Source organism: Leucothrix arctica (assembly GCF_003172895.1).
Lineage (GTDB): Bacteria > Pseudomonadota > Gammaproteobacteria > Thiotrichales > Thiotrichaceae > Leucothrix > Leucothrix arctica.
This window is the reverse complement of the sequence record NZ_QGKL01000043.1, coordinates 1-57,671: the sequence shown is the minus strand read 5'-3', so window position 1 is coordinate 57,671 and position 57,671 is coordinate 1. Positions and strand designations below refer to the sequence as shown.

General features: G+C 43.3%; 51 protein-coding genes (1 of these 51 running past the window's edge). 24 read left to right on the top strand and 27 right to left on the bottom strand.

Going from position 1 to position 57,671, the window contains the following annotated elements; translation table 11 throughout:
- The 6 genes from DKT75_RS20800 to pip form a co-directional block, all read right to left on the bottom strand.
- A protein-coding gene (locus DKT75_RS20800; protein WP_109826688.1) for a DUF3299 domain-containing protein crosses the window boundary here: on the bottom strand, positions 1–454 show its 5' portion. Its footprint begins 209 nt before the window's first position; only the first 454 of its 663 coding nucleotides appear in the window; the start codon lies at positions 452–454; its stop codon lies off the left edge, out of view.
- Positions 455–456: 2 nt separating this feature from the next.
- Positions 457–1,716 carry an ABC transporter permease gene (locus tag DKT75_RS20795; RefSeq protein WP_109826686.1) on the bottom strand — a complete coding sequence of 420 codons (1,260 nt, stop codon included), beginning with the start codon at positions 1,714–1,716 and terminating at the stop codon, positions 457–459.
- Complete coding sequence (locus DKT75_RS20790; RefSeq protein ID WP_109826684.1) at positions 1,713–2,390, bottom strand: ABC transporter ATP-binding protein; 678 nt, start codon at positions 2,388–2,390, stop codon at positions 1,713–1,715. Before DKT75_RS20790 ends, DKT75_RS20795 begins: the two co-directional genes overlap by 4 nt.
- Positions 2,390–3,067, bottom strand: a complete 678-nt coding sequence (locus tag DKT75_RS20785) for a ZrgA family zinc uptake protein (protein ID WP_109826682.1) — start codon at positions 3,065–3,067, stop codon at positions 2,390–2,392. Before DKT75_RS20785 ends, DKT75_RS20790 begins: the two co-directional genes overlap by 1 nt.
- Positions 3,068–3,165: 98 nt before the next feature.
- Positions 3,166–3,606, bottom strand: coding sequence for a D-aminoacyl-tRNA deacylase (gene dtd / locus DKT75_RS20780; protein ID WP_109826680.1), 441 nt, complete (start codon positions 3,604–3,606; stop codon positions 3,166–3,168).
- On the bottom strand, positions 3,603–4,553 hold the full coding sequence (pip, locus tag DKT75_RS20775) for a prolyl aminopeptidase (protein ID WP_109826678.1): 951 nt from the start codon (positions 4,551–4,553) through the stop codon (positions 3,603–3,605). Before pip ends, dtd begins: the two co-directional genes overlap by 4 nt.
- Before the next feature lie 346 nt (positions 4,554–4,899).
- Between pip and DKT75_RS20770 the strand changes: the two genes are divergently transcribed.
- Together DKT75_RS20770 and DKT75_RS20765 are read left to right on the top strand one after the other, a co-directional pair.
- Positions 4,900–5,874, top strand: coding sequence for a TIR domain-containing protein (locus DKT75_RS20770; RefSeq protein WP_109826676.1), 975 nt, complete (start codon positions 4,900–4,902; stop codon positions 5,872–5,874).
- Between the two features lie 77 nt (positions 5,875–5,951).
- Complete coding sequence (locus DKT75_RS20765; RefSeq protein ID WP_109826674.1) at positions 5,952–6,578, top strand: DUF4145 domain-containing protein; 627 nt, start codon at positions 5,952–5,954, stop codon at positions 6,576–6,578.
- A gap of 85 nt (positions 6,579–6,663) precedes the next feature.
- Here the strand turns inward: DKT75_RS20765 and DKT75_RS20760 are convergent, their stop codons facing one another.
- From DKT75_RS20760 to DKT75_RS20745, 4 genes are all read right to left on the bottom strand, one after another.
- Positions 6,664–6,897 (bottom strand): hypothetical protein, encoded by a 234-nt coding sequence (locus DKT75_RS20760; protein WP_109826672.1) that lies wholly within the window; start codon positions 6,895–6,897, stop codon positions 6,664–6,666.
- A gap of 119 nt (positions 6,898–7,016) precedes the next feature.
- Entirely contained in the window at positions 7,017–7,661 is a 645-nt protein-coding gene (locus DKT75_RS20755; RefSeq protein WP_109826670.1) for a glutathione S-transferase family protein, read from the bottom strand.
- Between the two features lie 67 nt (positions 7,662–7,728).
- Positions 7,729–9,711 carry a tripartite tricarboxylate transporter permease gene (locus tag DKT75_RS20750; RefSeq protein ID WP_109826668.1) on the bottom strand — a complete coding sequence of 661 codons (1,983 nt, stop codon included), beginning with the start codon at positions 9,709–9,711 and terminating at the stop codon, positions 7,729–7,731.
- A gap of 86 nt (positions 9,712–9,797) precedes the next feature.
- Entirely contained in the window at positions 9,798–10,883 is a 1,086-nt protein-coding gene (locus DKT75_RS20745; RefSeq protein WP_146201415.1) for a Bug family tripartite tricarboxylate transporter substrate binding protein, read from the bottom strand.
- A gap of 161 nt (positions 10,884–11,044) precedes the next feature.
- On the opposite strand from DKT75_RS20745, the gene DKT75_RS20740 reads away from it, so the two are divergent.
- Positions 11,045–11,884: a LysR substrate-binding domain-containing protein gene (locus tag DKT75_RS20740; RefSeq protein WP_158278935.1), complete on the top strand. Its 840-nt coding sequence runs from the start codon at positions 11,045–11,047 to the stop codon at positions 11,882–11,884.
- 35 nt (positions 11,885–11,919) lie between these two features.
- On the opposite strand, the gene ttcA is transcribed toward DKT75_RS20740, so the two are convergent.
- The 3 genes from ttcA to DKT75_RS20725 form a co-directional block, all read right to left on the bottom strand.
- Positions 11,920–12,816 carry a tRNA 2-thiocytidine(32) synthetase TtcA gene (gene ttcA / locus DKT75_RS20735; RefSeq protein ID WP_109826661.1) on the bottom strand — a complete coding sequence of 299 codons (897 nt, stop codon included), beginning with the start codon at positions 12,814–12,816 and terminating at the stop codon, positions 11,920–11,922.
- A gap of 15 nt (positions 12,817–12,831) precedes the next feature.
- Positions 12,832–13,320 (bottom strand): tellurite resistance TerB family protein, encoded by a 489-nt coding sequence (locus DKT75_RS20730; protein WP_158278934.1) that lies wholly within the window; start codon positions 13,318–13,320, stop codon positions 12,832–12,834.
- A 63-nt stretch (positions 13,321–13,383) separates the two neighbouring features.
- Positions 13,384–14,028 carry a M48 family metallopeptidase gene (locus DKT75_RS20725; protein WP_109826657.1) on the bottom strand — a complete coding sequence of 215 codons (645 nt, stop codon included), beginning with the start codon at positions 14,026–14,028 and terminating at the stop codon, positions 13,384–13,386.
- Between the two features lie 333 nt (positions 14,029–14,361).
- Here DKT75_RS20725 and DKT75_RS20720 point away from each other — a divergent pair, with 333 nt between their 5' ends.
- Entirely contained in the window at positions 14,362–14,709 is a 348-nt protein-coding gene (locus DKT75_RS20720) for a DoxX family protein (RefSeq protein ID WP_109826655.1), read from the top strand.
- Between the two features lie 47 nt (positions 14,710–14,756).
- Complete coding sequence (locus tag DKT75_RS20715) at positions 14,757–15,785, top strand: virulence RhuM family protein (RefSeq protein ID WP_109826653.1); 1,029 nt, start codon at positions 14,757–14,759, stop codon at positions 15,783–15,785.
- A gap of 10 nt (positions 15,786–15,795) precedes the next feature.
- On the opposite strand, the gene DKT75_RS20710 is transcribed toward DKT75_RS20715, so the two are convergent.
- Positions 15,796–16,515, bottom strand: coding sequence for a helix-turn-helix transcriptional regulator (locus tag DKT75_RS20710; protein WP_109826651.1), 720 nt, complete (start codon positions 16,513–16,515; stop codon positions 15,796–15,798).
- A 92-nt stretch (positions 16,516–16,607) separates the two neighbouring features.
- On the opposite strand from DKT75_RS20710, the gene DKT75_RS20705 reads away from it, so the two are divergent.
- The 6 genes from DKT75_RS20705 to DKT75_RS20680 all read left to right on the top strand — a co-directional run bounded on the left by DKT75_RS20705 (position 16,608) and on the right by DKT75_RS20680 (position 24,703).
- A complete protein-coding gene (locus DKT75_RS20705; RefSeq protein ID WP_109826649.1) occupies positions 16,608–17,552 on the top strand; it encodes an alpha/beta fold hydrolase in 945 nt (314 codons plus the stop codon).
- 144 nt (positions 17,553–17,696) lie between these two features.
- On the top strand, positions 17,697–18,047 hold the full coding sequence (locus tag DKT75_RS20700; protein WP_109826647.1) for a YciI family protein: 351 nt from the start codon (positions 17,697–17,699) through the stop codon (positions 18,045–18,047).
- A complete protein-coding gene (locus DKT75_RS20695) occupies positions 18,044–19,327 on the top strand; it encodes an RNA polymerase sigma factor (protein ID WP_109826645.1) in 1,284 nt (427 codons plus the stop codon). The genes DKT75_RS20700 and DKT75_RS20695 overlap by 4 nt, the downstream gene beginning before the upstream one ends.
- Positions 19,328–19,860: 533 nt before the next feature.
- The gene (locus DKT75_RS20690; RefSeq protein WP_109826643.1) at positions 19,861–20,637 is read left to right on the top strand and encodes a hypothetical protein; all 777 of its coding nucleotides are present in this window, start codon (positions 19,861–19,863) and stop codon (positions 20,635–20,637) included.
- Between the two features lie 320 nt (positions 20,638–20,957).
- Positions 20,958–22,829: a putative bifunctional diguanylate cyclase/phosphodiesterase gene (locus tag DKT75_RS20685; protein WP_109826641.1), complete on the top strand. Its 1,872-nt coding sequence runs from the start codon at positions 20,958–20,960 to the stop codon at positions 22,827–22,829.
- Positions 22,826–24,703 carry a putative bifunctional diguanylate cyclase/phosphodiesterase gene (locus tag DKT75_RS20680; RefSeq protein ID WP_109826639.1) on the top strand — a complete coding sequence of 626 codons (1,878 nt, stop codon included), beginning with the start codon at positions 22,826–22,828 and terminating at the stop codon, positions 24,701–24,703. Before DKT75_RS20685 ends, DKT75_RS20680 begins: the two co-directional genes overlap by 4 nt.
- Before the next feature lie 222 nt (positions 24,704–24,925).
- Here DKT75_RS20680 and DKT75_RS20675 read toward each other — a convergent pair whose 3' ends face one another.
- Together DKT75_RS20675 and DKT75_RS20670 are read right to left on the bottom strand one after the other, a co-directional pair.
- The gene (locus DKT75_RS20675; RefSeq protein WP_245923291.1) at positions 24,926–25,789 is read right to left on the bottom strand and encodes an alpha/beta hydrolase; all 864 of its coding nucleotides are present in this window, start codon (positions 25,787–25,789) and stop codon (positions 24,926–24,928) included.
- Positions 25,790–25,858: 69 nt separating this feature from the next.
- Positions 25,859–27,442, bottom strand: coding sequence for a DUF3612 domain-containing protein (locus DKT75_RS20670; RefSeq protein WP_109826635.1), 1,584 nt, complete (start codon positions 27,440–27,442; stop codon positions 25,859–25,861).
- A 118-nt stretch (positions 27,443–27,560) separates the two neighbouring features.
- Between DKT75_RS20670 and DKT75_RS20665 the strand changes: the two genes are divergently transcribed.
- Entirely contained in the window at positions 27,561–29,741 is a 2,181-nt protein-coding gene (locus DKT75_RS20665; RefSeq protein WP_211665524.1) for a malate synthase G, read from the top strand.
- Positions 29,742–29,893: 152 nt separating this feature from the next.
- Positions 29,894–31,492: an isocitrate lyase gene (locus DKT75_RS20660; protein ID WP_109826633.1), complete on the top strand. Its 1,599-nt coding sequence runs from the start codon at positions 29,894–29,896 to the stop codon at positions 31,490–31,492.
- Between the two features lie 54 nt (positions 31,493–31,546).
- Here DKT75_RS20660 and DKT75_RS20655 read toward each other — a convergent pair whose 3' ends face one another.
- The 5 genes from DKT75_RS20655 to DKT75_RS20635 form a co-directional block, all read right to left on the bottom strand.
- Positions 31,547–32,290 (bottom strand): lysophospholipid acyltransferase family protein, encoded by a 744-nt coding sequence (locus DKT75_RS20655; protein WP_109826631.1) that lies wholly within the window; start codon positions 32,288–32,290, stop codon positions 31,547–31,549.
- A complete protein-coding gene (gene rdgB, locus DKT75_RS20650; protein WP_109826629.1) occupies positions 32,287–32,871 on the bottom strand; it encodes an RdgB/HAM1 family non-canonical purine NTP pyrophosphatase in 585 nt (194 codons plus the stop codon). Before rdgB ends, DKT75_RS20655 begins: the two co-directional genes overlap by 4 nt.
- Before the next feature lie 48 nt (positions 32,872–32,919).
- Complete coding sequence (rph, locus tag DKT75_RS20645; protein WP_109826627.1) at positions 32,920–33,639, bottom strand: ribonuclease PH; 720 nt, start codon at positions 33,637–33,639, stop codon at positions 32,920–32,922.
- 71 nt (positions 33,640–33,710) lie between these two features.
- Positions 33,711–34,193 (bottom strand): PIN domain-containing protein, encoded by a 483-nt coding sequence (locus DKT75_RS20640; protein WP_109826625.1) that lies wholly within the window; start codon positions 34,191–34,193, stop codon positions 33,711–33,713.
- The gene (locus DKT75_RS20635) at positions 34,177–35,241 is read right to left on the bottom strand and encodes a helix-turn-helix domain-containing protein (RefSeq protein WP_109826623.1); all 1,065 of its coding nucleotides are present in this window, start codon (positions 35,239–35,241) and stop codon (positions 34,177–34,179) included. The genes DKT75_RS20640 and DKT75_RS20635 overlap by 17 nt, the downstream gene beginning before the upstream one ends.
- A gap of 223 nt (positions 35,242–35,464) precedes the next feature.
- On the opposite strand from DKT75_RS20635, the gene DKT75_RS20630 reads away from it, so the two are divergent.
- From DKT75_RS20630 to DKT75_RS20600, 6 genes are all read left to right on the top strand, one after another.
- Complete coding sequence (locus DKT75_RS20630; protein WP_109826621.1) at positions 35,465–35,752, top strand: hypothetical protein; 288 nt, start codon at positions 35,465–35,467, stop codon at positions 35,750–35,752.
- A complete protein-coding gene (locus DKT75_RS20625; protein ID WP_109826619.1) occupies positions 35,749–37,482 on the top strand; it encodes an N-6 DNA methylase in 1,734 nt (577 codons plus the stop codon). The genes DKT75_RS20630 and DKT75_RS20625 overlap by 4 nt, the downstream gene beginning before the upstream one ends.
- 40 nt (positions 37,483–37,522) lie before the next feature.
- Positions 37,523–39,628: a type I restriction-modification system subunit M gene (locus tag DKT75_RS20620; RefSeq protein WP_109826616.1), complete on the top strand. Its 2,106-nt coding sequence runs from the start codon at positions 37,523–37,525 to the stop codon at positions 39,626–39,628.
- Complete coding sequence (locus DKT75_RS20615) at positions 39,625–40,917, top strand: restriction endonuclease subunit S (RefSeq protein WP_109826614.1); 1,293 nt, start codon at positions 39,625–39,627, stop codon at positions 40,915–40,917. The genes DKT75_RS20620 and DKT75_RS20615 overlap by 4 nt, the downstream gene beginning before the upstream one ends.
- Positions 40,918–40,927: 10 nt before the next feature.
- The gene (locus DKT75_RS20610; RefSeq protein WP_109826612.1) at positions 40,928–44,233 is read left to right on the top strand and encodes a type I restriction endonuclease subunit R; all 3,306 of its coding nucleotides are present in this window, start codon (positions 40,928–40,930) and stop codon (positions 44,231–44,233) included.
- Positions 44,234–44,525: 292 nt separating this feature from the next.
- The gene (locus DKT75_RS20600; protein ID WP_109826610.1) at positions 44,526–45,407 is read left to right on the top strand and encodes a DNA ligase; all 882 of its coding nucleotides are present in this window, start codon (positions 44,526–44,528) and stop codon (positions 45,405–45,407) included.
- 79 nt (positions 45,408–45,486) lie between these two features.
- Here DKT75_RS20600 and DKT75_RS20595 read toward each other — a convergent pair whose 3' ends face one another.
- On the bottom strand, positions 45,487–48,981 hold the full coding sequence (locus DKT75_RS20595; RefSeq protein ID WP_158278933.1) for a PilC/PilY family type IV pilus protein: 3,495 nt from the start codon (positions 48,979–48,981) through the stop codon (positions 45,487–45,489).
- Between the two features lie 480 nt (positions 48,982–49,461).
- Here DKT75_RS20595 and DKT75_RS20590 point away from each other — a divergent pair, with 480 nt between their 5' ends.
- The 3 genes from DKT75_RS20590 (at position 49,462) to DKT75_RS20580 (ending at position 52,967) form a co-directional block, all read left to right on the top strand.
- The gene (locus tag DKT75_RS20590; protein ID WP_158278932.1) at positions 49,462–51,474 is read left to right on the top strand and encodes an EAL domain-containing protein; all 2,013 of its coding nucleotides are present in this window, start codon (positions 49,462–49,464) and stop codon (positions 51,472–51,474) included.
- 77 nt (positions 51,475–51,551) lie between these two features.
- A complete protein-coding gene (locus DKT75_RS20585) occupies positions 51,552–52,025 on the top strand; it encodes a DUF4112 domain-containing protein (protein WP_109826604.1) in 474 nt (157 codons plus the stop codon).
- A 60-nt stretch (positions 52,026–52,085) separates the two neighbouring features.
- Positions 52,086–52,967, top strand: a complete 882-nt coding sequence (locus DKT75_RS20580; protein ID WP_109826602.1) for a DNA ligase — start codon at positions 52,086–52,088, stop codon at positions 52,965–52,967.
- A gap of 165 nt (positions 52,968–53,132) precedes the next feature.
- Here DKT75_RS20580 and lepB read toward each other — a convergent pair whose 3' ends face one another.
- The 4 genes from lepB to DKT75_RS21765 all read right to left on the bottom strand — a co-directional run bounded on the left by lepB (position 53,133) and on the right by DKT75_RS21765 (position 55,484).
- Positions 53,133–54,035 carry a signal peptidase I gene (gene lepB / locus DKT75_RS20575; RefSeq protein WP_109826600.1) on the bottom strand — a complete coding sequence of 301 codons (903 nt, stop codon included), beginning with the start codon at positions 54,033–54,035 and terminating at the stop codon, positions 53,133–53,135.
- A 13-nt stretch (positions 54,036–54,048) separates the two neighbouring features.
- Positions 54,049–54,297 carry a hypothetical protein gene (locus tag DKT75_RS20570; protein WP_109826598.1) on the bottom strand — a complete coding sequence of 83 codons (249 nt, stop codon included), beginning with the start codon at positions 54,295–54,297 and terminating at the stop codon, positions 54,049–54,051.
- Entirely contained in the window at positions 54,290–54,841 is a 552-nt protein-coding gene (locus DKT75_RS20565) for an RNA polymerase sigma factor (protein ID WP_109826596.1), read from the bottom strand. Before DKT75_RS20565 ends, DKT75_RS20570 begins: the two co-directional genes overlap by 8 nt.
- Positions 54,842–55,256: 415 nt before the next feature.
- Positions 55,257–55,484 carry a hypothetical protein gene (locus DKT75_RS21765; RefSeq protein ID WP_146201414.1) on the bottom strand — a complete coding sequence of 76 codons (228 nt, stop codon included), beginning with the start codon at positions 55,482–55,484 and terminating at the stop codon, positions 55,257–55,259.
- Between the two features lie 676 nt (positions 55,485–56,160).
- Between DKT75_RS21765 and DKT75_RS20555 the strand changes: the two genes are divergently transcribed.
- Both DKT75_RS20555 and DKT75_RS20550 read left to right on the top strand, forming a co-directional pair.
- Positions 56,161–56,649, top strand: coding sequence for a Uma2 family endonuclease (locus tag DKT75_RS20555; protein WP_245923289.1), 489 nt, complete (start codon positions 56,161–56,163; stop codon positions 56,647–56,649).
- A gap of 62 nt (positions 56,650–56,711) precedes the next feature.
- Entirely contained in the window at positions 56,712–56,966 is a 255-nt protein-coding gene (locus DKT75_RS20550; protein ID WP_109826590.1) for a hypothetical protein, read from the top strand.
- 317 nt (positions 56,967–57,283) lie between these two features.
- On the opposite strand, the gene DKT75_RS20540 is transcribed toward DKT75_RS20550, so the two are convergent.
- The coding region (locus DKT75_RS20540; RefSeq protein ID WP_281271443.1) for a vitamin B12 dependent-methionine synthase activation domain-containing protein at positions 57,284–57,671 on the bottom strand (388 nt) is incomplete at its 5' end.

Below are 57,671 nucleotides of genomic sequence, written 5' to 3'. Positions count from 1 at the left end.
CGTAATAAGGCACAAGTAAGAATTCTACAACTGTCTCACCATCATTTTCTAGTGGAGCGACAAAGCCCGGAATACGTATTGTCTTTCCACGCAGCTCTGCATTGCCACCCGCACTATTAAACTCAGCCATAACCTTGTCATATAATACGCGTTCTTCTTCAGAACCTTCTTTGGCTGCTTGAATTTCTGCTTGGTACTTAGCCATGATTTTTTCAGGGCGGAAGTCAGGCGGAACTAAGTCATCCCATGAAAGTTCTTTGAACTCGCTAGTCGCCGCAGACTCCCTTTCAGCCTTACTCGGTTGCTTCACAACTGCTTTGATGTCAGTACCTAGCTCAATGACATCGGGGTCAATTTTTGATACCAAAGGTTTATCAGCGTCACTTGATCCCGCACCACAGCTGGCTAACAACAAGCCACTCAATAACAGCGGTATAATATTCATCTTTTTCATTTTTAAACCTTTACAGTTAAACCATCCTGAAGTGCTCGGCGATAAGCGATCAGCGCAGGCAGGGTGCTAAATACGACAGCTAAGCCAGTGACTAACAATAGTAATACGGCGTCATCCCAATTTAGGATCCACGTACTTAGGTGTAAGCCATACTCTGCGGTTACCCAAGGCTGTGCTAGTTGTACTCCGAAAAATACCAGTAAGCACCCCAAAACACATCCCAATACGACAATAATTAAGGCTTCTAATAAGAAAAGCAAAAATACATGCCAAGGATAAGCGCCAACAGCTCGCAATATAGCCATTTCTCTACGTCGCTCATTTAGCGTCGAGAGCAATGTCGTTAGCATACCTAACAACCCTGCCACGAGTACAAAAAGGGTGATAATACGTAGTACGGTTTCAAACTGTCCAATAGATTGCCAAAGCTCGGCGAGTGCAACACCAGGAACAACAGCAAGCAGCGGTTCTTTCTCAAACTCATTAATTTCACGTTGCACGCGGAAGGTGGTCGCGCGTGATTTTAGACCGACCAAAAATGCAGTGATGTTGGTGGGTGTAAGATTCATCCTTGCTGCTTTTTCGGCTGAGATCTCAAAGCCAGCGACAGGAGAGCCCGCTTTCCAGTCAATATGAATCGCTTCAATACCTTCCAAGCTGACGTGAACGGTACGGTCAATCGGTGTGCCCGTTGGTTTTAAAATACCAACAATGTTAAAGGGCTTATTCTTATGTTCAGAAAAGCTAGTGGCAGCTGCGCCATGTGCGAGCGTGATTGTTGTACCAACTTTATAGTTAAGTTGTTTGGCGACTTCTGCACCGATTACGGCATCATAAACACCATCAAACTGTTTACCCGCAGAAAGCGCTAACGGCTGTTTATTGGAATATTGATAATATTTGAAATAGTCTTGATTGGTTCCCAGTACTCGGTAGCCCTTATGACTATCACCCAGTGAAAAAGGAATAGTCCAAGCCACACGCTTATGTTCAGCAAGTGTTTGATAACTATCCCACGTAATATTATTAGTAGCGTTACCAATACGAAATACGCTGTATAACAGCAGTTGCACCGGGCCACTACGCGCACCAACAACTAAGTCTGTCCCCGAAATAGTATTCAGAAAGCTGGTTTTCGCTTCTTTACGAATGTACTCCACGCCGAGTAACAAACTAACGCTAATGGCGATAGAAAGTAGCGTCAGTATGACACTGACGCGTCGGTTCCAAAGGCTATGCCATGTGAGCTTAAATAAAATCATAAGGCCTCGTTGATCTCGCTTAGCTCGATAACACGCGGAAAGCGCTCGGCAATATGGGGGTCATGACTGACAAAAATAATGGTACTTTGCTGGGCTTCCGCCTGACTAAATAACAACTCAATAAAACGGTCGCGAGTACTGGTGTCTAATGCAGAGGTTGGCTCGTCAGCGATAATGATTTCTGGCTGGCCAATCAGAGCACGAGCGACGGCAACACGTTGCTGCTGTCCAACACTCAGCTCGGTGACAAGGCTTTTGCGTAAGCCTTCGTGCAGCTGTAAGTGATCTAGTAGCTGTATTGCAGATGCTTGAATATCGCCTGCCTGTTTTTTACGTCGTGCAGAAAAATGACAGGGCAGGGTGACGTTATCAACGACCGATAAATAAGGCAGTAAATTAAACTGCTGGAAGATAACGCCCATATGGTCAGCACGAAAGCGGTCCTTAGCCATTGATGAAGCATGGCTAAGGTCCTTTTCTAATAGCTTAATGCTGCCTTCTGTGGGTGAAAGAATGCCTGCAAGTAGGTTTAACAGGGTTGTTTTACCACTACCACTTTCACCGCGGAGAAAGACGTGCTCTCCCTTCGTAATCGTTAGTTCAGGAATACGAAGAATATCGCTGGATTGTCCCTTCCAGCGATATCGGAGTTCATTAAGCTCAACAATATTCATTACTTAAGAGTAACGCTCCCATCGCTTTCTAGCTCAACATGACCTGACTTGCTTGCACTGATCCAATCAACATCTAAGTCAGTAAAGCCTTTTGGAAATGCAGTGAATAGCTTCACGTCAACTTTTTCAAGTGTGCTCACTTTGTCACAATCAAAGTGCCAAGTAGCATCTACGTCACTATGCGCTGACTTATGCTCTTCGTGATCATCATGCTTCTCAGCGTGCTCATCTTTATGATCTTCATGTTTTTCATCATCATGGTGATCTTTGTGGTCGTCATGCTTCTCAGCGTGCTCATCCTTATGACCTTCGTGCTTTTCATCATGATGCTCGTCGTGATCTTCAAGTAGAGCAGACTCTATAGACGCTTCATGAAACTTACAGCCAGCAGCACTGTTAGCTGCAAATAGCATGTCGCCATTTTTTAAAGTCGCTTCAACTTTTTCAACCGTCGCAAGGTCATCTTTAGATGTTGGCTTGTACTCAAAACCAAACACATTAGCGGCAGGCGTCTCTAGTGTGACTTCGAATCCTTCGTCGTTAGTAGCGATGGTTAGTCGTGCTGCACCATGCTCGTGGGCTTTTTGTGTTTCAGCGAATGCGCTGAAGCTAAATGCAGAAGCCGCTAATAGTGATACGACAAACGTTTTTTTTGCTTTCAATATCGTTGAGTTCATAGTGATTTATTCAGTTGAATGTTGAAATGATACAATATAACGTTTTGCGCTTCGGCTTGTCTAGACTTGTTTTGACGAGCAGTAGTTATGCTAGTTTTTTAAACTTCCAACCAAAATGTGACCGGCCCATCATTGGTCAAGTTCACCTTCATATCTGCCGCAAACTCACCTGTTTGAATAGGCTTTACAACCGACTCGCCCGCCTTAACCACAAAGTAATCATAAAGCTCGCGCGCAAGCGCAGGATCACCAGAAGATGCAAAACTAGGGCGTAACCCTTTCTTTGTATTAGCAGGCAGTGTGAATTGCGACACCACTAATAGCTCACCATCAGTATCCAACAGTGAATTATTCATTCGACCCGTATCATCTTCAAACACACGATAATTGATGACTTTATGCAGTAACTTATCCGCATGTGCTTGAGTGTCTTCCTTCTGCACACCGAGCAGTAGCAGCAAGCCACCGTCGATTTTACCAATCACTTCACCGTCAACGACCACTTGCGCGTCACTGACTCGTTGAATTAGTCCAATCACGATAGTTTCCTAATCAGGTCATCACTAGCATTGACCAGAGCATTCACAATACCCGGCTCGTTTGCGGCATGACCTGAGCTTGCAACAACGGTGTAGTCAGCTAGCGGCCACGCCTTATGCAAGTCGTAAGCGACCTTTAACTGACAAATCATGTCATAACGGCCATGGACGATATAACCCGGAATGTTTTTTAAAATAGCCGCATTATTCAATAGTTGGTTATCGTCAAAGAAGCAGTTATTCATAAAATAATGCGCTTCTATACGAGAGATACTCATCGCTTCACGAGGGTGGGTGAAGTGATCCATGAGTAGCGGTGAAGGGTTTAGATTAGCCGTGCGGCCTTCCCACGTTGACCATGCTTTTGCAGCACGCATACGCGCGAACTCATCTGAGCCAGTGAGTCGTTTATGGTATGCCGTGAGCATATCGTCACGCTCAGACTCTGGAATAGGGGCAACAAAGTCTTCCCAATAGTCAGGGAAAAATTGGCTCGCACCGAACTGGTAGTACCACTCAACCTCAGGCTTTGTGCCCAAGAAAATGCCTCGTACGATCAAACCTAATACGCGTTCGGGATAAGTCTGTGCATAAGCGAGGGCGAGCGTTGAACCCCAAGAGCCGCCAGCCACTACCCAACGTTTAATGTTGAGTGCTTCACGGATTTGTTCCATGTCGGCAATCAGGTCTTGAGTCGTGTTGTTACGTAACGAAGCGTGAGGCGTAGAGCGAGCACAGCCACGTTGATCAAATAAGATAATGCGGTATTTTTCTGGGTCAAACAGTTGGCGGTGATACGCCATGCTGCCAGAACCGGGGCCACCGTGCAGATACACGACAGGAATGCCATCCTCTGTCCCGCTTTCTTCAACATAAAGGTTATGTGTATCGTCCACTTTCATCATGAAGTGGTGATTGGTAGAGATAGCAGGGTAAAGCTCACGCATAGGTTGCTCGATACTGTTATTTGCAGAGTTTTATCATAGCTTATTTTTGGTAGAGCGGATAAGGCGTTTAGTCTAGAAAGTCTTGGAGCTAAGCGTTTGTTTAGCATGTCAATGATCGTTATTACGTTTGAAACTACATTTAATCTGTGTGATTTATATATGTAACGAAGTTAACTTGGTAGAAAATGCGAATAACAAGAGGAGATTGAAATTTAACCTTAGAGGTTTGATTTGTAGATGATGTGGTAAAATATGCTACAGTTTCATGAGTTATGGGCTATTTTTCAGGTTAGCCCAAAAATTAAGGTACTAGTCCTTATTAATACATTGTTAGCTCCAATAAATTATGAATTCATCAGAACGTAAAAGAGTTTCCGTTATTTCAAAATATGCGATCGCCTCATTTACAGAGGGAGACTGGCTAACACTTGGGCAGATAACGGGAAAGGTGAAGGAAGTAACCGGACATGGAAGGCTGTTCAGGTCTCTTAGCTTTGGAGATGACGACTACAGTTTTTGTGTAGCTGAGGTGCTCGATTCGATATTTTCTTCAGACACTAATCTTATAAATGAAGTGGTAGATCATTTTGATATTGATTTGTGGTACCAACAAAAAGATCCCACGAAATATCAAAGAGTTTTTGTCGAAGCGAAGATAACAAGTGCGGACTTCTGGGTGGATGGCCAGTTAAGGTTATTTGTGAGCCACTTATCGTTAAATCGAGAAAGAATGTCTGCACTAAAGTCTTTTTTAGCGCACTGGGGGATTTGTGCTTTTATCGCTCATGAAGATATCGAAGCATCTAGAGAGTGGCGTGATGAAGTTGAAGCGGGTTTGGAGACAATGGAAATACTGGTAGCGGTTGTAGAGCCAGGATTTAAGGAATCAGATTGGTGTGCCCAAGAAGTTGGATACGCCTTAGGGAGAAAAATAGACATTATACCTCTTAAAGCAGGGCTTGATCCTTTTGGTTTCTTTGGTAAGTACCAAGGCATACCAATAAAGGGAAAAACACCTGATATAGTCGCAAATGAGATTGCAAAGCTTCTCCTCAAAAAACCAAAGCATCGTGAAAAACTTTTAAAAAGTATAGGAAAGGCTTTTAGTACACTAGAGTCTCCTAAGAAAATCCATTTAATCACATTGCTAGATGAGTGGTCCGCGGTAACAGATGACCAGTTAAAGGATATTGTTGAGAGAGCTTCGCTATCAAAGCATGAGCAAACCAAATTGAGGAATATTATCGCTCGAATTGGCGCATATAAACCGCCAGAGCAACCGGTTAATTTTAATGATTATGATGATGATATTCCATTCTAGAAAAGAGCTAACAAGAAAAGTAATCGGACAGTCAATTGCCGGTTATTTGAGTGTTATTGGGTAAAGTTTAAGAATTTATGAAATCGAAGCTTTTCATTTTAAATACAAATGATCCATCAATCTGCGAGATTGAATGTGGAGATAACTTAACGACTAAATATTCTATTAAAGTTCCGACTTTAAGTGCTTATGCGGTTGAATATATGACGGTCAATATATCAGGAAGTACGGCTCTTCTGGATAATTCTACTATCTCAAATGATAAGCTAATCATTCATGCGACTACTGAAAGTGGTCTGCAAAGGCATGATTTAATGCTTTTCATCCATTATCATGGGATAAGGAAATACGATTTATTGTTCCCTAGTATTAAAGAAAAGGAACTAAGAGTGAGGTTGGGAGAGTTTTACAGGGAAGCAGAATTAGCATTTGATAACACCTCCTGGTTAACTTTTCTTCTAATGTGCGGGGCTATTTTTGAGGGAATACTATTTTCGAAAATAGCTGAAAATAAACCGTTTAATTTTTTAATAAAGGAAGCCTCACGTTTAAAAATTATTCGTGCTGATGAAGCAGATATCATGAATAAAGTGAGAGAGTATAGAAATTTAGTACATGCCAATAAATTCGATAAAGCATATGTATCTAGAGAAGACGCAATGGATACAATGCGCTTATTAAATTCAATAATTCAGAATGCATAATAGGTGCCACAGTTTAGAAACTATGAACTTGTGTTCGTAGTTTTCTGCTGAATTAAGGTTTAAGTAGCAATTCTCTCTAAATAACTTAAGCCTTAAATATAGGTATCACCGATGAGGTTGGAGCACCCTGATTAGGTAACGGTTCACTATCAAACAACGTATCACCATCTTCAACAGGCCCATCCTGCGTACTAATCCCCGTAAAGTCGTAGTAACGACGATCCAGCAAATGCGACGGGCTAGTATTACCTAAAGCAGTCATCATACTGGCAAGACGATCGGGGTTCTCCTTCTCCCACTCACCTAACAATACTTTCATCGTCTGGCGCTGCAAGTGTGGCTGCGAGCCACACAAATTACACGGAATGATCGGGTACTCTTCAGCTTTAGAATACGCCTTAATATCCGCTTCCTTGCAGTAGCGTTTCTAAAATACCGTCACGGTGTGAGGTTAAACTTTTCGATCAGTGTGTTTTCATACGCTATCGCTGCTTGCACGCTAGGGCGCTCTAAAATCCTTTGTTGGTGGGCTTGGCAATTCTGGAAGTCGTCTAAGCTAAAGTCGAATAAACCTGAGCGACGAAAAGCCCAAAAGAAATAGGCATCAGCGGCGCTAAACTCATTTAGAAAATAATCTTTGTCGACCAATAAACTGTCTACAAGTTTAAAACTCTCCAGCAAAGACTCTCTAGCGATCCGCTTGACGCTATCCTCAGTGCCAGCTACGTCGCAGAACTTTAAGGGTGAATTATACCGACTAATGTTGGGGTGGATGCCAGATGCAAACCAAGCCAATAGCGAAATAGCCTGAGCCTCTTGCCATGTATCGCTAGGCAGCAAGCCTGCCTTTGGAAAGCTGCGAGCTATCCAAAGTTGGATGGCAACATTCTCACTGAGTGGTGCTTCGTCCACGATTAAATAAGGGACTTTATGCTTCGGGTTCAGTTTATTGAACTCAGCCAACTCTGGACTCTTACCTCGAATGTTAATCGGTTTTACTTCAAAGTCCGCACCCGCTTCCGTCAAGGTTATGTAGGGTACAATAGCGCAAGATATAGGTGCAAAATACAAAGTGATATTCATAGCTAAGTCCTTGATTTTAAAAGTTAATATTGGAAGCTAAGCGAGCTTATTGGCTTCTTCCCAAGAATCAGAATAATGTGAAATAGGGTGACTCATACCAAACAACCGGTACGACGAGTTCAAATAGTCCATAGAGCCCAATGGCTGCTGCAAGACAGTATGTAGCGATGACTTTGATACCGTAATGTCCCCAGAAGCGAAGGTAGACTGCTACAAACAGCAGTATGGAAACAAACTGTCCCAACACCAGTGTTGCCAGCAAGATACCCAGCAGTAGCCCACCGAATTTGAATGCTTGAATCAGCTCTTCTCGTGGCATAGTTTTAAGTGTTAGTTTCGAACCCAGTCGCATTTGTGCCAGATTGTGACGGTCTTTACGCAGTACGGTAATCGAAAGCGCTAAGCCCAGAGCGATGACTGCTAGTGGAAATAATTTGGACCCATAAGACCAGTCATACGCCATGATGCCTGCGCTAATGAAGACTAAGCTGGCACCGATGGACAAAGGTAGTGAGTATCCGGGGTAGTGAACTCCTCCACCTTCGGATTCATTAACTTCCTCAACGAGTTCGGTTTTCTTGAGACCATTACGGTGTCGTCTAAATGCTAAGAACAAGGTAAGAATCAACAAAACGATTAGCACTAGTACGATAGGGCGAGTGAAAGCAGCTGGGCCATCTGTTTGTATGCTGATGTGAAGTGCTGTTTCCATAATAGAGCCTAAAATATAGCCCAGCACCAGTGGTGGCCTTGCCCAGCCACCTTTTTTCATCACATATCCAAGCAAACCAAACATCAATAATAATATCCAGTCGCCAATGTCACCGCGTTCGATCCATGAACCCATGAAAATGAAGATGGCGACCGCTGGCACCAGAATGTGACCTTTGACAAACGTCAGTTTGGCTAGTTGATTCCCCCAAACTAACAATAGAACCGCGCCGACAATATTGGCAATGGCCAGCGACCAAATAAGGCTGAAGGTAATGTCCAGCTCGCTAATCAACATCTGAGGGCCAGGTTGTAGACCCTGAATGGTGAAGGCTCCCAGTAGTATCGCCATTGAAGCACTGCCGGGAATGGCAAAGGCGATGGTGGGCAATAGTGCGCCCCCCTTCATTGCGTTGTTAGCGGCCTCTGGTGCAATAACCCCGCGCACGTCGCCGGTGCCGAACTTACTGCTGTCTTTGCTACTTTGTACGGCGTGACCATAAGCGACCCAATCGACAATAGCGCCGCCAAGGCCGGGCAGCATACCGATATACACACCAATCACGGTACAACGCAATCCAAGCTTCCAGTGGGTGACGGCATCGCGCATTCCTTGCAGCATGCCACCTTTGACCTCATTACGTTTCACTTGAGATATGCAACTGTTGCTAACGGCGAGATCTAGTAGCTCAGGCAAGGCAAAGAGGCCTAGCACCAACGGTAAAATGGGGATTCCGTCGAGCAAGTAAGTGTATTCAAATGTGTAACGCAACTGACCGCTATATTCTGCGAAACCAATAGTGGCTAGCAATAGACCTAAACATGCAGCGGTTAGACCTTTGAGGATAGAGTTCCCTGAGAGCGCGCCTACCATGGTCAACCCCAGTGCGCCAAGGGCAAAGAATTCGGGTTCGGAAACGGCGAGGATTAAGGGCTCAACTAATGGAATCGAGAATGCGAGTAGTAGTGCCCCTAACACGCCGCCAACACCTGATACGGTAAAGGCTGCTCCTAAGGCACGGGCTGCTTCACCACGCTGTGCCATTGGGTAGCCATCGAGGATGGTTGCCTGAGAGGCGGCGGTGCCTGGAACCCCAAGTAACACTGAGGCTAGCGTGTCACTCGTGGTGGTGACTGCATACATGCCCATTAAAAATGCAAAGGCGGATGCGGGCTCCATGCCAATGGTAAATGGCAGTAAAATGGCCATGCCGACCAAGCCCGATAAGCCTGGAACCGCCCCAAAAAACAGGCCTAACAATATACCAAGTCCCAAATACCCAACTGCTGGCCACATCATGACCATCGAAAGCCCTTCAAGCGCATTTTCAAGATACATCTATTTCACGCTGCCATTGTTGGCAGGCCCTCAGAGGTTGGTTTCGGGTTTAGGCTATCCCTAATTCGGGATAGCCTATTTGGTTTTTAGTTTGAGCCTTCAGCAGCAAAGCGCTTAATAAATGCCACTGTTTTTGCGTCAGTGTTTAACAAGCTCTTCAAGCGCACTTGGGCGTCGACACCTGATATTGCAGTTAAATCAAAGCCACTGATCTTTAGAAATTCTGCGCGATAGTCTGGGTCGGCAGTCGTTGAATCAAACGCTGCGCGCAAAGATTTGACGGCTTCTGGCGGCGTGCCTTTCGGTAAAAATACTGCACGTAGCGAGGTAGCGCGAATCAAGGCAATTGTGCGCAGCACATCATATTTTTGACCTGATGGTTTTTTGCCGAATTTAGCTTCATAAAATTCGTCAAACGTAGGAACACTTTCCAAGCTGCCAGGTGCGCGGCCTAGTTGGCCATCGTCGGTAGGTACACCGATTGAAAAAAGAGGGATTGAATGGCCCTCGTCGACAAGGTTTGGTCCAACGCGGGAAGCGTAGCCTGTCATTGAGTCGGCACTCATATCGACATCACTTTTTAATATTGCAGCACGAATTTTCCCCGATGACTTGAAGCCAGTGACATGCTTGTAATCGACTTCCAGAAGATCCATGGCAGCGCGTAACATCAGATCTTTCATATTAACTGGGCCGTGTCCGGCTGTTTTAATCGGTGCGGCTAAGTTAAATAGATCAGTGGCTTTCTCAAGTCCCGGCACCTTACGAGAGTGGTAAATTGTGTCTTCGGGAATGCCACCAACAAAGATGAAGTCATTGTGGGAAACTGTCAGGGCTGGATCCTTCATCAGCTCGGGCATCAGGGCGACAGAAAAGACACCCGCAGTGAGGCCATTGGGTTTACTGACTGCACCGAAATAGTTTGTTCCAACAATTCCACCGGCTCCGGGTTTATTCTTGATGGTGATGCGAGGTTCGCCAGCGATGTGTTTCTGCATAAACTGCATTAAGGCTCGTGCGGTAATATCTGTGTTACCACCGGCGCCGTAGTTGATGATGACGTCCAGCTTTTTTCCTTCGTAAAAACTGTCAGCAGCAGTGGCCTGACCTACGCAAAGCGAAAGCATTAATATTGATCCTGTTATCGCTGTTTTGATTGGTTCTATATTCATGTGTTGTCTTCCCATGTCAGTAATTGTTAAACATCTTCAAACTGGCGTAAGCCTTTGACTGCTTACTTTCCCTTAACCTACACGACTTTTAATATATTAAATATATTTACATATTTAACTAATATCTCTATATTTATTTACCTATGAGTCAAAATTTAAGTATGGACTGTCTTAGGTCTTTTTTAGCTGTTGTCGAATTGGGCGGTTTTTCGCAGGCTGGTGATCGTGTTGGTCGCACCGCGCCTGCTATTAGCTTGCAAATGAACCGACTCCAGAATCAGGTCGGGTTACCGTTGTTTAAGAAAGAAGGCCGCTGTCAGGTGTTGACGCGAACCGGTCATGAAGTTTTGGAGCACGCCAAAGCGATTCTTTCTCAGAATGATGCGGTACTCAAAATTGCACAGTCTAATCAGATATCTGGAGTGGTTAGGCTAGGTGTGGTGCAAGATATAGCCGAGAGCTTTTTCCCAAATGGCTTAGCTGATTTCTCGGAGCAGTTTCCGAATATTCGTGTTCAGGTATTGGTTGATCGCAGCCCTGTGCTTTTGGCTGCTCTTGAACGGGGTGAGCTAGATCAAGTGATTGCATTTAAGCAACAAACAAATATCCCTTCGGTTGAGTTACGCTCACCGTCGATGATATGGATTGAAAAATTGGGGTCCGACATTTCAGCCAAGCGTCCACTGCCTATTGTGATGGTTGAAGGCCCTTGTAGGTTCCGAACTGAGGCTTTTAATGCTTTAAGCCATGCTGGCATTCCCTGGGAAATCACATTAACGAGCCCGAGCCTTGCTTGTGTTGCCGCCGCCGCAGAGGCTGGGCTTGGTGTTACTGTGCGCACGCAAGATTTGTTAAAACATCGACGCCCAAAATTAGCCCATGCTCATTCTTTGCCTAAATTACCAAAACATGAGCTACATATTTATAATGGTGTTGAGACTACGAACGCAGCGATCGACGAAATATACGACTTTTGGATACAACAATTTTCAACGTTCTGAGTGTCTGTTTACACGGCCGTAGTTTCCACAACAACTTAAGCTTTAAATATAGGTATCACCGACGAAACAGAGCTACCCTGATTAGGCAACGGCTCGCTATCAAACAACGTATCACCATCTTTAACAGGGCCATCCTGCGTACTAATCCCAGTAAAGTCGTAATAACGACGATCCAGCAAATGCGACGGGCTAGTATTACCTAAAGCAGTCATCATGCTCGCAAGGCGACCGGGGTTTTCCTTCTCCCACTCACCCAACAATGCCTTCATCGCTTGGCGCTGCAAGTTCGGCTGCGAGCCACACAAGTTACACGGAATGATCGGGTACTCTTCAGCTTGAGAATACGCCTTAATATCTGCTTCCTTGCAGTAAGCAAGAGGGCGAATAACAATGTTCTTACCGTCATCCGACACCAACTTAGGCGGCATGGTTTTCAAGCTACCCGCGTAAAACATGTTTAATAACAAAGTCTCTAGAATATCTTCACGGTGATGACCCAAAGCAATCTTAGTCGCACCCATTTCTTGAGCAGCGTTATACAAAATACCACGACGTAAACGCGAGCAAAGTGCGCAAGTTGTTTTGCCTTCTGGGACTTTATCAATCACGATACTGTAAGTATCTTCTTCTAAGATCTTGTATTCGACGCCAAGTTTTTCTAAATACTCAGGTAATACATGCTCAGGAAATCCTGGTTGTTTTTGGTCAAGGTTCACCGCAATCAGTGAAAAGTTGACCGGTGCAACGCGTTTCAAATTGAGCAACATGTCCAGCATGGTATAGCTATCTGCACCACCAGACAGGCAGACCATAATGCGGTCGCCTTCTTCAATCATATTAAAGTCAACAACCGCTTCGCCAGTGGCTTTTCGCAGGCGTTTTTGCAGCTTGTTAAATTCAGCCGATGGTTTGATGTTTACCGCAGTGTTCATGTTGCTACTCATTAATTAATCAGGTTCTACGTCTTTCGCCAATGACTGGCAAATAAAGCTGCGTGGTACGTCCAGTGCATCCGCAATTTCATTCATTACAGTACGCTCTGGCTCAGTAGTGTGGCCGCTTGCGCGAGACATAGTACACAGATCATTCAAAATCTGCATGCGTTGTGGCGTCGAAGCGACTTCTTTTACGGTTTTAATGCGCTCTTCCAATGTTCCAGCTAACGCTTTGACGTTGAGGTTCTTGTCAAACTCACCTTCACCAAAGAACTCTTCAAACACAACAGTTTCTTCTTTTGAAATGCCATCACTTGCGTTAGCAACACAGATACTTGCTGCAAATAACAGGCGGCGCATGTGGATCGCGGTCTTAGTTTTTCCTTCTAAATAACTAGGCTCCATCAAGCTCATCACGCCTTGAACACCGACTTCTAACTCATCCTTGCTCATATCGCCATTGGCCAGCACTGACTTGTCATAAAGCTCTAGTGCTTTCACGCGCATTGGGCTAAATGGGTGTGTTGAGAACCAGTCTTGCTTCGGTGCGCTTTGCCCTGGCGCTTAGTCAAATAGCTGCATTTCGTCAACTTGTTGCAGGAAATCTTGAAGGTCAAACTCAATAAAGTCACTGGTCAATCCAGACGCCAGTTTAAATAATGCACGAGCCACCGCTTCAATATTTTGAGCACAATGCGCACCTGCACGATCCGCTGAAATCTCAGCATAACGCGACCAAGCAAACAGCTCTAGTGCTAGACGTGGGCTAACAGGGTTTTCACCTTTTAATAGATAGCCGATAGGGATGTCGTGGTGTCTGTAAACGTGGTGGCCTAGCTCATGACCGATCACAAATTTTAGTTCATCACCTTTAAAACCTTCTAGCAAGCTAGAAGAAAACATCACGTGTAAGCGACCTTCCTCAGGCTTAAAGCACATAGCGTTGAATTGCGGGCTTGGGAATACGTAAAGCTCCAAAGGAATGTCCATGCCGAGTGTTTCTATGCACTCATCCGCCATTTTGTGAACGCTAGGTGCCATACCTTTGCTTAAGCTGACTGAGATTGCGAGCAGGTGACGACGTAGACCTGTTGGGCCTTTTTCTTCTTGGCGGGCAATGTTTTCGTTGACCTTAATAACGTCACTGTGCTGGAGCAAAGTGGAATACATTTTAAGGTCGTTTTGACAGCGGATATCTTCTGGTTTCATAAGTGGCTTGCTTGCGAAGCTCGTTATTATGGCGGGCTATTTATAGTGATATTAAAAGTAGTTTACAGTAATGGGGTTGGTGGGGTTTGGCAAGGTTGTGTGGTGCTTTGACTTATTAGAGAGGTGAAAGGTTAGAGGAATAGCTTTCTTGCATTCTGAATACAGGATTATTAGGTATGGGGTATGAGCCACCCGTCAGCTACCCCATTTGCATTAGTTTATTATTGTAATTTCAATGTTACTATTGGCTGGGTTTTATTGTTTAATAGAGTCGTATTCAAATTTAATCAGATATGTTTCGACTAATGACTTTTAAAACGGAGTTAAAAAGTTATGGATAAAGTTAAGTGTAAGTCTTGTCAAAGTAATGTAATTCCTCGTTTATGGGTAATGAATGGGGGATGGTTTCATTACCGGCGTAATCAGCACTTGTGTGTAATTTGCGGTGTTGTAATGTATGAAAGTGGTGGCGAAGTAGCTTTTGAGAGGATTTGGTTGGTAAGTGGAGTTGTTGGGTTGGTTATTTTCGGTATCGGTGGTGCTATTCTGGTTGTAGCTGCTTATTTATTGAAAGGTAAAATCAGGAAAGTACTCCAAGGCCTAGAAGATAAAAAAGAAATTAAAGGTAAGTTCCTTAAGTATTTTGATTCCTTGCGTTCAATAAAGGGCAAGGAAAAATAATATGACACGTCTAATTTATGTTAAACACCACTGAGGAAGTTTAGGACATGCCCAATCTAAGTCTGCAAGACCAAACTACAGAGTTTCTCCTTTATACTGAGCCGAATGGTGAGGTAAGAGTTGAGGTTTTGCTGAGCAATGAAACTATCTGGCTTACTCAGAAGCGTATGGCTGAGTTGTTTGGTGTAGGTGTACCTGCTATTTCTAAGCACCTTAAGAATATTTTTGAAAGCAATGAATTGAAGGAAGAAGTGGTAGTTTCCATTTTGGAAAATACCACTGAGCATGGCGCAATTGCAGGGAAAACCCAAACCAGCAAGGTAAAGTATTACAACCTAGATGCGGTCATTTCTGTTGGCTATCGCGTTAACTCTGCGCAGGCTACCCAATTCCGTATTTGGGCAACGCAGCTGATCAAAGATTACATCATTAAGGGTTTTGCCATGGATGATGAGCGTCTGAAAAATGGTCAGTTTTTTGGGAAAGACTACTTTAAAGAGCTGCTGGAACGAGTGCGCTCTATTCGCTCCAGCGAGCGACGAGTCTATCAACAGATTACCGATATTTTTGCGGAGTGCAGCATTGACTACGACCCGAAGTCAAAAGTGACCCGTTTGTTTTATGCTCATGTGCAAGACAAGTTTCATTTTGCGATTACTGGACATACGGCGGCAGAGATTATTTCGAAGCATGCGGATGCAAGTAAGCCTTTGATGGGTATGACGACTTATAAAAATGCGCCTGATGGTCGGGTATTAAAGTCAGATACTGTTATTGCAAAGAACTACTTGAGTGAAGGTGATATTAAAAAACTTGAGCGGACAGTATCGGCTTTTTTTGACTATATAGAAGGTATTATTGAGCGTCGCAATACGTTTACCATGGATGCCTTTTCTACCAGTGTGAATAAGTTTTTAGCCTTTAATGAATATGAGGTGCTAGAGGGGTACGGCCGTTTGAGTCGTAAAGCCGCTGAGGAAAAAGCACATGCAGAGTATGAGCAGTTTAATACGCAGCAAAAAATTGAATCTGACTTTGATCGTGAAGTGAAAAAGCTGTTGGATAAAAAAGATTAAATGATTTTTATCAACGAGACAAATTCCGAACTGGCGAAACATGATCTCCAAACGGCACATGTCGTCGCCTAAAAGTCACACCTTCAACCAGCTCAGGTGTACTAATCCGATCCATCCGAAAATGCCGAAAGTCCTCACGTGCTGGGTCCCAAGCCACCAAATACCATAGCGGCGGCAATATCAGCATGGCTTGCGGCTCGACTTCTCGTTGGGTAACGACCCCTTTCGCATCTCGGTATTGAAAGCGGAGGTGCTGTCGTTGCAGAAAAGCAGTCTCAAACGCAGGCAGTAGTTCTGGCTCCATCGTCCCCATATTTGATATATCCACCTGTAGTGCAAGTTCTCCGATATACAGACAATCCAAAAAGCGGCGTAGGTCGCGTACTTTGTCTGACGGCAAGGCTTTCTCGATTTTGGCAAGCGCAACATCGGCTAACCCTGAAAAGGGGATACCGCCAGCCGCTCGCATAGAGGCAACGCTGATGAGTAGCGCAAAGACTTCAGAGACGGAGAGTCGTGCGGTGGTTTGAATCGACTGCGGGTCAAGTTGCAAGCCACCGCCGCGTCCAGCTTCCGAATGAATCACAAAGCCTTCATCGCGTAGGGCGCTAATGTCTCGTAGCACGGTGCGCTTAGATGCGCCGACCTCTTGAGCTAAGGCAGCAACTGTCGAAGTACCGTTGCGGCGAAGGCTACGTGCGATGGCGTCTTGTCGTTGGCGAACATTCATTTCATAAGCTTATCATTTTATAGTGTCAATTTTTGTCACCTTTAGCGTTTATAAATTGTCTGACGATCCCAAACAGATAAAGGACAACGATAATGTTTAACCCAAGCGATTTTCCCAAACCAACACTTATTGCCGTTAATGATGTGCAGCTCGAAGTTTTTGAAGCAGGACAGCAGAATAAAGGAAACCCAATTGTGCTTTGTCATGGCTGGCCAGAGCATGCCTTTTCTTGGCGTTTTCAGATGCAGACGCTCGCAGCAGCGGGCTACCATGTCATCGTCCCAAACCAGCGAGGCTATGGTAATTCATCGTGCCCGACAGAAGTAACAGCTTATGATATTGAGCACTTGTCGGGTGATCTCATCGCACTGCTCGATCATTTTGGGTATGAGAAGGCCATTTTTATTGGTCATGACTGGGGTGCTGCGGTTGTTTGGGGGCTGACTTTATTGCATCCAGCGCGGGTAGATAAAGTCATAAACTTGGCGTTGCCTTATCAAGCGCGTGGTGAAATGCCTTGGATAGAGATGATGGAAACAGTATTTGGTGGCGACTTTTACTTCGTTCATTTTAATCGGCAGGTAGGTGTTGCAGATGCGGTATTGAATGAGAATACGTTTCAGTTTCTTCGTAATCTGTATAGAAAAAATGAGCCACTGAAAGCGCCAGAGCCGGGTATGGCGATGATCAATCTTGCTAGAGCAGAAGTTGCGCTGGGTGAGTCTATTATGAGCGATAACGAGTTAGCTGTATTCGTATCAGCCTTCGAGTCAACAGGCTTCACTGGGAGTATCAATTGGTATAGAAACCTTGATCGCAACTGGCACTTGTTGGGGGATGTGAATCCAATTATCCAACAGCCTACGCTGATGATTTATGGTGACAGGGATATGATTCCGAAGTCTGAAACGTTGACAGAGTTCGTGCCTAATGTGGATGTGGTGAGTCTAGATTGCGGCCATTGGATTCAGCAAGAAAAGCCAGAGGAAACTAACCAAGCAATTTTGAATTGGTTGGAGCAGCAGAGTATTGTCTAAACCCAATAACTCTTGAAGGTGCAGCCGTCTCTCTGGTTTAATAATAATTTAGCTTAGGTGTCCAATTGGCAAATTCTGAGGCGTCTATATAGTATCAGTAGGGCAAATCTTACTGATTTAATCAACGTAACCTAGGAGTCAATCATGAGCCAAAAGAACTATATGTGTATTTTACGTAGTGCTGCGGGTGGCTGTAGTACCGACGAGCAACCATCACCGTCTGATATGGAACAGATGTTTGCAAAGTACCAAGCATGGCAGGATAAGTTTGCGGATAATATCGTGGATATGGGGGGGCAGCTCGGTGACAGCGCCAGTGTGGTTTCTCAGGATGGCGTAACCGATGGGCCTTTTATGGAGCTTAAAGAAATCGTTGGCGGTTATATGTTGTTAAAGGCCGATACGCTGGAAGAGGCTAATGGCGTGATCACGGCTAGTCCGATGGTTGAAAACCCTGGCGTTAGCATCGAGATTCGAGAAATTCATACGCCTTGAATGCACACCAGCAAACGGCGCATATTTTTCGCCATGAGTATGGACTACTCGTGGCGTCTTTATTGCGCCGTGTGGGTGTGGAGCAGTTGGATGCGGTTGAAGATGCCGTCCAGCAAGCTATGCTCAAAGCGCTGGATGTTTGGACACGACAAGCCATTCCTGATAATCCATCAGGGTGGCTTTATCAGGTGGCCTACCGTGAATTTCTCACGAATGTAAGAAATGCCAAGCGGCGACAGCAATTGTTAGCCGAGCAATGGCAGCTTGAACAACCAACACTTCAGCCTGATGAAGTACCTCCCGTTGATGTAATGACCGATGACTTTTTGCAGGTGCTTTTTGTGGCGTGTCATGAGTCGATACCTATCGCCTCGCAATTGGTTTTTACCCTTAAAAGCTTATGCGGTTTTAGCGTGCGTGAGGTTGCTTTGCGTTTGTTTATTACCGAAGCCAATGTCTACAAACGTTTTAACCGCGCAAAGCAGCAATTACAAAAGCAGCCACAGCTGTTGGATGAGCTATCTGAGCTGGATAAACAGTCGCGTTTGCCGATGGTGCAGCGGGTGATTTATCTGATGTTTACCGAAGGCTATTTGTCCTCTCATGAAGATCATGCGATTCGTACTGATCTGTGCGAAGAAGCGTTACGCCTGATACGCTTGTTAGTGGAGACTCCGTCGGGCAACGTGCCTGAAAGCCATGCGTTGCTGGCACTGATGTATTTTAATGTCGCTCGTTTACAGGCTAGGCGGGATGAGTCGGGTGCGTTGTTACTCTTGGATCAACAGGATCGCAGCCAGTGGGATCCTGCATTTATCGAGCTGGGTATTACCTCACTTCATCAATCGGCAAGTGGTGAGACTTTGAGTCGTTATCACCTCGAAGCCTGTATTGCCGCTGAGCACTGTTTAGCACCATCATTGGCGGTGACCAATTGGCAAAAAATTGTGAAGGCTTATGAGTTATTGGAAGCAGTTGCACCTTCGCCGATTCACATCTTAAACCGAGCGGTGGCAATGGCTGAATGGCAGGGTGCCGAGGCGGGGCTAGCAATTATTAAGTGTGCAGATATTCCTAGCTGGCTAGCGCGTTCTTATCATTGGTATGCGGTTAATGCTGACTTACAGCGGCGTTGTGGTTTGCTTGAGGAGGCACAACAAAGTGCTGATCAGGCGATTCGATCTGCGCCTTCTGAGCATATTAGGCAGCTGTTGCGTGTGAGATTACAGATGGACTTTACTGGAACAGGGCCTCCAGTAAAGTTAACGACGACCCAGTAAATGCGATGGGCTAGTATTTTTATAGCGGGTTATTTATTTTGGTACACAGTGACTGCCACAAAAATATTATTGTGATTTTTTTATCAAGCAGTTCAACGGGGTCTACTTATCACCTATGAGTAACTATGATGCTCCATTATGTAATATATTAGTCAAATGTGATTATTTAGTTCACATAGGTAGAGCATAAGCACTGTTGAAAGGTGTTTAATATCAATTAGATTAAAGACTTATCTCGACTAAGGTAGATTGCTGCGTAATAAGTTATATGTTAGTAATACAATAAGGGATTTTATGATGCTGGGCTATTTAAGCTAATAAGTCTCTAATTATATTGGTTCAAATATGTTTGAAAGTGGCTATGACATATTGAAGGTAACCATATAGTTTTAGAAGCAATCCTAATGGTAGTGTTAGGAAGTGCTTTTTTGATCAAAGTCTAGAAATCCAAACGCTTGGACTACCCATTTTTTACTTCATGTAGGGTGAAGTGGTGTTTGGCTAGATAAATAAACGCTTTATTGAGGAAAATCATGATTACTAAAACACTTTTATCCCTAGCTGTTGCTGCATCTCTTACTGGTTGTTTTTTAGATAGCGACAACGATGATGAGACAAGTTCAACGGGTACAGAAACAACAGAAACCACCGCCGAGACAGAAACAGAAATAGAAACTACACCTGAAGTAGTGACTAATAATGTTGTAGCTATTACAGATAGCGCGACAGATGATACTGGTGAGTTAAGATATATTTTTGATTCAGGGCTAACACAGGGGAGAGTAGCGCTTTCGGTTGTATATGCTGAAGGTGAGACTGAATCGTTCCAGATTGGTTTATACGATAGTAATAACTCAACGGGCTCCGTGATTGCTGATTTAAAAATGGATACAGGTAAGTTCTCACTACGTGATAATAATGGTGAAGATTTTGACTTCACATCAGAGTCTAACTTTACTGAAGGTGAGTCTGTCGATGTTGTGTTGACCTGGAATACGTCAGTAGCGACAGAAGCTGGTACTTATACTGTGTCTATTGATGATGTTTCTTATGGTCCCATTAAGTCTGAAAACATTACGCCAGGTGTTGAAGTGACTTCATTAGGTATTAGACTTGCTGATAATTCAAAGACAGCTGAAACAGCCGTGTTTGTAGATGATTTAGCAATTTACTCAGATGAAGCTGGTACAGCAGAAGTTTTCTCTGATGACTTTGAAAGTTATGCAGCAGGGACTAGTCTGACAGATGATTCTCCTTACAGTGACAAGACATTCTCAACAAGCATTGTTGAGTTACCTAGCGATGAGTAATTTTTCGCAAGTAGTCTGTTTTAATAGGTGTTCCTAAATTAACAAGTCATTTTTAGTCATATATCCTGCCTGAAATATATTGGTAGTTTATCAAGCCAGCTCAGTTTTTGAGCTGGCTTTTTTATGACATCCCACCCCATAACTGATCAGTACCAACATACTTCCAGCTGCATCAATAGCATCATAAGATTTTTCACTTTAGAAATGATTTGTTCAGCGTTGGTTTTAACTAAGAATGCTACGGTTTAAGTATTTTTATAAAAGTGTTTTTTGCCATGTGAGCAATTATACAAGATAAGTGAGAGGTCATAGATAAGGTTATGTTAACGAGAAATTTAACATATTCAGAACAGCGCTTAGTGAAAACCATCCGTTTCACTCAGCTTGCTATGATGTTGGTAGTACTAAACTACATATTTGAATCAGTGATGAGTTCAACAGCAATCTTAACGCCAAATTTCATTGTTATGGTATCAGCGACGTTACTGTTAGAGCGATCGGTTCGTTTGGTCTATGAGAAGAAACAACATCAGGCTTTCAGTTCCTTTCTAGCAGCGATTACGTTTGCTCTATTTGTAGCGATGGCATTCAGAGGTGGCTTACATAGCGCCGGTATTGTTGGTATCCCAGTCGTAATCTTGTTTGGTGTTCTTTATGGGCGATGGCAGGATGTATTGTGGCTGTTAGCGTGTGTCCTTGTATTTATAGTGCTGTTAGCACAACCCTTTGTTATTGCTCTATTACCTAGTGCTGAGGTCACTGGTACTGTCGTTCACCAACTACCGATTGTGCTATTAGTTATCTGTGTTGGTGGTTATATTAGTTGGGCGATTGGTAGTGATATGCGCCAAGCCTTTCGGACCCTTCATGCCGAAACTATTAATCTATTGGACTCCAAAGAGTCTATTAGCCGACTATCGAAGACTGACTTCCTAACGGGCCTAGTGAATGCCAAGCAAGGTTGTGTTGATTACAAAGCACTATTGGCAGGCCTAAATAAAGAGCAGCGTGTTTGTTTTTATTTTATTGATCTAGATGGCTTTAAAGAGGTCAATGATCTGTTTGATCATAAGGCTGGCGATGAATTGTTGGTGCTGGTTGCAGAGCGCCTTAGGCAAGCGGTTGAAGAGACTGCATATGTGTGCCGTTTAAGTGGTGATGAGTTTATTATTTTCTTTGTTGCGAACCGTGACAGTGAGGTGATTGAATTTGCTGAAAAAATATTGGATACGGTTTCTCAACCACATAATCTGTTTGGGGCGTCTGCTCAAATTACCGCCTCCATTGGTATAGCCACGACTAGAAGACACGCATTTAGCGACATCAGAAAAAAAGCCAGCATGGCTATGTACCAGTCAAAGCGTCAAGGTAAGGGTCGTTACTATCTCTATACTGATGCGCTAGAAGCACAGTATATGCAGCGGATATATATTCTTCAGGGACTAAAAAATGGGGTGAAAGAGGGCTTGTTTGAGCTTCACTTCCAGCCAAAAGTGGACTTGGACACACGCCAAATTACTGGAATGGAAGCCTTAATTCGTTGGACTAAGGGTAACTCTCGCAATTACACGCCTGATGAGTTTATGTCAGTCATTGAATCAACTGACCTTGTGCATGAAATTGGAAGCTGGGTCATCAAAGAAGCTTGTATTGCCTGTAAGAAATGGCACGAAGCAGGTCATATATTACCCGTCGCAGTTAATGTGTCAGCGTTGCAGTTATTGCGTCCAAATTTTGCTAAGTCAGTGCTTCAGGTTTTATCCTCGCTGGGATTAGATGCCCGCTATTTAGAAATAGAATTAACAGAGCGCTTTTTGGTTGAGAAAAATGACGCAGTCGAGAAGCAGCTCGAAAGCTTACGCCTAGCAGGGGTGAGTTTGGCCATTGATGACTTTGGTACAGGTTACTCAAATGTTAGCTACCTGATGAACTTGGAAGCCAATGTGCTTAAGCTCGATAAGAGTTTTGTCGATAGTCTACATACCAATGCATCAATGCAGTCAGTGGCTAAAGCCATTATAGAAATCGCCAGAGCAGGGCAAATGAAAGTGGTGGCGGAAGGTCTTGAGACGCTAGCAGATATCAAAGCCGTGACTGAGTTGGGCTGTGACGCAGGGCAAGGCTATTATTGGTCTAAGCCGGTAAATCAGCAACAAGCGATGGCTTTGCTTGATGGAGAAATGTGCGCATGAGACTAAATGAATTTCCAGTTATGCAAAGTCGTTATGTGCAGTTGCTACGGGTCATACAGTGTATTCATGTTTTTTTGAGTATTACGGTGTTTGCTCAATCATTTTCCCAGAGTACCCCCTTAGCTGGGTTCAATATTAATTTCTTTTTAGATCTAGGGATGGTTGTAGTAATGCAGCTACTCATTGCCCAAGTAAAGAAGGGAAGAGTGGCCTTAGCCGTTAATATCCATCAGCTAATAACATTATTCTTTTTAATCTTGATGGCGTTGATGCATGGTAATCTTGCTAATCCAGGCGTTGTCGCGTTTCCAATATCACTGCTTTTGGTTAGTATTTATACGAGACAGGCGAACTATCTGATTTACTTTTCTATCGTATTTTTAGTCGTCATGGGGCTTGGCTTAAATATTCATTTCGGTTGGTTAGCAGTGAGCAATGAGAACCTTGGGACTGAGCGTAGTCATCTTATTAGGTTATTGGCGGTGTTTTCCTTTACAGGTTTTTTGTCCTGGACATTAGTCCGCGATTTAAAGTTTGCTTACACAGAACAGCTGAAAGAGCGTGAGCGTCTCAAAACAGCGAAAAAACAGATACAGCAACTGGCGGATACCGATCAACTGACTGGGCTGTTAAACCGTTACGGCGCTAAAAATAAGTTTGATGATTTATTAAAGAAAACTGACTTTAGCCGATCATCGGTGTTGTTGTTATTTTTTGATATTGATGACTTTAAATTAATCAATGATCAGCACGGGCATCATATTGGTGATGAAGTGTTGCTGGTGATTGGTCAGCGACTACAGCATTCGATGAATGAAGATGCTGTTATCAGTCGTTTGGGAGGGGATGAATTTATCATTGCTTTCGCCCATGATAGTGCGTTTCATCTTGCTGAATATTTAGATTGCCTGCTTATTGAAGTGGCAAAGCCTATTCGTATTGAGTCTGCCGCGATGGAGATAACGTCTTCAATTGGTGTTGCCGTTGCCGGTCACCCAGAGTACTCGTTTGCCGAGCTTTGTCGTAAGGCGGATATCGCGATGTATCAAGCAAAAGAGGATGGTAAAAACCATTATTGTCATTATTGCGATGATTTAGAGCACGCCTACATGGCAAACCTGAAATTATTACAAGGGATGCAAGAGGCTGTTGAAAAGGATGGTTTGGCATTACATTACCAACCAAAAATTAATACAGCAACGAATCAGGTAATCGGTGCTGAGGCATTGCTTCGTTGGGAAAAGTATAACCCCGCTGCTTACACTGCTGACCAGATCATTCCTGTCATCGAGACTACAAACCTCATTCATGAGGTGGGTTATTGGATTCTTCGTCAGGCTTGTCAGGACTGTAAAGCATGGTGTGATACTGGTGCTGATTATCCCGTGTCAGTCAATATTTCCTGGAGGCAGTTAACAGATAAGAACTTTGCTAGCAACGTTAAGCAAATCCTTGATGACGTTGGGCTACTACCATCCTCATTGATGTTGGAAGTAGCGGAGAGTGCTTTGAACCAAGAAGGTTCTGATGTGATGTCACAACTACAACAAGTGAAAGCGTATGGTATTAAGCTAGCGATTGATTGCTTTGGTGTTGGGCCTTCTAATTTGGCTTATTTAGTAGACTTAGATGTCGATGAGTTGAAAATGGATCTTGGCTTTACGCGAAAGCTAAACAGCTCTCACAAAGCCCGTTCAATCGTCACAGCGTTCGTTAAAATGGCGAATCAATTAGGTATGCAGTTGGTTGCTTTGGGTGTTGAAAAGGAAGAGGATGATCGAATCTTACGGGCATTGGGTTGTGTCATAGAACAAGGTTTTTTGTGGAATAAGCCAGTACCAGCTAACGAACTTGGACAATTAGTTAGATACTAATAGATTTATTTTTATGAGTTCCTTCTTCCACGAATAGGGCCTACAACCTAAAGAAGCGTTAAGAGCTGTTGTCTTTCTGCTTAGTGACAGGTGAAGATATTCTCAGAGGTGTTTCTGACACACCCTAGTAAGGACGAAGCAGATAAAGCCTTAAGCCATAGTGAGTATAAAGTGTAGCCCGTGTTTGACGAAGTCATGGGCGTTGATAATCTGACGCCTAAGTTAGTTATAACGCTTTAAGAACTCACGAACATCCACAAAACTATTACTCATATACCGCAATGGTTTAGCAATACCACCGAGTAGCTTCTCGTGATCAACACCAGGATAAAGCTTCATTGTGACATCATTTCCTTTTGCCAATAGTGCATCTCTAAATCGAGACGCATGATAAGGCGGCACGCGCGGATCAGCTAAACCATGCAATAACAACGTCGGTGGCATATTGGGGCGCACATTCAACACAGGCTTGGCACGTTGCGCAGTTGTTGTATCGAAAATGGCAGCAACCTCAGGGTCATTCATCGGTAAATCATAAGGCCCCGACATAGCGATCAGTCCTTTTAGTCGTGCTTTAACTTGCCTTTGATTGAAGTATCTCTGGTCAGTCGCTAGTAATGCTGCCGTGTGGGCACCGGATGAATGCCCCATCAGAATGAACTCTGTGAATGGCTTTGGCAGCCCGATGCTATTCCGGTCAACATAGCTAATAGCGTCAGCGACATCCTCGACAAATACAGGGAACTTGACCTCAGGATAGCGGCGATGTTCAGGCACGATTACTGGGTGGCCAAGGCTAGTTAATGCCTGTGCGACAAAGACAAAGTCAGATTTATTAAAAGACGTTTTCCAAGCACTTCCATACACATAAACTACCGGTATTTTGGTTGCGCTAGTCTTTGGCAAGTAGAGGTCAAATGACTGCTGTTTGTCACTACCATAGCTAACTTGCTGTTTAGTGTAACCACCCGACGGCACCAAAAAATTGATGGCGTCCGTCTTTTTTACAGAGGCACAACCAGACAGCGCTATCGCTAAGATGGCTAATACGAATAGGAGCGGCGTTTTTGTAGTTTGCATATTCATTGGAATGACCCAGTGTACTAATAGTTCCTTTTACGAAGCATTTATGTTGATCGGATTTCTGAGCTTAGTTTATTGGCTCGATAAAATAATCTGTCGTCTAATCTCCTGCATACTCAACGACGGCTCAGTAACACGACCCGCGTGCGTACATTTCTCTTCACGAGGGCACAAACCACCCCGAGGACAAATCACAATTGCGTGATCATTTAAGCCACGCTCAACCCAAGAAATATTCAAGATACGACTAACTCGTGTCAGCTCCTTCTTAATATTTGCAGGAATCTCAGCCTGACCACCGTGTGAAATACAATTCTTCTTAATTTCAGCTGCAATTTCCTGAGGATCACTCCCTTGAGAAGCCAGCGCAGGGTTAAGGTCGATACCGACACATAACACATGTGGATTTCCCGCAAGGTCATTGGTACGAATCGAGTCACAAGAATAGATGATGTCTTGATCACCTTTACGCAGTACCGAGATCTGCGCTTTAGGCTTGCCAGAGTCTGCTTGCAGCACTCGAAATAACGACCAATGTGGACAAGGATCTTGAATCGGTCGCATATTCCCAATCGGCAGCGGGATACCATTGCCACGATAAACCGCTTTTAACTGACCGGGTAAGTAAGCGTCAAAGTAGTGCCAGTGCGGGTAAGCGGATACTGACGTCATGCGACGCATATAGGCAGACATCGACACACCTACCGCTTTATTCGCATCAATCGCGTAGGCAGTTCGGTTTAAGTGTTGCTTAAACGCGGCTTTTGGGCACAGTAACGAGCCGGCAAAGAAACTACATTCAAAGTTACGCCACGCTTGTAAAATCTCGCTAGAGTCGATGGTCATAGACTCATGAATCTCGTTAGCGTCTCGCAAAGTATGCTCAACCAACCCTTGTCCTGCAGAGTTAGTACTCGACAGGCCGTCCTTACCATACAGCGCGTAATGACCAATGTGTGTCGCGAGGTCAAACTTGAGTCGGTCAGGGTATTTCTTTAGTTCTTCGTTGGCGTAGATGATGCCCGGTGGCTCATAAAACGAGCGTACTAAGGTGTTAGTTTGGTTGTTTGACTCATCCGTCACTTGGTCTGGGTCACGACTAAACCACTTAATCTTCATCCCCATTTTTTTCACAATGCCGCGTATGTCGTCTAAACCCAACGGCATTTGCTTTTTGCCGACTTCTTCTGCGGCTTTCTCTAAGCTGGGGAAGTTGTTCTGATTGTATTCTTGGTGAGCACGAATCAAAAGGTGAGCAAACTGGCGGCCAGAGGTACCTGTTTGTGACAGCATTTCAGGTAGCGCACTTTGCAGTTGTTGCTTGGAAAATAAGAACTCAGGCTCTAACGCAACCCCGTCAATTCCACCCTTTTTATTTTTACCATCGACGATTACACCGGTTTCAGATGACTCATCTAAGAACCAACTTAACTCCTTTTGAAACACTTCGGCAATTACCTCCAGCATTTTTTCACTGGGTATTCGCTTACCATTTTCGATCATCGACAGGTACGAAACGGAGGGTGCGCTGTCTGCATCAACCTGTATACAACGTACTGATAAGTCTTCCATTGTTAGGTTATTACGCTTTCGAAGATTGCGTATCTTAGTGCCTAAGAAATGGCCCTTTCTGGAGAGTGAAGTTTGCTTTGACATTTTGTGAACTTAACACTGTGAAGTTTTAATTGTGAAATTATAACAATTTTGAGAATAGAATGCTAAGCAGAAGTTAGGAAGACAGATATTACTAATACAGCGACAAGTGAGTTAAGCAATGAATGCAATACAAAATATCATGGAGGGGTTAACGATTAACACTGAGTTTCGTCAATTCGTTGAGGATGAAGTGTTACCGCTAACGACATTAAGTGCTGACCAGTTTTGGGAAGATGTGCAATCGCTCGTTGAAGAGTTTTCACCGATTAATGCTGCATTACTCGCCAAGCGTGACGACTTACAAGCACAGATTGATACTTGGCATAAGCAGAATGACTATGCCGCCGTCGGTATTGAAACATACCAGCAGTTCTTAACAGATATCGGTTACTTAGTGGATGAAGGTGAAGATTTCGCCATTCAAACTAACCGTGTAGACGCTGAAATAGCGACAATGGCAGGCCCGCAGTTAGTGGTACCGATGAAGAATGCACGTTTTGCTCTGAATGCAGTGAATGCGCGCTGGGGTAGCTTGTATGACTCACTTTACGGCACAGACGTTATTGATCGTAGTGGTAAATTAGCGCCAACAAGTAGTTACAACCCTGAGCGTGGACAAGAAGTGATTAATCGTGGACGTAAGTTCCTAGATGAAACACTACCGTTAGCTGGTTGCTCGCACACTGAAGTATTTGAATACCGTGTTGAAAACGAGCAGTTCGTTGCTTTAGTGAATGACGGTTCGCAAACAGGTCTTAAGCAGCCACAACAGTTTGTTGCCTATGACGGTCCTGAAGCGACACCGACAGCATTGTTCTTTAAGCATAACGGCTTGTTGGTTGAGCTAGTTATTGACCCTAACAGTAGTATTGGTAAAGCAGATACGGCAGGCGTTGGTGACATTCGTTTAGAGTCAGCGTTAACAGCGATTATGGATTGCGAAGACTCTGTTGCAGCCGTTGATAGTGAAGAAAAAATTGAAGTTTACCGTAACTGCCTAGGGCTGATGACGGGTGACTTAGAAGAGACGGTGAATAAAGGCGGTAAGTCCTTTGTGCGTAAAATGCAGAAAAATACGGTGCACACACGAGCGGATGGAATGCGTCACTTCATCAGCCGTCGCAGCCTAATGTTCATTCGTAACGTGGGTCACCTGATGACGATCAATACGATTCGCGATAGTCACGGTGCAGCAATCCCAGAAGGTATTTTGGATGGCATTATCACTGCACTGATCGGCTCGATTGACGTACGTAAAGAGTTAGATAGCGAAATATTAAATAGCCGTGAAGGCAGTATTTATATCGTAAAGCCTAAGATGCACGGGCCAGAGGAAGTTGCGTTTACTTGTGCACTGTTCTCTCGCATCGAGCAAATGCTAGGTTTGTCGGCAAACACGATCAAGCTCGGCATTATGGATGAAGAGCGTCGTACCACTGTTAACTTGAAAGCGTGTATTCGTGAAGCAAAGCACCGTTGTGTATTCATCAATACTGGCTTTTTAGATCGTACTGGTGACGAGATTCATACCAGTATGGAAGCAGGGCCGTTTATGCTGAAAGACCAGATCAAAACACAGCCTTGGATTGCTGCTTATGAAAACTGGAACGTGGATATTGGCCTAGCGTGTGGACTTCAAGGTCGAGCGCAAATAGGTAAAGGCATGTGGGCAAAGCCAGATGAAATGGCTGAGATGATGGCGGTGAAAATTGGTCACCCACTTGCTGGTGCAAATACGGCTTGGGTTCCATCACCTACCGCTGCGACGTTACATGCGATGCATTATCACCAGGTAGACGTGTTCGCTGAGCAAGAAAAGATAAAGCTGCGTGACCGTGCCAGTTTGCAAGATTTGCTGACTATTCCACTACTAACTGAGACGCTGACCGCTGAGCAAGTAGAGCAAGAGTTAGAAAATAATATCCAAGGTATTTTGGGTTATGTAGTGCGCTGGATTGACCAAGGCATCGGTTGCTCGAAAGTACCCGATATCAATAATGTGGGCTTGATGGAAGACCGTGCGACATTACGGATATCAAGTCAGCATATTGCAAATTGGTTACACCATGACCTTTGTACCAAAGCGCAAGTGTTAAGCATCATGCAGCGAATGGCTGCGGTGGTTGACGAGCAAAATCAAGATGACCCTGATTATCGTCCAATGGCGGACGATACAGACAATAACATGGCATTCAATGCGGCTAAGTTTTTAATCTTTTTAGGCTGTGACCAGCCAAACGGTTATACCGAGCCTTTATTGCATCATTATCGAATCGAGCAGAAAGCTCAATTTGCTTAAGTAATTTAGCCAACGTTTTACCAAGGTAGTCGCTATTAACTAGCGGCTACCGCAGGAACCAACCAAACGAAGACCCCTAATCACTCCAAAAATAGAAATGGTGAGTGCTAGACAGACTCACTTTAAATTTGAGAACCACGAGGAAATACATCATGAGTAACTACATTCAAGCAATTGATTTAATCAGAGACTTACGTGCAGAAAACGGCAGCGCTTGGGCAGCTATTGACCCAGAAAGTGTTGCACGTATGAAGATTCAAAACCGCTTCCAGACGGGTTTAGATATCGCTAAATATACCGCTGACATCATGCGTCAAGACATGGCGGACTACGATGTTGACTCATCGGCTTACACGCAGTCTCTAGGTTGCTGGCACGGTTTTATTGGTCAGCAGAAGATGATTTCTATTAAGAAGCACTTCAGCACTGTTAAGAAGAACTACCTATACCTTTCAGGCTGGATGGTTGCGGCACTTCGCTCTGACTTCGGCCCACTACCTGATCAGTCAATGCATGAGAAGACGTCTGTTCCAGCATTGATCGAAGAGCTATACACGTTCTTACGTCAAGCGGATGCATGGGAATTAAACCACCTATACCGTAACCTTGATGCTGCAAAAGAAGCTGGTAATGAAGTTGAAGTTGCGAACTTGATTAAGCAGATCGACAACCATGAAACACACGTTGTACCAATCGTTGCAGACATCGATGCTGGTTTCGGTAATGACGAAGCGACTTACCTTCTTTCTAAGAAGATGATTGAAGCAGGCGCTTGCTGTATTCAGATTGAAAACCAAGTATCTGACGCGAAGCAATGTGGTCACCAGGACGGTAAAGTAACGGTTCCACATGAAGACTTTATCTCTAAAATCAATGCGGTACGTTATGCATTTTTAGAGCTAGGTGTTGATAATGGTGTAATCGTTGCACGTACAGATTCTCTAGGTGCTGGTTTGACACAGAAGATCCCAGTATCACTTAGCGAAGGTGATTTAGCATCTCAGTACACAGCATTCATCGAGACAACAGACGTTAACTCTCCTGATGATCTAGCGGAAGGCGACATGGTTCTGAAGCAAGACGGCAAGCTAGTTAAGCCTGTTCGTTTACCAAATGGTTTGGTTAAGTTCAAAGCAGGTACAGGTGAAGATCGTTGTGTACTTGACTGCATTACGTCACTACAGCACGGTGCTGATTTGTTGTGGATAGAGACTGAGAAACCGCATATTGGTCAGATCGCAGGCATGGTTAACCGTATTCGTGAAGTGATTCCAAATGCAAAGCTTGTTTACAATAACTCGCCTTCATTCAACTGGACGTTGAGCTTCCGTCAGCAGGTATTCGATACTTGGAGAGAGAATGGTCGCGACATGGATGCTTATACACGTGATGACTTGATGAATGTTGCTTATGATGAGACTGAGCTTGGCAGAAAAGCGGATGAGAAGATTCAGAACTTCCAACGTGAAGCAGCTGCAGAAGCAGGTATCTTCCACCACTTGATCACGTTACCGACTTACCACACAGCTGCACTATCTACTGACGTGCTTGCGAAAGGTTACTTCGGTGATGAAGGGATGTTGGCTTATGTTAAGGGTGTTCAGCGTGAAGAGATTCGTCGCGGTATCGCAACAGTTAAGCATCAAGATATGGCCGGTTCAAACATTGGTGATGACCACAAAGGTTACTTCGCTGGTGAGAAAGCACTGAAGGCTGAAGGTAAAGATAACACCATGAAGCAGTTCGGTTAATAGCGTTTAGGAGTCATCCATCAGTCCCTTGAGTAAGGGCTGATGGAGCGCCTCTTAATTAATAGGTGGTAGTTTTGCGCGTTCTGCGTTTACCCAATCTTCCACTTCTTTAATCACTTGTTCCGCTGTTTTACCCGTCGTATCAATCCTTGGACTAATATTGGTAGTGACGGTACCCGGTGTTTTGATTAAGCCGTTACGAGGCCAGCATTCACCCGCATTATGAGCAACAGCGTAGACAGGTACACCCGCATGTATTGCTAATTTTGCACCACCGATTTTAAAGCGAGACGGCTTAGAAGGGTGTGTACGAGTTCCTTCAGGGAATAGGCAAACAGAGTTACCTTCTTCCATACGCTGTTTACCATTATTCAAAATCTGCTCTAGTGAGCTAAGGCCATTACTACGGTCAATAGCGATAGGGTGAGACTGCTTCATACCCCAACCAAAGAAGGGAATATTGAGTAGCTCTTGCTTAATGACCCATGACATTCTTGGGAACTTAGCCAAGATGTACATGGTTTCAAAAGTTGACTGGTGGTTTGACAGCACAACCGCAGGCTCATCATCATTAAAGTTTTGATAACCGTTCATAACACCCTTGATACCACAGGTGATACGCAACCAAACCAAGCAAACTTTTGCCCAAGCACGAAGATAAATGTAAGCAGTCTTTGCCGGGATCAGAGCTAATAGTGGTGCGAATAAACCCATACACGTAGTTATAAGGGCAAAGCCGATCATAAAGACGATTGCACGAAGGCCTAACCACGCAGATATTAAAGGTGATCGTTTCATTGTAACTGCTCCAACAAGGCTTTCAAGGCGATACCGCGGTGACTGATTTTGTTTTTCTCAGCAGGATCCATTTCGGCAGCTGTCATGTTGTGCGAAGGCACGAAGAATAATGGGTCATAACCAAAACCCTCTGCGCCTGTTGGTTGCTCAACGATACGACCTTCGAGCGAACCTTCGGCAATAATAGGTGAAGGGTCAGCGGCGTGACGCATCATCACAATGCAGCAGCGAAAACGTGCAGTACGCTCAGCTTCTGGTACACCTTTTAGTGCTTCTAATAACTTCTCGTTACACGCAGCAGCGCCAGCACCAATACCCGCGTAGCGAGCAGAGTAGATACCGGGTTGACCATTTAACGCATCAACTTCGATACCGGAGTCGTCAGCAAACGAGGGTAAGCCCGTGATTTCAGCGGCATGGCGCGCTTTTAAAATAGCGTTTTCGACAAATGTTAGGCCTGTTTCATCAGCGTCAGAAACGTTGAACTCAGACTGTGGATGAACGTCCATTCCCACGCCTGATAACATTTGCATAAACTCTTTAACTTTGCCTGCGTTACCACTAGCTAGAACCACTTTCATTGGGGCTTACCTCTGTTTTCTACTTAACGATTTGTTGGTTGTAAATACTTACTCTAAACCAAGAATATCTGACTGCTTGACGATAATTTCTTTGATGCCTTTCTCAGCAAGCTCAAGCATGTCATTCATTTCAGTACGCGTGAATGCGTGACCTTCCGCAGTACCTTGTACTTCGATGAAGTTGCCGCCTGAGGTCATGACAACATTCATATCCGTCTCAGCGTTTGAGTCTTCTGGGTAGTCCAAATCAAGCACTGATTTGCCGTTGTAAATACCAACAGATACAGACGCAAGCTGACCGTGAATAGGGTTACGCTTGAGCTTGCGCTTCTTCATAAGCTTTTGAACAGCGTCATACATAGCAACGTATGCACCACTAATTGATGCTGTACGTGTGCCTCCATCGGCTTGAATTACATCGCAATCGATGATGACTTGGCGTTCGCCAAGTGCTTCCATGTCGACTACAGCACGCAGTGAACGAGCGATTAGTCGCTGGATTTCTTGAGTACGACCCGTCTGTTTACCACCCGCAGCTTCACGACGCATGCGTGAGTGCGTTGAGCGTGGCAGCATGCCGTATTCTGCCGTTACCCAGCCCTTACCTTTGCCGCGCATCCAACCCGGTACATTTTCTTCGATTGTTGCAGTACAGATTACCTTGGTGTTGCCGAACTCTACTAGCACCGAGCCTTCTGCATTGCAGGTGAAGTCACGGGTGAATTTAACTTGGCGCATTTCGTCTGTAGCACGGCCGCTTGGTCTCATGATGAATCCTGATGGGTATTTGAATAGAGGGGAATTATACGGGTTGGATAGGGGTGGTGTTGGATTTTTTATTATTCTATTTTTGCTAGCTCTTCTTCAGCAATTTTCCAAGGAAGTCTTCTACCTGCGGCTTTCATTTTTTCATAGGATACTCTGGCCTCTGCTACAGTAATAAGCTGCTCTTCGATCAGCCGTGAAACTACCCAAATGGAGCCATTGGTAGCAACCAGTTCCTTTTTTGCTAATTTCCTTAGCGCTTTGTCGCCACTTAAAAGAGGGCACTGCTCTTGTTTAGCTAGAGCAATCGCAAAGCAGTCATTTCTACTTGGCCCACTAGCTTTTTGAGTGAGTGTAAACGCATAACTCATCGTTTCAGAGTTCAGTTCTCGAACAGCAAGTCCCATTTCTAGTAAGTGAACATGTTGCTCCTCTAGCTCCTCATAGAACAAAATATCAGGGACTGTGAATTCATAAGGCAAGTCGAAGAAAGCAGTCAGCAAACCGCCTTCTTCGAGATCAATTAGAATATTCGCATCACTAACCAGTAACTGCATCTTGAAGCTCCAGTTTACGTGCTTGATGGAACTTCATAATAGGCATCACTAGTAACTCAGCCGCCTTTGATTCGCTAATAATGCCTTCGCCAAGTGCCCGATACACCAACTGTTGAAACAAAATAGTTGTTTCCTTCGGGTATGGAGCTTCAGGTTCTTGCTTACGCCAACCATTTGTTGAAAATTTAATAATTAAACTTTTCCGAACACTCTCAGAGATAATTTTTAAATTGGCAGCATGGTGAAAACAACCTGCCATGCTTAAGCCATACTCTTGCTTTAATAAGTAAAGTTCGCGTGGTTCTAGCTTATGGCGCTTTTCACCTAACTGCTTAAACATACTCACCGACGGGATTAAAAAAGCAGATGCAAAACGGTTACACGCCTTTTCTTCATCCAATTCATTGGAAAGACGGTCATGCAACATCAGATGTCCCAGCTCATGAGCAAGCGTAAAACGCTGGCGATCACCCGGCCAATTAGCAGAAACGACAATGACTGGTTTACCTGAAATGGATGTTTGTAAACCATCAAACTTTTTCAACTCATCCACCGCCGTTACGATGACCAAAATACCATTTAACTCAAGCGTATCAATTAAGTCAGTAATTGGATTGAGTCCAAGCTGCCACACCTTACGAATTGAGTCAGCGACAGAATCTACCTCTTCTAATGTACTTACTTGGTCAGGAAGAGAGGCTGGTACAGAAAAATCTGGCAAAGGAAAGTTAGGCCATAGATTATTTAACTCTTCCCAGCGTTCAGCCTGATCCAACACGTCAGCTTCAATACGTTTAAGTATGCCTTTAGGTGTGTTAGCACGTTTACGGTACTCAACAGCGGACAGCTTTATTTTTGATGGACGAAAGAAATACTCACTACGTACTTGCAGTGCTTTAGAGAGTTTAATTAAAACTCCTGAGCTAGGCATGCTTACATCGTGCTCATACTTCTTAATCATGTTTGCGCTGACGCCAGCCGCATCGCCTAACGCTTTCATTGATAGACCAGATGCTGCACGCGCACGTATTAATCGCTCACCAATCATATCGGTCACCTCTGAGTGTTGGTTTATAAATTTATTATTATTCTGATTATTGTAAACCGTTCGTAACTTCATGTCGTGTGAATATTAGAGGGACAATCATGAAATAGGGGTGTTCTCTAGGTTAATATAAATAATATTTTACTGATTGTTTGAATTAGTCATTGAGTTTTTAAATTATTTGTTTATTATAGCTCCCATAGACGAATAACAAAGAGACAAGTAAATGGCTAAGACACGACATATTGAAAAGAGAATGAGTCAACGCGGTATTCAGCAAGAAATGTTGAATATAGTGAAGCAGTTTGGTGTGGATGAAGGTGATAAAGTGACATTAAACCGCAAAGGGTTGGACTGTGCTTTATTAGAGCTAAAGCAGCTATCTATTGTCATGGAAAGAATGCAAAAGCGTGGTGGAATAGTGCTAGTTGCGAGTAATGACTCTGAGATTACTACTTATGATTTAGATAGTTATTCTCGTAACCGTAAAAGACAAATGGAACGTAATAAATGAATAAGCAAATGATGTCTATATTGGACAGGCTCAACTCTATACCCTTGGAAGGCACCGAGCGTTTATCTTTTTTGATGCAGAGTTTTTTATTGATTAAGCTAAATGAATCTGACGATTTTGTTTCTTTACTAACTAGTAACAAAATACAGTCTAAGTTTGATGAGTTATCTGCCTATTACGACAAGCAAGGAATCTTTATTACCCCAATAGAGAATCCAATGATAGGTAACTTTCTGCTGGGTTTAGTTGATCTCTATGAGGCTGACGTTATTAACTTTAAAGATATGGCAGAGGCTATATCTTTAGAGTTAATCCGAAAGGATCGAGCGAGTTTTATAATGCCTGAGGAGCTTTGTAAGTTGGGTATAGCATTTCTTGAAGGTAAAGACACCAGTGTCTACTGTCCCTTTGAGTCATCTGATAGTTTTGCAGAAAGACTAGCTAAACATTCTGATGTTTCTTATGAGACTAAAAATATGGAGCGCTTTCTCGTAGCTGATGTGCGCTCAAAGCTGCTCAATTGTAACTATGAAAAGTATTGCTCTGACCCAATTTCACAACCAAAGGTTATTGAGTCTGGTGGTCTAAAGCGATTTACTAGTTCAATTGCCTTCCCTCCTATGGGTGTAAAATACCCTACATCTAATGAGTTGAATGATATTTGGGGGCGTTTCCCAGAGAAGTCATTTACTGGTGATGTTCTTCACTTGCGCCACATGTTGGCTCAAACAACAGATCGTGTCGTTGCTTTTGTGGCAGCGAGTTTCTTGTCTAGATCGACAGCAGGTGAGAAAAAGTTCAAACAAAGTTTACTGAAAAACAATTGGCTTGAAGCTGTAATTTCACTGCCTACTAATATTTTATCTCCCTTTTTAGGAGCAAATATTAGTATGATTATTTTGGATAAAAAGCGAACAATTGAGCAGGTTAAATTTATAGATGCTTCCTCTAATTTTGAAAAGAAGACTGCGCGTGAAATCAAGTTAGTAGGTATTGATGAGATCGTTAAATTATTAGACTCTGATAAGAGCAAGGGAAAGGTTGCAGTAGTCACTAGCCAAGAAATAGAAGCTAATGAATATGACTTATCTGTACCAAGATACGTCTTTTCTCAAGAGGCCCAAGCTTTGCAGAGTGAGTTAGAAAAGTATGAACTTACTAACTTGGAAGATGTTGTTGAGCTTATTCGCCCCCAAGCAGTTAAGTCTATAGAGGGTGGGGAGCATGAGTTAGTTGAAATTAATATCTCTAGCTTTAACAAGATTGGGGAATATAACGGGATACATAAAGTTATTTACCAAGAAGACGACCCCGTAAATAAAAGTAGTCGTGCATCTAAACAATTTTTACAGAAAAACGATGTTTTAATCGCAAGCAAAGGGTCGATAGGGCGTATTGGTCTAGTTGAAGATCTCCCTGCTGAGCTAACCATAGCAGGCCAATCTTTTATGATTGCGCGTGTTTCACCAAATACAAAAGGGGTGACGCCTGTATCGCTTTATCAGTTCTTAAGCTCCAAACTGGGTAATGAACAGTTGCAGAGAATCCAAAGTGGCGCGACTATACCGTTCATCAATATTAAGGATCTTAAAAGCCTTAAAATACCTTTGGCTACGCAAGAGCAACTGGATTTAGCTGAACAGCTCAGAGCTGAGGTAAAAGCACAACATAATAAAATAGAGAAACTACAAGACTCTCTAAACCAACTGACCCAAGACAGATGGTTTTGATCAGCTTACTTTTCTCTATAACTCTCCACCAAGGATATAAATGAATACCCAAGACCTAAAAAAACTAGAAAATGACCTGTGGTCTGCTGCTGATAGCTTGCGCGCTAACTCGGGTCTAAAAGCCTCAGAATATGCTGCACCTATCTTAGGGCTTATCTTCCTGCGGTTCGTTGATAACAAATACAGCCAGTTTGAAGCTGAAATCAATGCAGAGTTCGAGCGTAATAAAGGTGGCAGAAACGAGAAGTCACTTAAAAGTATCGCCGTAGCAAAATGCCGTTTTTATCTACCAGAAACAGCGCGCTACCAAACACTGCTTAACTTGAGCGATGCTGAAGATATTGCTCTGCACATCAAGCATGCCATGCAAGCCGTTGAAGATGGTATTGATGATGACCAGTTTAAAGACGTACTCCCAAAAGACGAATACGCAGGTTTAAGTGGTGACAAAGCCGAAGAAGTTAAAACTGTTCTCAACACATTGCTTCGCGTCTTTGAAGACATACCCGTTGATGCGGGTGGTGATGTCTTTGGTAAAATATACGAATACTTCTTAGGTAAATTTGCCCTCGCAGAAGGTCAGGGCGGCGGTGAGTTCTTTACCCCAGAGTCTGTTGTTAAATTCATGGTGGCTATGATCGAACCTAGTAGCGGCACCATCTACGACCCTGCGTGTGGTTCGGGTGGTATGTTCGTACAATCCGCTCACTTTATTGACCAACACCGCACACATGGTGAAGCGCGTGAATTTACCGTGCGAGGTCAGGAAAAAAGCCCACAAACCGCCAAACTAGCGCGCATGAACTTGTTCTTGAATGACTTAAAAGGCGAGATCAGTACGCTAAATAGCTACTACGAAAACCCGTTTGATAGCGTAGAACAGTTTGACTATGTGATGGCAAACCCTCCGTTTAACGTCGATGATGTCAACCTAACTAAAATCAAAGACCAGAAGCGTTTTAACACCTACGGCATACCGCAGAAAAAGACCAAAACCAAGAAAGTGGATGAAGGAAAAGAAACCGTTCCGAATGCCAATTATTTATGGATAAACTTATTTGCAACGTCGCTAAAAGCTAAAGGTCGTGCGGGTTTGGTAATGGCGAACTCCGCCAGTGATGCACGTCACTCTGAAGCTGAAATACGCCAAAAGCTGATTGAAGAAAACCTCATCTATAGCATGGTGACGCTACCGTCGAACATGTTTTATACCGTGACCTTGCCAGCGACCTTATGGTTTTTTGATAAGGATAAAAAGGATGAGAAAATCCTGTTTATTGATGCGCGAAACGTATTTACCCAAATAGACCGTGCTCATCGTGAATTTAGCGATGACCAAGTGCGTAACTTAGCTTTAATCGGCAAGCTGCACCGAGAAGATCGCGAAGAGTTCACTAGCACGATTAGCGACTACTTCAAGCAAGGTATCGGTTTACTAAAAGAGCAACAGCGGCCTTTAGCTTCACTACGTCGTCAGGTAAAAGAAGCCTTACCCGAACCCATTCAAATCGCTATATGTGATCAGATTAATACCATTGCTAGTGACTTTAAGGTGTTATGGCTGGCGCAGCAAAACTACCAGCAGCAAGCCGCAACCAAAGGCTTGTCTGTTGGCGACTTAAACAAGAAACAGCAAGCGTGGTTAGCACAATGTGAGCCGTACTTAGACGCGCTAAAACAAGGCTTAAAGCAGCTTGATAAAACACTGCGCGAACACGAAAAAGGCTTACAAAAAGCCCACGAAACTGAGCAAGAAAACGAAGATAAACCAAAACGTTTTTCGCTAGATAAAGCCAACAAGCAACTACGCAAAGAAGCCGAAACGCTGCACGACTTATTAAAACAGTGTCGTTTACCGTTCGTGCACATTCGCTGGTTGCAAGATCGCTTCCCCGAAGCTAAATATGAAGATGTCACCGGCTTGTGTAAGTTGGCGAGTTTGGCGGAAGTGCAGGAACAAGACTACTCACTGAATGCTGGACGTTATGTGGGTGTGGTGATTGAGGAAGATGGTAAGACTGAAGAGGAATTCTTAGTAGATTTGCAAGGAATGAACGCAGAGCTTGAGCGGCTTAATAAGTTAAGTGTGAAGCTTAGTTCTGTAATTGGTAAAAACATGGCCATAATGTGCGAGGGCCTAGAATGATTGCTTTCCCTGAAAACTGGCAGATGGCTAAAATAAATAGTGTCTGTGAACACATCGTAGATTGCATTAATAAGACTGCCCCAGTAGTGGATTATGAAACGCCTTATAAAATGATAAGGACAACTAATGTTAAACAAGGGCGTGTCAATTTAGATGTTACTAGGTTTGTTACTGAGCAAACATTTATAAAGTGGAATCGTCGGTTAACACCTCAAAAAAATGACGTTGTTCTTACAAGAGAAGCACCTCTAGGAGATGTAGGGTTAATTCGCTCAAATGACCATGTGATGCTTGGTCAGCGTACAATGCTATATCGGGCTAACCCTGAAGTTTTAGATCAAAACTTTCTTTATTACTCCCTTTTAGGAGGAATATTACAGGCTCAAATTAGAATGCTGGGTTCAGGCTCAACAGTTGAGCATATGAGAGTGCCTGATGCTGAGCAATTAGATGTTCCTTTACCTCCACTTTCTATCCAGAAAAAAATTGCTGCAACACTAACTACTTATGATGATCTAATCGAAGCCAATAATCGTCGTATCCAGCTATTAGAAAATATGGCTGAGGAAATTTACAAAGAGTGGTTCGTTCGTTTACGTTTTCCAGGTTATGAAAATGTGAAAACTTCTAAAGGAGCTCCTGAAGGTTGGCAAATGCTCTCAATAGATAGTTTGTGTAATTTGATTACAGACGGTGCCCACAGTAGTCCAAAGCATGTTGAGAGTAGTGACTACCGTATTGCTACTGTTAAAGATATGGAATCAAATGGCTTTAATAAAAAAACCATGAAAACTATTTCAGAGTCAGATTATCGCAAGTTGGTCAAAGGTGGCTGCAAGCCTAGTGAAAACGATATCCTTATTGCTAAAGATGGTAGTTATTTAAAACATGTATTTGTTTGGCGAGGAGGTGAGGGTTTGGTACTTCTTTCATCAATAGCAATATTACGACCTGACCTAGAAAAGATATCACCGTATTTCTTGGTAATGCTGCTGAAACAACAGTCAACCAAATCAATGATGTCGTCATATGTTTCAGGTGTAGCGATACCAAGAATTATATTAAAAGATTTCAAAAAAATGATGTTGCTAGTTCCTACATTTGATTTGATGGATAGGTTTGAAAAAGAAGCCTCTCAAATTTTTGATCAGATGGCTTTTTTGGAAAAAGTTAATCAAAACTTAGTTGCAACTCGCGACAAATTACTCCCTAGACTAATTTCAGGTAAACTATCCGTAGAAAATTTAGACATTAACTTTCCGCCTAGTATGAAAGAAGCTTTAGCATAAGGAATAAACTATGCCTGCCCCAGTCCTTGAAGACGATATCGAACAAGATTTATTAGCCACGCTTTTGGCTGATTACAATATCGAGCAATTGAATTGCAACACGGCTAAGGCAGATGACCTCAACGATGGCTCAGGGCGGGCAAAGAAGACGGATGTTCTACTGGTTAGCCAGCTAAAAAAAGCGCTTCCAGCACTTAATCAGCATATTCCAGAAGATCAGCGCGATGATGTGATTCGTCGTGCGATTGATAAACTCATGGCTCCTTCCGAAGGCACACCCATTGATATTAATCGTCAAATGGATAGCTGGATGCGCGATGGTATTCCAGAGTTAAGTTTCAGTAATGCGCAAAATAAAACAGAGTCCTGTTCGGTTTATCTAATCGACTTTAAGCAACCTGACAATAATTCGTTTTTAGCCGTGTCGCAGCTTTGGATAAAGAGTCAGGGGGCCGAGGCGAAGGCGAGCTATCGCCGCCCTGATGTGATTTTGTATGTAAATGGTTTGCCGTTGGTGTTTATCGAGTTGAAAAACGCCAATGTGAAGCTGAAAACGGCTTACACGGTTAATCTAGCCGATTACAAAAACGATATTCCTCAGTTGTTCTATTTCAATGCCTTTTGCATCTTGTCTAATGGGCTGAATACTAAGGTTGGCGCGTATGCTTCTGAGTGGGATTATTTCTTTGACTGGTTACGCGTCAGTAGTGAAAAAGAGAAGGTAGATCGTAAGAAAATCGAAGCGAGCGGTACGAGTTTAGAGTATGCGATTGAAGGCTTACTTGAGCCAAGCAGGTTGTTGGACTACGTTGAGAATTTCATTGTTTATCAAAACGAATCGACAAAGATTATCGCGCAAAGTCATCAACTTCTAGGTGTAAATAAAGCATTTGATCGTTTTAAAAATCGAGAGGATTATCCTGAGGATGAACGCAGTAAGTTGGGTGTGTTTTGGCATACGCAAGGTTCGGGTAAGAGTTATTCGATGGTGTTCTACATGCGGAAGATCAACCGCAAGTTGAATGGTAATTACCGTTTCTTGGTGGTGACTGATCGTAAGGATTTGGATACGCAGATTTATAAGAACTTTTTGGCAACCGCGACGATTAAAGTTAAAGATGCGGTGATGCCTAAGAATGGCGTGCAGTTAAAAGAATACCTAGCTCAAAACAAGCGCATTGTGTTTACGCTGATTCATAAGTTTCATAGTCCGAAGGGAAAGACATTCCCTGTTGCAAGTGAGGCGGATGATTGGATTGTGATGGTGGATGAGGCGCACCGAACTCAATACAAAGGTCTCGCTGAGAACATGCGTACTGCGTTGCCCAATGCGAATTACATTGCGTTTACAGGGACACCGTTACTGGGTAAGCAGCGTAAAACACATAAGTGGTTTGGTGACTATGTGTCGGAGTATAGCTTTCAGCAGGCGATGGATGATGGGGCGACGTTGCCGTTGTTTTATCAAAAGCGTGTACCTTCTGTGCTTATTCAAAATGATGATTTAGACGAAGAGTTTTTAGAGCTACTTGAAGATGATGAGTTAACAGATGCTCAGCGCGAGAAACTCGAAAAGAAGTATGCGACAGAGCTAAGTGTGATTAGGGGTGATGATCGCCTTGAAGTGATTGCTAAGGATATTGTTTACCATTTTCCTCGCCGTGGTTTTCGCGGTAAGGGGATGATGATTTGCGTTGATAAGTTCACCGCAGTCAAGATGTATAACAAGGTTCAGTATCACTGGAAGGAAGCCAAGAAAGAACTACAAAAGCGTATTAAGCAGGTGGATGACTTAGAGAAGCGTCGTTTGAGTCATATCCTGAGCTATATGAAAAGCGTTGATACGGCTGTAGTGGTTAGCCATGACAAGAGTGATGAGGATCGTTTTGAGCAAAAGGGTTTAGATATAAAGCCCCACGCTAAACGTATGGAAGGCACGGATAAGAATGGCTGGGATATAGAGGATCAGTTTAAAGCGCCTGAGCATGAGCTTCAGTTGGTGTTTGTGTGTGCGATGTGGCTAACGGGGTTTGATGCGCCAACGGTGTCTACTTTGTATCTCGACAAGCCGATGAAAGATCATACGTTGATGCAGGCTATTGCGCGTGCTAATCGTGTGTCGTCTTATACGGCTAAGGGTTTGACAGGTAAGCCTGTTGAGAAGAAGAATGGTGAGGTGGTTGATTACTATAATGTCTTCCGTAATATGAAAAAGGCGCTGAGTGATTATGGTGTCGGTGATGATGGGGAAGAACCACCGATTCAAGATAAGTCACAGTTGTTTGTGTTGCTTGAAGAGGCGATTGAAGCTACTCAGAGCTTTTGTTTGACGCATGACGTTGATTTGAGCTTGGTGTTAAGTCGCCACGCGGAAACGGCATTCACAAATGTTGCTTTGTTTAATCAGTTTGCGGATAGCTTGTTTGAGCATGACAACACTTATAAGACGTTTTATGTGTTTCAAAACACGGTTGAGTCTTTGTATGAGGCATGTCGCCCTGAGATAAATCAGCCGACGTATTTTCCTCTGCGTAAACAGGCCGCAGTCATTCAATACATGCGTAAGGTGATATCGGTATTGATTGATGATGTTGATATAGAAAAATATGAAACGCCTATTGAAGCGCTTTTAGATGAAAGTATTGTTGTTGGTGATACGGATATTGGCGATAAGAAAACAGGCGACCAATTTAGTTTGTATTCTAACAGCTTAATTAAGCAGGGTAAGTTGTGGAACCTGCAGACGATTGATTTTGAAAAGCTGAAAAGTGACTTCAAAAAGGTCGAATATAAGAACATTGAAATTAATGATTTGAAAGCCTTTTTGGAGCGCAAGATTCAGCAGATGCTCAAAGAAAACTCAGAGCGTAAAGGTTTTTCTGATCGTTTGAGAGCGATTATAGACCGTTACAATGCTGGGTCATCTTCTACTGATGAGTACTTTGAAGAGTTGGTTAGCCTGAGTCAGTCGTTGGCTGAGGAAGAAGAGCGCCATATTCGTCTTGGGTTGACTGAAGATGAGTTGGAGTTATTCGACTTACTTATGAAAGATAAGCTGACGAAGGCGGAAGAAGAGGAGGTCAAGTTAGCTGCAAAAGCACTGATTCCCAGCCTTAAAGAAGCTGCGCCTAAAGTGTTGTTGGAGCGCTGGTATCAAGATCGTCAAAATACGGAAAGGGTGCGAAATAGGATTTCAGACTTCCTGAATGAGCGTTTACCTCAGAGTTACGATACTGACGTGTTTCGTGAGAAGTGTGATGCGACGTTGATTTTGGTGACTGATTTGGCTAAAAACAGACGTAAGTGGGCGGCTTAATATTTTTTTTAGCTAATGCTAAAGTGCCTGTTGTTTCAATGCTTGGTTAAGAGCCTCTTCATTAACTAAGTGTACATTTCTACCAACGCGTTTTAGATCCCGCCATGCGGCACTTTCTTTAGCGGAACGTAAAGGGCGGTTTACATCAAGAGTACTTTTTAAAATATCGCTAACAGTCCGTTTAGTATGAGTAAATTCAATCGTGCCTTAGCGATATGTTCGATGGTATTAGAGTCTTTATTTTTATCAGCAGATTAATCTCATATTTACCCTGATTCGATCATAGTGGGGGATGAATATAAAAACAAAAACCAACCTATTACTTATCAGCTTTCTGTTGCCTGCCGCACCGCTAGTCTCCTTTGCCGGCACACTTCCAGAGCCAGAGCTATTACTAGCCAAAGTCTACAAACAACAATCCGACATCAGCGGCTACTTTGTCAGTGAAAAGTACGACGGTGTCCGAGCCTATTGGGATGGCGAGCAGTTCATCTCACGCCAAGGTAATATTTACCACGCACCCGCATGGTTCACAAAAGGCTTCCCAGACCAACCGTTAGACGGTGAGTTATGGATAGCCCGAAACCATTTTGAAAAGCTATTAAGCGCAGTCACCAAAGACACACCTATTGATAGTGAGTGGCAACAAGTAAGCTACAGAGTTTTTGAATTACCCAATGCTGAGGGCGGCTTCGCTCAACGATTGGCCAGACTCAAAACGTTGTTAAGCAACATTGATAATCCCGTTATTCACATCGTAGAGCAGTATCGTCTCGAGTCTCATGAATTATTAATGAGTAAATTAACTGACGTGGTAAAGGCGGGTGCAGAAGGGTTAATGCTTCATCACGAAAGTGCGTTATATCAAACAGGGCGAAGTGATGCGCTACTCAAAGTAAAACGTTATGAGGATGCAGAAGCTCGCGTGATCAAGCAGCTAGGTGGAAAAGGAAAGTACCTAGGGATGATGGGCGCATTATTACTGGAAACGCCCGACGGTACGCAGTTCAAAATTGGTTCAGGCTTTAGTGATTTGGAGCGTCAAAACCCACCGGTAATAGGTTCGACAGTCACGTACAAGTATTACGGAAAAACTAATAAGGGAAAGCCCAAGTTTGCGAGCTTTCTCCGAGTGAGGGCGGTGGCAAGCGAAGCATCAGTTACCTCTCAATAACTTTTGAGCGACCATAAAAAAGCCCCGCTATCTAAACAAAGTAGATAGCGGGGCTTTAACCTATTTCAGGTTAGTTAGCTTACTTGCTTAGCCAATAGATCTTATTAATGAAGTCACCCATATTGTTGTTAGCACCAACGGTATCTTTGTCGATGATTGGTGTAGATTTAGTACCTACACGTAGATCAACAAATTGGTCACAACCATCAACAGTACAGTTAGTTGGTTCATTGAACACTAGCTGTGGCGTATCTAAGATATTGCCATTTTCTATGATAATACCTTCGTCGTCTTCATCAATGACACCATTACCATCTAAGTCTACAGTCGCATCAGCGGTCAACAGGTCGAGTACGTAGGTTCTTGCTATGTTGGTACCCGCGATAGAACAACCATTTTCATCAACTGTCGAGGTTGTCTCTCCAACTGCAAAGGTGGTGAATGCAATCTTCGACAAGAAGGTAATAGGGGAGGCTAGTACTTTTTCACCTGTTCCATTAGTTAGATCCTTATACCAACCTTTTTGAGCAGGGAAGAAGCTAGCGCCAGCTAATGTGCTTGCTTCTACTAGGTTAGAATCTGTTAATGGGGCTAATGTTGTTGCTGGAACATCGTATACATTCACATCATTTAACACATAGAAACGGTCAGATATGCCTTCATTCAAAGGGTGTGCACGATATCCACTACCTATTGATAGAATTAAGGCTTCTTTACCTTCGCTTCTGAAGACTGAAACATCTGGCTCGAAGAAGAACATACGTTTATCAGTACCTGAACCGCCAAGGTTTGCAAAGTGGTTAATCTGCGCATTATTAGCGATATCATAACGTGTATTACCATTGTCATTATCATAAGCCGTTAAGTCAGCTCTCCAGATGTTTCCACCTGTATCGCCGAAGTACAAGCGATCAATACTGCCGTCGCCATCCATATCGAGTGTACGAATATCACCAGGGATACTGTGATCAGGCTTAGTGCCTGCCGCATCGTCAGTGCTCCAGATTAGATCACCGGTCTCAAGGTCAACAATAAATACTGAATTACCTTTAGTCGTTGATAAGTTAGTACGTGCTGTTGGGTCTTCTTCGTCTAGACGGTTGTCATAACCACCACCAAAGACTAATACGTCAGCCAATACAGAATCTGTTGCACCTGACTTGATATAACGTAACTTCGCAGGCTTTGGCTTTGACCAAGTTTCGCCTAGTTTACCAAAACCTGTATCGTCACCCGAAATCTTCCACTTCAGAGAAGGTGAGTCAGGGTTTGAAACATCCAATGCATAGTACTCATTACCACCACGGCGTAGACCGAATAGTAGTGTTGCAGTATCACCATCAGCAGTATCAACTGAGCCGTTATTATTAGTGTCTGTGATGAACGCTACTATCGTGCCGTCCACACCATAAATTCTAGTCAGACCACCGTCAGGCATTACTGTGTTTTCTTTGAGTCCTGCAATGTTTTTCAGTAAGCTAGAAGGCATATAAGCAAACTTCTCTTTACCACCAGTGCCGGTATCGCTTGCATCCGCAGCATCGATAGCATGTAGGAAGCCTTCGTTAGTCCCAAAGAACAATACTTTTTTGCTAGCACCGTAAGAGATAAAGGTAGGCTTACTGTGAAGGATGTCACCAATAGCACTTCTTGGTGTCGTACCATCTGCTTCATAACCTCTGATGTAACTTAGGAGCTCTGCTTTCTCAGCATCAGTCATTGCTGCATCGCCAAGTGCCGCTTTTGAAACACCCGCATCATTTAGGTTAGTAAAAGATGCGCCGTCGTCTGTCTTCAATACTCGAGTGCTTGGTACTAAGTTATTAGCGAAACCACCGTCAACAATTGAGTCGCCTTCTGTTGGAGCAACCGCTCCAACAGGCATCCAGTAGTCGATTGCTGTAGGTTTTAAACTGCCTAGGTCATCGAATGCAAGGACGTTATCTCTATCAACAATTTCACCATCAGCATTCAATTTGAATTTCTTCAAGTTGCCAGCCCAACCTGGAAAGGCTGTGTTTTGGAATAGTGGAAGATAAATGTCGTTGCTGTTAGAGATTAATGAGTCAGAGTCAACCGTATAAACAGGTGCTGCAAAGCTGCGAGAAGAGGCTTGGCTATCTTCAAGAGCAGAGATAAATGCCGCTGCTAGCTCTGCTTCATTATCCGCTGAGTAGTACTTACCACCACCACTAGTCGCCAATGACTCTAGGTAGGCTTGAGCTTCTGGCCTACCTGTAACAGCAAAACCTACGGTATACGTTTTGACAGTATTAATGCCATCAACGTCATCTCTTAGGTCTTCATTTGCGAGATACTCTGCTATCTCTGGACCACAACGACCATCAGCCAATGTGTTAGTGCCTGTTACCGGCGTTACCTGACCATCAACATCCGCACAGTCTGCTGTTCGACCTATTAATGTTTTAATTTCTTCTCGTACAGCATCCGTTTCATCTTCATCCGCACTAGCATTAGGCGAACCATCTGACATTAGGATGATTAAGTTATTTTGGCATTGTCCTGTGATTGGCGAGTTGTAAGCCGCTGTACCGGTAGTCACTTCTTCCTCAATCTCTGCATCACATTCATACTTTTCACGGTCACACGAGGTGATGTCTGTTTCAAATTTGCATAAGGAGTAATTTTCTGTCGAGCACGACTCTGTTTCTGTACCAAGGCAGGCACCTGTTTCTGGGTCTTGTTCACCACTACACGTCTGTGTGCAATCTGTATTAGATTGTTCATTACAGACTAAGTAGTCGGGGTTAGAGGCCATACACGCGTCGCTAGTGGCTAAGTTACACGTCTCCCATTTTTCACCTATTTCCGTGGTGCAGTTATTGCCTGTGTAGCAGCTTGTTTCGCCACTGTTACATTGGCTTGCGGCGGTTATATCTATGCAGTTAAGGCCGCATGTCGCAGTAGAACACGTATTTTTCCATCCGCCTAGTGACTTCTCAATCGTTGTGAGGTAGTTACCTGTATACGATGAAGGATGCGCTGCATTAACCTTTGCGGCACTCTCTGCTCCCCACTTAGGAGGCTCTCCTTTGAAGTAGAGTGTTGCTTCATGAAAAGCATCAACGATCGGTGTGCCACCACTTGCAGTCCAACCGGCGAGGACATCCGGTAAGTACTGACGGACTGTTTGGTCTGTCGTTGGGTTAGGTAGGTTGTCATCATCTAACGTGAAAAAGCCGAAGTTGTCGCCAGTATAATAAGATGAAGGAATAAGGTTGGAGATCATGATGGGAGTGATTTCATCATCAATAGGCGAAATAGGGACGGATATACCATGAGGTCTTGGGGTTGAATCACCGTTACTAAATGCCATCAAGCCAATATTGATATTCTCAATATCAGTGTTGCCGACAAATGTTTCAACAGCAGATCCAAGCGCTTCCATTCGAGTGTCTGTACTACCATCAACAATAGTAGTCATACTGCCTGAGTTATCAAGTATCAGTAATAAATTGGGAGGAGTGGGAGGCGCTTCATTTGAAAATATTTCTGTATCTTCTGCCGACGCAGTGAGTGATACAGTAAGGAATGTAGAAATTAGAAGCGTCATAGTGAGCGCTTTCAAAGACTTACAGCAGGTCGGAAAGTTAAGCATATTATCGTACCACTATATTATTTTTATAATTTATGTATCAATTAAGTATACATAACTTTTCTAGGCAAGCAAGGCAGGTCACTGGCGTGCCCTCATAGATACGACTAACAGTAGCCTTTGGCGGCAGTACGTACAGTTAATGAACATCTTTAAAGGGCAAGTCAGCTGGGAAGAGAGAGGCTAGATAGTTTCTTGAAGGATATAATTTATAAAGTGTAATTTTTTGATACATAAAATACAGTTTTTTGTCTAAGTTTACGCCTTTTATCTAATGGCTTTGGACAGGGCATAAAGTCCCCCATATTGTTGTAGGTATATAAATAATTATAAATAATAATGAAAAAAAATATCCCAACCCGCCTAAACATAATTAAGAAGATCACTTTATTAGTGGGCCTCTTATTTTTGTTCGTTGGTGTGTCTGGGTATTTTCTTATGACAACTCATGAGCAAAAAATTATTGAAGAGCAGGCTTATGGTGTGGCGGATATCGTTGCTCATCAGGCGATTACTGGGCGATATTTTTACGGTAAAAATGTTCTATCAATATCAAGAGAAATAAAGGCTAAGATTATAAAGTCGGATAAGGACTTTCATGACAAGGTAGGAAGTAATGTACTCACTCCTGCACAGTTTTTAAAAGGTATGGCGAAAACAGCGTCGGAAGCTTCAGATGGTCTTTATAAATATCGTGCGGTTAGTAAATGGAATATAGCGCCTGATCAGGGGCTCGATAATGAATTTCTTAGATTTGCCTGGGCTGAGCTAGAGAAACAAGATCAGCTTAATCCTACCAAAGTGATTGATTGGAAACCTATTTTTAAAGTCCAAGAGTTTGAAGGTAAAGATACCTTGTTATATCTGAGACCTGATCCCGCTGTCGCTAATTCTTGTGTGAGTTGTCACAATATATATGAGCAAAAGTCTGAAACTATAGAGCGACGCATTCAGCAAAATGTAGCGCCTAGAAAGGTATTCAAGCAGCACCAATTGATGGGCGGTATTTTTGTACAAATCCCGGTTGATAAGATGCAGCAAGTGTCTGCACATCAAAGTAAAATTGTTATCACGATGATATTGGGCATGCTGACGATCGGATTGATAGGTCTCACATTGTTTTTCTCAAGAGATATCATTAGGGCGAGAGGTATCAGGAAACAGCTATTTTGGCAGGCAAAGCATGACTCATTGACTAGACTGCCGAATAGAATCAGTTTTGAACAAAAGGTCGCTTTGTTAGTGGAAGATGCGGTTGCAGAAGATAGTTCGCACGCTCTCTTTTTCTTAGATCTTGATCAGTTTAAGTTGGTCAATGATACCTGCGGACACGCAGCGGGTGACGAGGTACTTTGCCAAGTCAGTAAGCGACTCGAAAGTAGTTTGAAACAAAATGACTTTTTGGCACGACTAGGTGGTGATGAGTTTGGTGTTCTTTTGTCTAACTGTGATGCTAAAAAAGCGCAACGAGTGGCTGAACGTCTTTGTAAAAAAATTAAAGATTATAAATTTATTAAAAATGAACACTTCTTTGATATTGGAGTGAGCATTGGTGCGGTGATTATTAATCAACAGACACACAGTGTTGAAAAGGTGATGAGGCAAGCAGACTTAGCTTGTTACGCTGCAAAAGATGCAGGTAAGAACCGTGTTCGAATCTATCAAGATAGTGATGAAGCCCTTAATCAGAGACGAGGCGAAGCATCTTGGGTATCTGAAATATTGAAAGCCTTAGGTGACGGTAGGATTGTTATCTATAGCCAACGTATTGGTGCAATGTCAGCAACGAGTGAACACACGCATCATGAAATATTAGTTCGTTTGATTGATCAGCAGGGAGAGATCATTTGTCCAGAAAAGTTTTTACCTGCGGCAGAGCGGTATCAGCTGATGCCTAAACTGGACTTGGAAATTATTGAGCAGTCGTTTGCAGCGTTACAAAGCGGATATTTTAGTGATTTAGGCGAGGAAGGTTTTATATCGATTAACCTGTCTGGTCAGTCTCTGAGTGTCGGTGACTTTTTAGTGACAGTGAAAGCGTTGATATCGAGCTATAAGGTCGACCCCAAGAAAATCTGTTTTGAAATCACCGAGTCTTCTGCAATTGCAAACCAAGTGAGAGTTAGAGAGTTCATACTTGAAATGAGGGCGCTTAATGTCAAGTTTGCCTTAGATGACTTTGGTACAGGCTTAAGTTCTTTGACCTACCTTAAAGATTTTCCAGTGGATTATTTAAAGATTGATGGCAGCTTTATTAAAGATATTGTGACTGACTCTACTGATAGGAGCCTAGTCGATGCGATTAATCAAATGGCTCACACCCTCGGGTTAAAAACAATAGCTGAATACGTTGAATCAAAAGAAATCTTCAATATGCTTGATACAATGAAGATTGACTATGCGCAGGGTTATTTCATTCAAGAACCAAGATTGGTTGACGTTAAAAAGTAAAAATATCTGTATTTCAGAGCGTTTGATTTACAAGTTTGTGGTAACTTTTGATCACTTAAAATTACCTACTCAGTCTTATGGATTCTCTAGAAAAGCGTCAACAACAGTATCAACGTTTAGATAAGCTCTCTTGGGTGCTAGATAGTTCGATAAAAATTCCATTCACCAATCGTACCATTGGCTTAGATGGCTTGATTGGCCTTATCCCCGGTGTTGGTGATGTTGCGGGTGGCTTACTTTCTGGCTACATCATTTTAAAGGCACTAGCGCTAGGAGTGCCTGCTTTGATCATTGTTCGTATGGTCATTAATATGATTATCGAAGGTATCGTGGGAATCATTCCTTTCTTTGGCGATATTTTTGATTTTATCTTTAAGTCTAATCGCAAAAATGTACATCTCATGAAAGAGTATCTTAACGACCCAGAAGAGACGACTTCTCGAAGTGGGCTATCTATTATAGTGTACTTATTTGCATTGTTTTTTACGATGATACTAACCATTTGGTGCATCTTTAAAGCGCTAGGGTGGTTAACTACTGCGATCTTTTAAATAAGCGCCATTGGTCGATAGTTAATGCCTGATTTATCCTAGTTTTAGCATAGTGCAGGGATGAATATAAAACAAAACTCAACTGTACTATTAGCATCTTTATTTTTATCTATTTCACCGCTTACAGTTTATGCAGGAACGTTGCCTGCGCCTGCGTTATTACTCGCCAAAGCTTATAAACAACAGTCTGATATCAGCCGTTATTTCGTTAGTGAAAAGTATGATGGTGTTCGTGCCTATTGGAATGGCGAACAGTTTATCTCGCGGCAAGGCAATATCTTTCATGCGCCTCAATGGTTTACCAAAAACTTTCCAGACCGGCCTTTGGATGGAGAGCTATGGATCGCTAGAAATCAGTTTGAAGATTTGCTCAGTGCTGTGAGCAAAGATACGCCTGTTGATAGTGAGTGGCAGCAAGTGAGTTATAAAGTGTTTGAACTGCCGAATGCTGAGGGTGGTTTTGACAAGCGACTGACTGACTTAAAGGGACTACTTGATAAGGTAGATAGTGCTTATATTGAGCCGGTGGAGCAGTACCGTATCAATACACATGAGCAGTTAATGGCTAAGTTAGGTGAGGTTGTGAAAGCTGGGGCAGAGGGCTTAATGCTGCATCATGAAAGCGCTTTGTACCAAATAGGGCGTAGTGACGCATTGCTTAAAGTGAAGCGTTACGAGGATGCTGAAGCGCGTGTGATTAAGTTACTCGGTGGGAAAGGTAAATACCTCGGTATGATGGGCGCGCTATTATTAGAAATGCCTGATGGTACTCGCTTTAAGGTGGGGAGTGGGTTTACTGATATCGAGCGTCAATATCCACCTGAAGTAGGTGCACTTGTAACCTATAAGTACTATGGAAAAACACGAAAAGGTAAACCAAAGTTTGCTAGCTTTTTAAGGGTAAGAGAGCCTGCTACGAGCTTAGGAATATCCGTAAATTAGTGCTGTTAAAGCTGAAGTTCAGGGTGTTCCAACTGAGTCTGGTAGTTTCTTTGTAACGACTTCTGTAAGAGTAGTTAATAGTGCATGAGAGAGTAAGGAACTGCTGATAAACGTAGAGTTCTCAGTAGCTTTAAGAAAAGGCCCGTATTATGCGGGCCTTTTTTATTACTTAAGGACCAAGCCAAACCTATCCCAGCGAAGGCCTTCAGCGCCTTTGGAAAACCAAACTTGTGATGCTTGTCCAACCACGTCACGAACAGGTACGGTGCCAAACTTCCGAGAATCATTTGATGCGCTGCGATTATCACCCAGTACAAATACCTCACCTTGCGGGACAATCAATGGCTCCATCGTTGTTACATCATCCACTGACCATTGCACTTGGTACTCTAGCTCTTCAGACTTTTCCACAGAAATATACTTATCACCAACTTTATCCACAGCTTTGCTTAAACTTTCGCCATTGATAAATACTTGTCGGTTTTCTATATGAATAGTCTCGCCGGGTAAGCCAATGACTCGTTTGAGGTAGTAAAGCGTGCGGTTATTGGGATAAACAAACACACCAATATCTCCTCGTTTAACTGAGCCTCGGCAGCGAATACAGTTATAACTCTTATCTGTAAATAGAATGTCACCCTGTAGCACTGACGGCTCCATACTGCGAGAAGGTATATGGAAGGACTCAACTTGCTTGTCTCTCATATAGTTCGTGGCCGCAGGAAGGATTAGAAAGGCAGCTACTAAAAATATAGTCAGGTACATGGCAGGTATTTGCCAGCTCTGTAGGGTGTAATTCCTGAGCTTCTTTGCTGAACGATAAGCATCAATAATTCCATAAAGCCATAGTCCTATACTGACGACCACAGTGAATGCAACCAAGGGTAAGGTCAGTGCAGTAGGCAAACTGAGTGCTACCCACAAAACGAGTGGGACACTGCATAAAATAAAGGCTATGAATATGAGTAAGCCACGGTTGACGTGACCGTTATAAAGCTGACCGAAGCCCGGTAAAATGAATGACATGCTTGCTGCCATTAGAGGATTTCTTGAGGTGGTATTTTTCATGTGTTTGCTCCGGTTATCCGACACTGGCGATATGCCAAGCGCTAAAAACAAAAGTGGCTAGTTGCATAATGGCAGGGACTCCACCGCCGATTAGAGCAAGCCACTGCCACCAGCTGGGTTTGGTGACTATGTCTTCGCTAGGTAAAGCTTCGATAGCTTGCATGACATTGTGACTAAAGTACTCCGGCACGGGCGGTGTTTCGATATTGGTTAATAGCTCATTTAAAGCATCGTCAGTGATCGGTTTTGTATGTTTAGTCATGGAAGTCATCTCCATTTAAGGTGCGTTTAAGTTGTTGTCGAATACGGTGAAGGCGTGATTTCACCGTGCCTACGGGGATACCTTCAATCTCGGCAATAATGCTTAGCTCTAGGTCTTTTAGGTAAGCTAAGGCCAGTAAGCTTCTGTCATTAGCGTCTAGTGTTTGTATCGCCTGTTGTAATAACTTTTGTTGTTCTGCGAGTTGTAGGGTCTGCTCGCTCGATATAGAAGTATCGTCTGTATAAGTTGATTCATTGTTGTCGCTGGTTTGTTCGTACCTATAGGAAGCACGGCTTAGCTCATTGATTGCCAGTCGGCGAGCTATGGTGAATAACCAAGTGCTAATGCTGGAGCGTGTTGGGTCAAACTGCTCTCTGGACTGCCATGCTCGAATGAATGTTTCTTGGGCAACTTCTTCGGTCATTGCTGCGGGTAAACCCATCCTGCCAAGGTAGGCAAACAAAGGAGTTTGAAAGCGACTTACCAGTGCGGCAAAAGCATCTTTATCTCCTTGTTGAAAACCTTGTATTTGCTGAGTGTTCACGGCGAGTCCTGTTTGTTGTTATTTAGTTATACAGGGCGTGGATGGGAGCGGTTCAAAATAAACTCTCAGACAGAGAGAAATGAATCAGTAATTGTGGATTACTACTTGCATTTTATAAGAGCACGAAGTTTTTACATTGTGCAATGACTGATTAACGATTAATCACACTTCAGTTCTCGATCACTTGCCCTCTATAGACCAACGTTCGCTTTTTAGCACTGCTATCGTGTTGTTGAGGCGCATCTATAAATACCTCCTGACCTCGATAAATTATTTTTGACTGTTTTGGTCGCGATGTGATTGCTTCAGCAGGAACAGGTGCTTCTGACTCTACAGCAGGAATACTAATCCCTAGCTGCTCGACAACGGTCTGATGATCAACTTGGTCAGCGTCTTTAAAGAGGGATTTTTTGTTTTAAAAAAATTCGAAATGACCTCGAAACCCTTTTTTAATGACCTGAATTTCATCAAATCCGTGAAGCCGTTTATAGCAACAATGGGTAAATTTCCCCTGTTGAAGCGCGAAGCGACACGAGGCGTTATCTTCGGTGGCAATAAAAAAAGTACCGGTGTTTTTCATAACCAGAGGAGTCATTAACTCACTCATAAGCTGGGCTAAGTCAGCATATGGTTTTGTTGGCATTACAAACTCATTCAATTGGGGGCGGGAGTATTTACAAGCTTACAAATAACTTAGCAATATATAGGCCAAAGCTATAGAAATAGTAAGTGCAACTTATCCTAGCGTCATTTTATTCTAGTGAGTAGCTAATTGCCGTATTAGTCCATTACTTATCTAAATCTAGCCAGCTATGCTTAAAGTCTTTATCAGCTACAGTCGTGATGACTGCGCTTGCTTTTCTAGAATGGATTTTGGTTCGGGAAGCGCCATTAAGTGACGAAACTTAAGGAGTGGGGATAAGACGTCAGAAATTTTGAGTGGTTTTTCGAGTGAAATATTACCTTGCTGCTCAAATGCTGAATGGAGCCAAGACTGACACTTGAGTGTTCCAATAGCGTAATACGGCTCATGTTTTGCGTTGTGCGCTATTTACTGCTTAGCTTCTTTTAGGGTTATAAATATTAACTGATAACATAATAGCGATTATATTGATTATTAGGTATTTATTGTTAATATTTTAGTTGTTAATCCAAGTTAAGCGACAACAACGTCTCAGCCTCATCCAGAGTAATCCCCTACGCTCAGCATAATCCGCAACTTGGTCTTTATCCCACTTAAACACACCAGCGGCCTTAAATTAATATCCATCACTAATCATGTTCTGAAGTGTCTGTTATAGTTAAGTAAATCATTATGAATGAAGCATATTATGGAGTGGTCAGAAGTCGTTGATAATCCGTTATTACGTGACTTACCTTTTAAAATAGAACTAAATAAGTTTGGTAAGTTGCTAATGAGTCCTGCATCAAATAACCATGGAATGCTTCAAGGAGCATTAGCTGGCGCACTATGGAACAAACACCCCGAAGGTAGAGTAATTACCGTATGCTCAGTACAAACATCCGATGGTGTAAAAGTCGCTGATGTTGCATGGGCTTCTGCTGCATTCATTGAAGAGTTTGGCTACACAACACCATACATTCAAGCGCCTGAGCTATGTATTGAAATCGTTTCACCTTCAAATTCGAAGCTTGAGATTTCAGGAAAAGTAGATCTGTATTTAGCTAAAGGCGCTCAAGAAGTTTGGGTGGTTTACGATAATAACGTGATGGAAATATTTACCTACAAAGGGCAAGTTGACGAAAGCCCTATGTCGGGCGGTATCCGAGAACAAATTTTTCGATAGTTGTTGACCGCAAACAAAAATGTATTATTACCATCATATTGAATCTAAGGAGTTACACTAAGATGCTTCTTCAGGAAATTGAAAGCGACCCAGACCTAAAGAGATTAGTCTTTGAGTTTTTCTATTGTTTCTCAAGATTCGAATTTTCACTCAAGGCAAATGAGCATGCTAAAAAAAATAGAAAAGTTCATTCTGAAGAAAATGAAATTCATAAGGTAGCTGCTGATTGGGGAAAGTTTTGGAGAACATATGAAAAGAGTTATGTGCTTTCAAGTGAAGCGAGAGAGCTTCTGAGCAGCCACTACTATTACAAGTGATTGACAAAAGCGGTGACTTAGATTTCATTACTGAAGCGCATAAAGATAACTATACTGAGTTACATAAAGTGATAGTTTCAATTCAAAGAATTAGAAACAACTTATTTCATGGAGGGAAGCATGGGTCTAGGGGGGAAGATGATTTAGAGCGAAACAAGTTTTTGCTAGAAAAAGGAAAAATCATTCTTGATCAGCTAGCTGAGCTGACCCTAATATTACATTTGACTATTCAGGAGGGTACTGAAAAGCTTTTCATGTCCTAGATAATGCGAAACCGCGTGGGAGCATATAAGTTACCACGCGGATTAGTCAGAAAATTAAGCAGGTACATAACCCAAGTTAGGCGACAACAACGTCTCCGCCGCATCTAGGTCAATACCCTTACGCTCAGCATAGTCATGTACTTGATCCAACTTAGACACACCAAAGTACTGTGACTCAGGGTGCGAGAAGTACCAACCACTCACCGACGCTGCTGACAATATCGCCCAGCTTTCCGTCCACTCAATGCTCGCATTCTCAAGCGGCTTCAACAGATCCCAAATGATCTCTTTCTGAGTATGGTCAGGGTTAGCAGGGTAGCCCGGTGCAGGACGAATGCCACGATACTGTTCTTTAACCAATGCTTCCTGAGTTAAGTTCTCATCAGCCATGTAGCCCCAATGGTTAGTTCGCACTTCTCGGTGCAAGTACTCAGCAAATGCT

What these genes read in the sequence shown, in the direction of transcription:
- DKT75_RS20615 (WP_109826614.1), top strand. Translation starts at nt 39,625, where the DNA reads ATGATTGCTTTCCCTGAAAACTGGCAGATGGCTAAAATAAATAGTGTC.
- DKT75_RS20585 (WP_109826604.1), top strand. Translation starts at nt 51,552, where the DNA reads ATGGATTCTCTAGAAAAGCGTCAACAACAGTATCAACGTTTAGATAAG.
- DKT75_RS20620 (WP_109826616.1), top strand. Translation starts at nt 37,523, where the DNA reads ATGAATACCCAAGACCTAAAAAAACTAGAAAATGACCTGTGGTCTGCT.
- rdgB (WP_109826629.1), bottom strand. Translation starts at nt 32,871, where the DNA reads ATGAAAGTGGTTCTAGCTAGTGGTAACGCAGGCAAAGTTAAAGAGTTT.
- DKT75_RS20570 (WP_109826598.1), bottom strand. Translation starts at nt 54,297, where the DNA reads ATGACTAAACATACAAAACCGATCACTGACGATGCTTTAAATGAGCTA.
- pip (WP_109826678.1), bottom strand. Translation starts at nt 4,553, where the DNA reads ATGCGTGAGCTTTACCCTGCTATCTCTACCAATCACCACTTCATGATG.
- DKT75_RS20630 (WP_109826621.1), top strand. Translation starts at nt 35,465, where the DNA reads ATGGCTAAGACACGACATATTGAAAAGAGAATGAGTCAACGCGGTATT.
- DKT75_RS20670 (WP_109826635.1), bottom strand. Translation starts at nt 27,442, where the DNA reads ATGTCAAAGCAAACTTCACTCTCCAGAAAGGGCCATTTCTTAGGCACT.
- DKT75_RS20590 (WP_158278932.1), top strand. Translation starts at nt 49,462, where the DNA reads ATGACAACTCATGAGCAAAAAATTATTGAAGAGCAGGCTTATGGTGTG.
- DKT75_RS20755 (WP_109826670.1), bottom strand. Translation starts at nt 7,661, where the DNA reads ATGAATATCACTTTGTATTTTGCACCTATATCTTGCGCTATTGTACCC.
- DKT75_RS20785 (WP_109826682.1), bottom strand. Translation starts at nt 3,067, where the DNA reads ATGAACTCAACGATATTGAAAGCAAAAAAAACGTTTGTCGTATCACTA.
- DKT75_RS20610 (WP_109826612.1), top strand. Translation starts at nt 40,928, where the DNA reads ATGCCTGCCCCAGTCCTTGAAGACGATATCGAACAAGATTTATTAGCC.
- DKT75_RS20685 (WP_109826641.1), top strand. Translation starts at nt 20,958, where the DNA reads ATGTTAACGAGAAATTTAACATATTCAGAACAGCGCTTAGTGAAAACC.
- lepB (WP_109826600.1), bottom strand. Translation starts at nt 54,035, where the DNA reads ATGAAAAATACCACCTCAAGAAATCCTCTAATGGCAGCAAGCATGTCA.
- DKT75_RS20600 (WP_109826610.1), top strand. Translation starts at nt 44,526, where the DNA reads ATGAATATAAAAACAAAAACCAACCTATTACTTATCAGCTTTCTGTTG.
- DKT75_RS20795 (WP_109826686.1), bottom strand. Translation starts at nt 1,716, where the DNA reads ATGATTTTATTTAAGCTCACATGGCATAGCCTTTGGAACCGACGCGTC.
- DKT75_RS20680 (WP_109826639.1), top strand. Translation starts at nt 22,826, where the DNA reads ATGAGACTAAATGAATTTCCAGTTATGCAAAGTCGTTATGTGCAGTTG.
- DKT75_RS20580 (WP_109826602.1), top strand. Translation starts at nt 52,086, where the DNA reads ATGAATATAAAACAAAACTCAACTGTACTATTAGCATCTTTATTTTTA.
- DKT75_RS20710 (WP_109826651.1), bottom strand. Translation starts at nt 16,515, where the DNA reads ATGAATGTTCGCCAACGACAAGACGCCATCGCACGTAGCCTTCGCCGC.
- DKT75_RS20770 (WP_109826676.1), top strand. Translation starts at nt 4,900, where the DNA reads ATGAATTCATCAGAACGTAAAAGAGTTTCCGTTATTTCAAAATATGCG.
- DKT75_RS20555 (WP_245923289.1), top strand. Translation starts at nt 56,161, where the DNA reads ATGAAGCATATTATGGAGTGGTCAGAAGTCGTTGATAATCCGTTATTA.
- DKT75_RS20740 (WP_158278935.1), top strand. Translation starts at nt 11,045, where the DNA reads ATGGACTGTCTTAGGTCTTTTTTAGCTGTTGTCGAATTGGGCGGTTTT.
- DKT75_RS20750 (WP_109826668.1), bottom strand. Translation starts at nt 9,711, where the DNA reads ATGTATCTTGAAAATGCGCTTGAAGGGCTTTCGATGGTCATGATGTGG.
- DKT75_RS20635 (WP_109826623.1), bottom strand. Translation starts at nt 35,241, where the DNA reads ATGATTGGTGAGCGATTAATACGTGCGCGTGCAGCATCTGGTCTATCA.
- DKT75_RS20715 (WP_109826653.1), top strand. Translation starts at nt 14,757, where the DNA reads ATGCCCAATCTAAGTCTGCAAGACCAAACTACAGAGTTTCTCCTTTAT.
- DKT75_RS20595 (WP_158278933.1), bottom strand. Translation starts at nt 48,981, where the DNA reads ATGACGCTTCTAATTTCTACATTCCTTACTGTATCACTCACTGCGTCG.
- DKT75_RS20550 (WP_109826590.1), top strand. Translation starts at nt 56,712, where the DNA reads ATGCTTCTTCAGGAAATTGAAAGCGACCCAGACCTAAAGAGATTAGTC.
- DKT75_RS20745 (WP_146201415.1), bottom strand. Translation starts at nt 10,883, where the DNA reads ATGAATATAGAACCAATCAAAACAGCGATAACAGGATCAATATTAATG.
- DKT75_RS20675 (WP_245923291.1), bottom strand. Translation starts at nt 25,789, where the DNA reads ATGAATATGCAAACTACAAAAACGCCGCTCCTATTCGTATTAGCCATC.
- DKT75_RS20700 (WP_109826647.1), top strand. Translation starts at nt 17,697, where the DNA reads ATGAGCCAAAAGAACTATATGTGTATTTTACGTAGTGCTGCGGGTGGC.
- DKT75_RS20760 (WP_109826672.1), bottom strand. Translation starts at nt 6,897, where the DNA reads ATGAAAGTATTGTTAGGTGAGTGGGAGAAGGAGAACCCCGATCGTCTT.
- DKT75_RS20625 (WP_109826619.1), top strand. Translation starts at nt 35,749, where the DNA reads ATGAATAAGCAAATGATGTCTATATTGGACAGGCTCAACTCTATACCC.
- DKT75_RS20660 (WP_109826633.1), top strand. Translation starts at nt 29,894, where the DNA reads ATGAGTAACTACATTCAAGCAATTGATTTAATCAGAGACTTACGTGCA.
- DKT75_RS20640 (WP_109826625.1), bottom strand. Translation starts at nt 34,193, where the DNA reads ATGCAGTTACTGGTTAGTGATGCGAATATTCTAATTGATCTCGAAGAA.
- DKT75_RS21765 (WP_146201414.1), bottom strand. Translation starts at nt 55,484, where the DNA reads ATGCCAACAAAACCATATGCTGACTTAGCCCAGCTTATGAGTGAGTTA.
- DKT75_RS20705 (WP_109826649.1), top strand. Translation starts at nt 16,608, where the DNA reads ATGTTTAACCCAAGCGATTTTCCCAAACCAACACTTATTGCCGTTAAT.
- DKT75_RS20765 (WP_109826674.1), top strand. Translation starts at nt 5,952, where the DNA reads ATGAAATCGAAGCTTTTCATTTTAAATACAAATGATCCATCAATCTGC.
- DKT75_RS20690 (WP_109826643.1), top strand. Translation starts at nt 19,861, where the DNA reads ATGATTACTAAAACACTTTTATCCCTAGCTGTTGCTGCATCTCTTACT.
- DKT75_RS20665 (WP_211665524.1), top strand. Translation starts at nt 27,561, where the DNA reads ATGAATGCAATACAAAATATCATGGAGGGGTTAACGATTAACACTGAG.
- rph (WP_109826627.1), bottom strand. Translation starts at nt 33,639, where the DNA reads ATGAGACCAAGCGGCCGTGCTACAGACGAAATGCGCCAAGTTAAATTC.
- DKT75_RS20725 (WP_109826657.1), bottom strand. Translation starts at nt 14,028, where the DNA reads ATGAAACCAGAAGATATCCGCTGTCAAAACGACCTTAAAATGTATTCC.
- DKT75_RS20655 (WP_109826631.1), bottom strand. Translation starts at nt 32,290, where the DNA reads ATGAAACGATCACCTTTAATATCTGCGTGGTTAGGCCTTCGTGCAATC.
- DKT75_RS20790 (WP_109826684.1), bottom strand. Translation starts at nt 2,390, where the DNA reads ATGAATATTGTTGAGCTTAATGAACTCCGATATCGCTGGAAGGGACAA.
- DKT75_RS20720 (WP_109826655.1), top strand. Translation starts at nt 14,362, where the DNA reads ATGGATAAAGTTAAGTGTAAGTCTTGTCAAAGTAATGTAATTCCTCGT.
- ttcA (WP_109826661.1), bottom strand. Translation starts at nt 12,816, where the DNA reads ATGAACACTGCGGTAAACATCAAACCATCGGCTGAATTTAACAAGCTG.